At 40.3% G+C, this 50,847-nt stretch carries 51 protein-coding genes and 1 tRNA gene; 13 read left to right on the forward strand and 39 right to left on the reverse strand.

Going from position 1 to position 50,847, the window contains the following annotated elements:
* Positions 1-604: 604 nt before the first annotated feature.
* Positions 605-1,273 carry a hypothetical protein gene (locus tag CWC14_RS11570; RefSeq protein WP_008463934.1) on the forward strand — a complete coding sequence of 223 codons (669 nt, stop codon included), beginning with the start codon at positions 605-607 and terminating at the stop codon, positions 1,271-1,273.
* 459 nt (positions 1,274-1,732) lie between these two features.
* Here the strand turns inward: CWC14_RS11570 and CWC14_RS11575 are convergent, their stop codons facing one another.
* From CWC14_RS11575 to rppH, 19 genes are all read right to left on the reverse strand, one after another.
* Positions 1,733-2,332, reverse strand: coding sequence for a YagK/YfjJ domain-containing protein (locus CWC14_RS11575; RefSeq protein WP_138563029.1), 600 nt, complete (start codon positions 2,330-2,332; stop codon positions 1,733-1,735).
* Positions 2,333-2,643: 311 nt separating this feature from the next.
* Positions 2,644-3,063 (reverse strand): hypothetical protein, encoded by a 420-nt coding sequence (locus CWC14_RS11580; RefSeq protein WP_138563031.1) that lies wholly within the window; start codon positions 3,061-3,063, stop codon positions 2,644-2,646.
* A gap of 62 nt (positions 3,064-3,125) precedes the next feature.
* Positions 3,126-3,530, reverse strand: coding sequence for a hypothetical protein (locus CWC14_RS11585; RefSeq protein WP_138563033.1), 405 nt, complete (start codon positions 3,528-3,530; stop codon positions 3,126-3,128).
* Positions 3,530-3,730, reverse strand: coding sequence for a helix-turn-helix transcriptional regulator (locus tag CWC14_RS11590; protein WP_138563035.1), 201 nt, complete (start codon positions 3,728-3,730; stop codon positions 3,530-3,532). The genes CWC14_RS11585 and CWC14_RS11590 overlap by 1 nt, the downstream gene beginning before the upstream one ends.
* Positions 3,731-3,883: 153 nt before the next feature.
* Positions 3,884-4,669, reverse strand: a complete 786-nt coding sequence (locus tag CWC14_RS11595; RefSeq protein ID WP_138563037.1) for a hypothetical protein — start codon at positions 4,667-4,669, stop codon at positions 3,884-3,886.
* A 10-nt stretch (positions 4,670-4,679) separates the two neighbouring features.
* Positions 4,680-5,918, reverse strand: coding sequence for an integrase domain-containing protein (locus CWC14_RS11600; RefSeq protein WP_138563039.1), 1,239 nt, complete (start codon positions 5,916-5,918; stop codon positions 4,680-4,682).
* A 280-nt stretch (positions 5,919-6,198) separates the two neighbouring features.
* Positions 6,199-6,273: transfer RNA gene (locus CWC14_RS11605), tRNA-Arg, on the reverse strand.
* A gap of 60 nt (positions 6,274-6,333) precedes the next feature.
* Positions 6,334-7,005, reverse strand: a complete 672-nt coding sequence (locus CWC14_RS11610) for a FlgO family outer membrane protein (protein ID WP_076920637.1) — start codon at positions 7,003-7,005, stop codon at positions 6,334-6,336.
* 8 nt (positions 7,006-7,013) lie between these two features.
* The gene (locus tag CWC14_RS11615) at positions 7,014-7,691 is read right to left on the reverse strand and encodes a FlgO family outer membrane protein (RefSeq protein WP_138563041.1); all 678 of its coding nucleotides are present in this window, start codon (positions 7,689-7,691) and stop codon (positions 7,014-7,016) included.
* Positions 7,692-7,703: 12 nt separating this feature from the next.
* Positions 7,704-8,297, reverse strand: a complete 594-nt coding sequence (locus tag CWC14_RS11620; protein WP_138563043.1) for a FlgO family outer membrane protein — start codon at positions 8,295-8,297, stop codon at positions 7,704-7,706.
* A 67-nt stretch (positions 8,298-8,364) separates the two neighbouring features.
* Complete coding sequence (locus tag CWC14_RS11625; RefSeq protein ID WP_138563045.1) at positions 8,365-8,628, reverse strand: SPOR domain-containing protein; 264 nt, start codon at positions 8,626-8,628, stop codon at positions 8,365-8,367.
* Complete coding sequence (locus CWC14_RS11630) at positions 8,571-8,876, reverse strand: hypothetical protein (RefSeq protein ID WP_249928742.1); 306 nt, start codon at positions 8,874-8,876, stop codon at positions 8,571-8,573. The genes CWC14_RS11625 and CWC14_RS11630 overlap by 58 nt, the downstream gene beginning before the upstream one ends.
* Positions 8,877-8,941: 65 nt before the next feature.
* Complete coding sequence (locus CWC14_RS11635; protein ID WP_138563047.1) at positions 8,942-9,793, reverse strand: SPOR domain-containing protein; 852 nt, start codon at positions 9,791-9,793, stop codon at positions 8,942-8,944.
* Positions 9,794-10,069: 276 nt separating this feature from the next.
* On the reverse strand, positions 10,070-10,948 hold the full coding sequence (gene galU, locus CWC14_RS11640) for a UTP--glucose-1-phosphate uridylyltransferase GalU (RefSeq protein ID WP_138563048.1): 879 nt from the start codon (positions 10,946-10,948) through the stop codon (positions 10,070-10,072).
* A 17-nt stretch (positions 10,949-10,965) separates the two neighbouring features.
* Positions 10,966-11,817 carry a thymidylate synthase gene (locus tag CWC14_RS11645; protein ID WP_138563050.1) on the reverse strand — a complete coding sequence of 284 codons (852 nt, stop codon included), beginning with the start codon at positions 11,815-11,817 and terminating at the stop codon, positions 10,966-10,968.
* Positions 11,818-11,830: 13 nt separating this feature from the next.
* Complete coding sequence (gene lgt, locus CWC14_RS11650) at positions 11,831-12,634, reverse strand: prolipoprotein diacylglyceryl transferase (RefSeq protein WP_033102792.1); 804 nt, start codon at positions 12,632-12,634, stop codon at positions 11,831-11,833.
* 12 nt (positions 12,635-12,646) lie between these two features.
* A complete protein-coding gene (locus CWC14_RS11655) occupies positions 12,647-13,456 on the reverse strand; it encodes a sulfite exporter TauE/SafE family protein (RefSeq protein ID WP_138563052.1) in 810 nt (269 codons plus the stop codon).
* A gap of 65 nt (positions 13,457-13,521) precedes the next feature.
* Complete coding sequence (ptsP, locus tag CWC14_RS11660) at positions 13,522-15,786, reverse strand: phosphoenolpyruvate--protein phosphotransferase (protein WP_033102794.1); 2,265 nt, start codon at positions 15,784-15,786, stop codon at positions 13,522-13,524.
* A gap of 23 nt (positions 15,787-15,809) precedes the next feature.
* Positions 15,810-16,328 carry an RNA pyrophosphohydrolase gene (gene rppH / locus CWC14_RS11665; protein WP_013465620.1) on the reverse strand — a complete coding sequence of 173 codons (519 nt, stop codon included), beginning with the start codon at positions 16,326-16,328 and terminating at the stop codon, positions 15,810-15,812.
* A 529-nt stretch (positions 16,329-16,857) separates the two neighbouring features.
* Between rppH and mutH the strand changes: the two genes are divergently transcribed.
* Positions 16,858-17,529, forward strand: a complete 672-nt coding sequence (gene mutH / locus CWC14_RS11670) for a DNA mismatch repair endonuclease MutH (protein ID WP_033102795.1) — start codon at positions 16,858-16,860, stop codon at positions 17,527-17,529.
* Positions 17,530-17,647: 118 nt separating this feature from the next.
* Here mutH and eno read toward each other — a convergent pair whose 3' ends face one another.
* From eno to rlmD, 5 genes are all read right to left on the reverse strand, one after another.
* Positions 17,648-18,946 carry a phosphopyruvate hydratase gene (gene eno, locus CWC14_RS11675; RefSeq protein ID WP_138563054.1) on the reverse strand — a complete coding sequence of 433 codons (1,299 nt, stop codon included), beginning with the start codon at positions 18,944-18,946 and terminating at the stop codon, positions 17,648-17,650.
* A gap of 96 nt (positions 18,947-19,042) precedes the next feature.
* Positions 19,043-20,677 (reverse strand): CTP synthase, encoded by a 1,635-nt coding sequence (gene pyrG / locus CWC14_RS11680; protein WP_138563056.1) that lies wholly within the window; start codon positions 20,675-20,677, stop codon positions 19,043-19,045.
* A gap of 161 nt (positions 20,678-20,838) precedes the next feature.
* The gene (gene mazG, locus CWC14_RS11685) at positions 20,839-21,660 is read right to left on the reverse strand and encodes a nucleoside triphosphate pyrophosphohydrolase (protein ID WP_138563058.1); all 822 of its coding nucleotides are present in this window, start codon (positions 21,658-21,660) and stop codon (positions 20,839-20,841) included.
* On the reverse strand, positions 21,641-23,797 hold the full coding sequence (relA, locus tag CWC14_RS11690) for a GTP diphosphokinase (RefSeq protein WP_076920647.1): 2,157 nt from the start codon (positions 23,795-23,797) through the stop codon (positions 21,641-21,643). Before relA ends, mazG begins: the two co-directional genes overlap by 20 nt.
* 8 nt (positions 23,798-23,805) lie before the next feature.
* Positions 23,806-25,131, reverse strand: coding sequence for a 23S rRNA (uracil(1939)-C(5))-methyltransferase RlmD (gene rlmD / locus CWC14_RS11695; RefSeq protein WP_138563060.1), 1,326 nt, complete (start codon positions 25,129-25,131; stop codon positions 23,806-23,808).
* A gap of 111 nt (positions 25,132-25,242) precedes the next feature.
* On the opposite strand from rlmD, the gene barA reads away from it, so the two are divergent.
* The gene (gene barA / locus CWC14_RS11700; RefSeq protein ID WP_171036847.1) at positions 25,243-28,017 is read left to right on the forward strand and encodes a two-component sensor histidine kinase BarA; all 2,775 of its coding nucleotides are present in this window, start codon (positions 25,243-25,245) and stop codon (positions 28,015-28,017) included.
* Positions 28,018-28,046: 29 nt separating this feature from the next.
* Here the strand turns inward: barA and pdxJ are convergent, their stop codons facing one another.
* The 10 genes from pdxJ to rpoE all read right to left on the reverse strand — a co-directional run bounded on the left by pdxJ (position 28,047) and on the right by rpoE (position 36,586).
* Positions 28,047-28,778, reverse strand: a complete 732-nt coding sequence (pdxJ, locus tag CWC14_RS11705; RefSeq protein ID WP_010387803.1) for a pyridoxine 5'-phosphate synthase — start codon at positions 28,776-28,778, stop codon at positions 28,047-28,049.
* 21 nt (positions 28,779-28,799) lie between these two features.
* On the reverse strand, positions 28,800-29,492 hold the full coding sequence (gene recO / locus CWC14_RS11710; protein ID WP_138563064.1) for a DNA repair protein RecO: 693 nt from the start codon (positions 29,490-29,492) through the stop codon (positions 28,800-28,802).
* A 22-nt stretch (positions 29,493-29,514) separates the two neighbouring features.
* Positions 29,515-30,447 (reverse strand): GTPase Era, encoded by a 933-nt coding sequence (gene era / locus CWC14_RS11715; protein WP_013465632.1) that lies wholly within the window; start codon positions 30,445-30,447, stop codon positions 29,515-29,517.
* Complete coding sequence (gene rnc / locus CWC14_RS11720; protein ID WP_008466504.1) at positions 30,437-31,114, reverse strand: ribonuclease III; 678 nt, start codon at positions 31,112-31,114, stop codon at positions 30,437-30,439. The genes era and rnc overlap by 11 nt, the downstream gene beginning before the upstream one ends.
* A 2-nt stretch (positions 31,115-31,116) precedes the next feature.
* Positions 31,117-32,052 (reverse strand): signal peptidase I, encoded by a 936-nt coding sequence (gene lepB / locus CWC14_RS11725; RefSeq protein ID WP_010387798.1) that lies wholly within the window; start codon positions 32,050-32,052, stop codon positions 31,117-31,119.
* A gap of 18 nt (positions 32,053-32,070) precedes the next feature.
* On the reverse strand, positions 32,071-33,858 hold the full coding sequence (gene lepA / locus CWC14_RS11730) for a translation elongation factor 4 (RefSeq protein ID WP_138563066.1): 1,788 nt from the start codon (positions 33,856-33,858) through the stop codon (positions 32,071-32,073).
* Positions 33,859-33,980: 122 nt separating this feature from the next.
* Entirely contained in the window at positions 33,981-34,430 is a 450-nt protein-coding gene (locus tag CWC14_RS11735) for a SoxR reducing system RseC family protein (RefSeq protein WP_010387796.1), read from the reverse strand.
* On the reverse strand, positions 34,431-35,384 hold the full coding sequence (locus CWC14_RS11740; RefSeq protein ID WP_138563068.1) for a MucB/RseB C-terminal domain-containing protein: 954 nt from the start codon (positions 35,382-35,384) through the stop codon (positions 34,431-34,433). It lies immediately after the preceding gene.
* Between the two features lie 4 nt (positions 35,385-35,388).
* Complete coding sequence (locus CWC14_RS11745) at positions 35,389-36,003, reverse strand: sigma-E factor negative regulatory protein (protein WP_138563069.1); 615 nt, start codon at positions 36,001-36,003, stop codon at positions 35,389-35,391.
* Position 36,004: 1 nt separating this feature from the next.
* Positions 36,005-36,586: an RNA polymerase sigma factor RpoE gene (rpoE, locus tag CWC14_RS11750; protein ID WP_138563078.1), complete on the reverse strand. Its 582-nt coding sequence runs from the start codon at positions 36,584-36,586 to the stop codon at positions 36,005-36,007.
* Between the two features lie 244 nt (positions 36,587-36,830).
* Here rpoE and nadB point away from each other — a divergent pair, with 244 nt between their 5' ends.
* A complete protein-coding gene (nadB, locus tag CWC14_RS11755; protein ID WP_010387791.1) occupies positions 36,831-38,441 on the forward strand; it encodes an L-aspartate oxidase in 1,611 nt (536 codons plus the stop codon).
* On the opposite strand, the gene CWC14_RS11760 is transcribed toward nadB, so the two are convergent.
* Positions 38,416-38,772 (reverse strand): hypothetical protein, encoded by a 357-nt coding sequence (locus tag CWC14_RS11760; protein WP_041709681.1) that lies wholly within the window; start codon positions 38,770-38,772, stop codon positions 38,416-38,418. The genes nadB and CWC14_RS11760 overlap by 26 nt on opposite strands.
* Positions 38,773-38,827: 55 nt before the next feature.
* Positions 38,828-39,079 carry an FAD assembly factor SdhE gene (locus tag CWC14_RS11765; protein ID WP_010387788.1) on the reverse strand — a complete coding sequence of 84 codons (252 nt, stop codon included), beginning with the start codon at positions 39,077-39,079 and terminating at the stop codon, positions 38,828-38,830.
* Positions 39,080-39,229: 150 nt separating this feature from the next.
* Here CWC14_RS11765 and ygfZ point away from each other — a divergent pair, with 150 nt between their 5' ends.
* Both ygfZ and CWC14_RS11775 read left to right on the forward strand, forming a co-directional pair.
* On the forward strand, positions 39,230-40,141 hold the full coding sequence (gene ygfZ / locus CWC14_RS11770; RefSeq protein WP_138563070.1) for a CAF17-like 4Fe-4S cluster assembly/insertion protein YgfZ: 912 nt from the start codon (positions 39,230-39,232) through the stop codon (positions 40,139-40,141).
* An 11-nt stretch (positions 40,142-40,152) separates the two neighbouring features.
* Positions 40,153-40,638 (forward strand): FKBP-type peptidyl-prolyl cis-trans isomerase, encoded by a 486-nt coding sequence (locus CWC14_RS11775; protein WP_013465643.1) that lies wholly within the window; start codon positions 40,153-40,155, stop codon positions 40,636-40,638.
* Between the two features lie 41 nt (positions 40,639-40,679).
* On the opposite strand, the gene CWC14_RS11780 is transcribed toward CWC14_RS11775, so the two are convergent.
* Genes CWC14_RS11780 through CWC14_RS11790 form a run of 3 tightly spaced genes read right to left on the reverse strand, consistent with a single transcriptional unit; the run spans position 40,680 to position 42,372 of the window.
* Entirely contained in the window at positions 40,680-41,165 is a 486-nt protein-coding gene (locus CWC14_RS11780; protein WP_138563071.1) for a hypothetical protein, read from the reverse strand.
* Between the two features lie 27 nt (positions 41,166-41,192).
* On the reverse strand, positions 41,193-42,005 hold the full coding sequence (locus CWC14_RS11785) for a DUF481 domain-containing protein (protein WP_138563079.1): 813 nt from the start codon (positions 42,003-42,005) through the stop codon (positions 41,193-41,195).
* A 46-nt stretch (positions 42,006-42,051) separates the two neighbouring features.
* On the reverse strand, positions 42,052-42,372 hold the full coding sequence (locus tag CWC14_RS11790; protein ID WP_138563072.1) for an HI1450 family dsDNA-mimic protein: 321 nt from the start codon (positions 42,370-42,372) through the stop codon (positions 42,052-42,054).
* A 287-nt stretch (positions 42,373-42,659) separates the two neighbouring features.
* Here CWC14_RS11790 and CWC14_RS11795 point away from each other — a divergent pair, with 287 nt between their 5' ends.
* The 7 genes from CWC14_RS11795 to CWC14_RS11825 all read left to right on the forward strand — a co-directional run bounded on the left by CWC14_RS11795 (position 42,660) and on the right by CWC14_RS11825 (position 50,545).
* Positions 42,660-43,451: a crotonase/enoyl-CoA hydratase family protein gene (locus CWC14_RS11795; protein ID WP_138563073.1), complete on the forward strand. Its 792-nt coding sequence runs from the start codon at positions 42,660-42,662 to the stop codon at positions 43,449-43,451.
* Positions 43,452-43,534: 83 nt separating this feature from the next.
* Complete coding sequence (locus tag CWC14_RS11800; protein WP_138563074.1) at positions 43,535-43,888, forward strand: CidA/LrgA family protein; 354 nt, start codon at positions 43,535-43,537, stop codon at positions 43,886-43,888.
* Positions 43,881-44,612, forward strand: coding sequence for an LrgB family protein (locus CWC14_RS11805; RefSeq protein WP_090495323.1), 732 nt, complete (start codon positions 43,881-43,883; stop codon positions 44,610-44,612). The genes CWC14_RS11800 and CWC14_RS11805 overlap by 8 nt, the downstream gene beginning before the upstream one ends.
* A gap of 37 nt (positions 44,613-44,649) precedes the next feature.
* A complete protein-coding gene (locus CWC14_RS11810) occupies positions 44,650-45,483 on the forward strand; it encodes a mechanosensitive ion channel family protein (RefSeq protein ID WP_016899673.1) in 834 nt (277 codons plus the stop codon).
* 76 nt (positions 45,484-45,559) lie between these two features.
* Positions 45,560-48,814: an nSTAND1 domain-containing NTPase gene (locus CWC14_RS11815; RefSeq protein WP_138563075.1), complete on the forward strand. Its 3,255-nt coding sequence runs from the start codon at positions 45,560-45,562 to the stop codon at positions 48,812-48,814.
* A 23-nt stretch (positions 48,815-48,837) separates the two neighbouring features.
* The gene (locus tag CWC14_RS11820; protein ID WP_138563076.1) at positions 48,838-49,221 is read left to right on the forward strand and encodes a DP-EP family protein; all 384 of its coding nucleotides are present in this window, start codon (positions 48,838-48,840) and stop codon (positions 49,219-49,221) included.
* Positions 49,222-49,549: 328 nt separating this feature from the next.
* Positions 49,550-50,545: a sensor domain-containing diguanylate cyclase gene (locus CWC14_RS11825; RefSeq protein ID WP_138563077.1), complete on the forward strand. Its 996-nt coding sequence runs from the start codon at positions 49,550-49,552 to the stop codon at positions 50,543-50,545.
* Positions 50,546-50,847 lie beyond the last annotated feature (302 nt).

The following is a 50,847-nucleotide window of genomic DNA, read 5'->3' on the forward strand; positions in this document are numbered from 1 at the left end:
CAATGCCCATGTCGGGCGTACTCAAAAAAATCCATGCGACCACCTTCGGCGGCGCACGATTTGGGTATTACTAATGTCCGCTCATAGCACTCAGCCGATAGTCGGTATAGAGTGGTTTAACTTACAGTGTAAGGCAGTTGTCTCTGGTAAATTTATCATTTTTGTCGGATGGCGTGGCTCCGCCACTTATCCGACCTACGCCAAAATGTAGGTTGGTTAAGCCGAAGGCGCCACCCAACAAGCTTTCAAATTCACTTTTTATCCGAACGGCACAAAGCTGACATTGCTACAAATATACTACATATAGTTGATATAGAAACAAAGAAAGAACATAACTCATTGATTTTATTGGTAGCCCCTGCAAATGTCGAATTACAAGGGTAAGATATTGATTTTAAATAACTTTAAAAATATGGAATGAGCAAAGTGTAACTACCAGTGTAACTAAACCTTTTTCTCTAACAGGAACAGCACATCTAAAATAAAATTAGCCCTAAACAAGTTGAGTTGAATATAGATATAAATAAAGCTATCGTTGGGATTAATAATATTTTAGTTTTATTATCGAATAGAAAATTTGGAAGTATTTAAAAAGGAAGTTTAAATGTCAGAAGATTTCATAAAAATAACTGGAAGCCTAATTATATCTAACATAATTATTTTTACTGCTTATTCAATGACTCATACCAGCTCAAATGATTTTGTACTTATACTTGGATTTATTTTAGGCCAAATGATCTCAGTGGTATTTGTCTCAGCGCTTGTAACTCTGGTTCCATTAATTTTAAAAAAAGACTGTAAGGCTGGAGTGTTCTCGGTAACGTGTATAATAATTTCATTTATGTCCGCATTAGGTCAGATATACTCAAATCACTATGACGATAGAAGTAGTATTACACTAAAGACTCCAGATGCTGAAATCATTAGCCCTTTAATGGCTAAAGTGGAAGGGAAAGCTAAAATAGACGGAAATACATTTAAAGGCTCGATCTACAATGGCTCAGATAAGTACCTGATAAAAGAAATTATAATTACTATCAACCATAAAAATGGAACCAGCCGAGACTATAAAATCAATCACTTCCCACCAATAGCACAAAAGCTAGCATCATCTAAGAACTATTTCGCAGATGAGCCCTTACCTACATTAAGTGGTATAAAATATAGTATTCCACCTTTAGACTCCGGCTCTTTTTCAATAACAACCTTTGATACAACCTCGAAAAACTATGATTCATGGTACATAGAGTCTGTAAAAGTAGAGGTGAAATAGTCAACGCATTATTAATTTTTTTAAACACAACTAAGTATATTGAAGCTAAGTAGCAACACTAAAAAGTAAACATTATTTAACGTTGGGAGCATAACAAATTTATAACGTGCTCATCCGTTTAATGTGACCAATACAATAGCCTGTAGAAATAGCCAGTATTGACTGGTTAAAGCATCTATGCCGATAATAATCCCCTGTGATGGTGAACCATTTTTTGGCAATTAGAGCCTTACAAGTCGTACCAAAACAGGTTTGTGAGGGGTTGCGGTCTGCGTAACCTCTCGCCTTCCATTACCAAAAGAGCAAATCGTTTATTTACACCCTCATTTGTTCCGAATTAAATAACTACCAAATAAAAAACAACCACTTAAAATTTTAATTGTTCCGCCATTTGTTCCGCACTGTTCACCCTGCCACACGCTTTGAACGAGCGATAAAAACCATTCAAACCAAAACATTTCAAAACTCATTAGCCCTTAGTTTTATCCTACTAGCACCGTAATTTTTAGCCTGAGTAGCTTTGTAGCCCTTCCCACGCGCTTTAGCTAAATAAGATATACGGTAAATAGCCTCTTGCTGTGACTCCAAGCAATCGCGCTTCATGATGTAATAACAATTTTTTGGCACATAAGCCGAACCGCTAAGCTCGCCCCATATCTGTAAAACCTTCTTGGTTATGCTGTTTGGGTAGTTAACTTTTGACGCATCAAGCATAAGCGCATAGTGGTAATGTTGACGCTTTGCCCTCTCAAGCTCTCTACACCATACAAAACCAATACGACTAACCCCATACTGAGCCTTAACCCATTTAAACAGCCTACGGTTAAATACAGTGATGATTTTGTTATCTGGCGTGTACGACTCCATACGTAAATCAAAACGAATTAACATCACACGACTATGGTTGCTCAACATAGCCTCAATTTGATCTAGCATAGCTCGCATAGGCTTAACCATTAATCCACTTTTTCCAGCGTTTACCCACCATCCCTTTTCACCGTGGACAAAAATGTGTTCATACCCTTTATCATTGTTATTTATGGTTAGTTGGTTAGTCATTCATGAGCCGTAGATATTATTAAATACCCAGTTAATTGTTAGTAGCTACTATCCATAGCTATAAGGCCTCTACTGGGGCGCATCTTCAAAAATAGCCTTTTTTCGAGGGTAAAAAACCGACCTTAAGTGTTCATATTGCTTCACCAACAAAAAGCCCTATATAACAAAGCATGTAGTGATAGTGTCCGCTTACATAAAAATACTGGAACATAGGTTTTTAGGCTGTTTTATTAGGTGGGTTTCCCTTGGTCATGATCACTACCAAGGGATAATTCAAAGTTGATTTAATGTGCTGGTGGCGCATATTTTTATTAAGCGGCCTGTTCATCAGAAAGAGTAGACATTTTGCCTAATTCTTTTATAGCATCCTCAAGCAGACCATCCACCAGCCAAATTACATTACTCAGATGATCTCTAAGCAATCCGCCAAACCCTTCACTATTACGCAAAGCGTCCAGCACCGTTTTAGCCTGAATTAAAAGCTGCTCAAATTTTAATTGTTCTCTAGGGATTTCACCAAAATACATATCAACGCTATCCGTCAATACTCCCCCTATGCGCTCACTAACCGTCCAAAGTAAGTTTGCTAATGTGGTCTCTGTCATAGACTTGTAGTTATCATTAGCAGTAATAAACACAGTTAAGCTATGTACCTGACTTACCGCCCCATCAAGATAGTCAAAATTGTCTGCCGAAATGCTAGCGTCATATTTCATATTGTTTGTTGTCATCGTCCTGTTCCTTTTAATTAAATTTTATTAAGTGCCAGTAATGGCAATACTTGAGTAATTACTTATTGCGAGCGATTAAAAGGCACCAACAACTCCGCCTCTTGCTCCTTGCTTAATACTCCTGCTTTTCGCCTTATTCGGCTCGCGTTAATCTCTTTCAAAATTGCCGCTGCTATTTCTGGTGATGAAAAGCTATATCTAAGATGAGTACCTATACCGTCCGGGTTCTCATCATTCACTCGCGTTAACTCAAAACCGTGCAAGCGCTCTAACTGCGTAAAGTAGTTCCTGCCACTGGATAGTCTAACGTTACGCAAAATATCGTTTTCTGTAGCACCTGCAGGGTGCTGTAAAATATAAATAAATGCTCGCTCTTTCTTTGACTGCGCCTTCGGCTTTTTTGGGCTATTATCATTAGCTGCTAAATTGGTTTGGGTGGCGGCTTTTTTGCCGCTGCTCCCTTTCATTAGGCCGCCTCCTCGTCATGCTCCACACAAGGCAGACTTTCCATCCAAGCCTTAATCTCGCTTTCAAGCCAGCCCACTGAGCGAGCGCCTAAGTCACGTCTAGCAGGAAATAGCCCCAACTTTTCTTTACGCCAAATTGTAGGGCGGCTCATACCAGTAATCTTTACTACTTCGCGTTGCTTTAAAATTCTATCAATCATAACGTTTCACCTTGAGATAATTTGGAATAAACAAACAGTTCAAGGCGAATACTAAATCTGAAAATAATTAAAACCCGCTAGCTAAGTCTTAGTTTCTGATTTCAAAACTAAGCTTTCTTAAATTAAATATAACCAATTGCTTTTAATAAAGTTTTACCTACTTTTATTCAGCCACTTATTTATTGTTTTTCTAAGTACCTCAGGCTCTTGTGGTGCTTGATTTGTTTCAGGCCAAAACAAGCCAGCTTTATCTTCAATTACCTTTGCTACTTTAGCCCCTTGCACAACCCCCTCACCCGATACACATTGAGGTCGAAACTGCGCTAAAACAGATAACGCTGCGCCCAACACTTCCATTTTAGTTTTGTTGCTTTTCTCTGTAATGTCAGTTCGTTTATGAGGCTTTTTTTGAGGGGTAATTGACCGTTTTAACTCTGTTATTTGCTCAGCCTTAATTAATAAATCATCGACCTGTGGGTAGATACCACTATCGTTAAATATGACCCCGTTAAGTGTTTCTCTTGGCTCCTCTTCTTTTAACCACCAATCCATACCCGTAATATCTTCGACCACATCAATTTGAACGCCTTGATCCCGAAGCATAAAAACGCTTTCATCTAAAGTATATTCACAATCATATAAATAAATTGATAATAAACGCTTCATATATTCACCTGAATACTCTCTTGGCAACATGAAAACACCACTCAAGATTTGAGGCATACATGGCAATTTTTCATCAGCCAGTATTAATTCTCCTTTGGGTTTATTATAAAACCTCAAACCATGAGGGGCACTCCTACCAAACAGCTCTATGTGAAAGTCAATTTTTCCTCGGCTGTAATATTGGAATAAGCGTTTTATTTTACTGCTGTCATTAATATCTGTTTTATCAAAAAGCATCTCTAACGCTTCATCTACACTAATAAATTCATCCATTAACTAATCCTTAAACCACTTTCAAATGCTGGCTGCCAGTGACCGAGTAATCACCCTTGCTAGCCGCTTCAATATGATCAGACCACCAGCACATCATTTTACGTCTGCGCTCTAAGTAGTCGGTTCGGTTGTAGGCTGCGCGTACTTGGTTTTTATCTACGTGAGCTAGTGCTGCCTCAATTAAGTCTGAGTCAAAACCTTGCGCGTTTAACGTGGTACTAGCGAGCGCGCGTAAGCCATGGGCTGTTTGCTTGCCTTGTAAGCCCATACGCCTTAACGCTGCGCCTAACGTTTCTCGGCTTAGGTGGGCACGTGGGTTGTTATCAGAAGGGAATATAAAATCACGGTGTCCGCTAATAGGTTTCAAATATTCCAATAGCGACAATACTTGTGGCGTTAGTGGTATTGCTTGCGGCTTGCGTTTTTTCATGCGTTCAGCGGGTATATTCCACACCCGATTATCAAAATCAATTTCACTCCATGCCGCCCCTGCTGCCTCTGCTGGCCTAGCCATTGTATGAAGTTGCCATTCAAACAAGCATTTAGTGATCAGCTTTAAACGCGCACTGTTAACGGTTGCTAATAGCATAGGTAATTGCTCAGGGGCTACGGTAGGCATATTGGTATGTTTAACAGTACCAAACGCTTTGCCGATACTATGAAGGTGGTTAGCTGGCATACGCCCAGTATTAACCGCATAGTCCATCACCTCATTAATACGCTGGCATAAGCGACCTAACATATCGAGCTTATTCGCTGCCTCTAAAGGGCGCAGCGTTTCAATGGTTAGCTGTGCGGATAGCTTGCTTATAGGCACTTTCCCTATTGTCGGGTAAACATGTAACTCAAACCCTCTACGGATATTAAAAGAGTGCCGCTGGCTTACCTTAGCCGTTTTAAGGTTGAGCCATTCAGTTGCTACCGCCTCAAAAGTATTCTTTGCCTCAGTTGCTTTAGTGCTTTGAATTTCTTCCCTGTATTCTTTAGGGTCAATATCATTAGCAAGTAGCGCCCTTGCCTCGTCACGTTTTTTTCTAGCGGCTGCTAACGTTATGGCAGGGTAAACGCCAAAGCTTATCTGCGCTCGCTTTTTGATGTGCGGACGGTAGTAATTAAACAGCCACGTTTTAGAGCCATTCTTTTTTATACGCAAGCCTAACCCGCCACCATCAGATAACAGGTATTCACTTGCTTTTGGTTTCGCATTTTTTATCTGCGTATCGTTTAAAGGGGTTGTTGCTCTTGGCATGTTTCACTCCATTATCGAATAGGTAGCCAAACCTAAAAATGGGATACTAAAATCAAGATCCGCATTCTTCCTTTAATTTTCATCCGCTTAACTAAATTACAGCGGTTTTAGTTACATCAAAATCGGCAAAACGATTCGGTGTAACTATGAGTGTAACTAAAAATATGAAATGTAGCGATACCAAATTTTACGACTTGAAACGTGGAGGACTTATTTATAAAGGGGTATACGGAAGGTTTGAATTTATTGTTGCCGTATTTTTAGGTGTGAAACGTGTTATTGGTAGCCCCTACAGGAATCGAACCTGCAACTGCCCCTTAGGAGGGGGCCGTTATATCCATTTAACTAAGAGGCCACATCAAGCTTACAAAAATTATAACGGCATCTGGTTTTTTATATCAAGTATCAAATTAAGTTAATTGCTTGATAAATATATATCTTCTTTATTTAGTACGTAAAGCGGTATAAATGTTCGGCTGCTGGCGGCAAGGCGCTTATTTTCAATATTTATTACGCGAGCGTTAATAACAACCCCATCTGCACGGTAAATTAATGTACCCGATAAAACATGGTTGGCTATATTCGTACCTGCAAGCTTGCGAGTGTTTCGGGTGAATGCAAAGTCACCTTGTTCATTAACGGTAATTAAATTGGCTGTTTTAAAATCAACGGCGCTATAACCAAACTTTTGTAGCTGGTGTATAAAGGTTTCTGATAACTGATTACCTAACTGGCTTGCTGTAGTTAAACTTGCGTCTAAATCAACGAACGACGTAACCGCAATCGCTGCATCTTGCGGGGCTACTTGCATGGTGTCGGTTAAATCAAGTGCCATTTGCTCTACGTAGTTAACTAAACTTTTATGATGCTTGTTTGGGTTAAACTGCGTTGTATCGGCGTATTGTTCTTGCTCGTCATTTTGCTGCATTTGCGCCATGATCTGGTTAAAATCAAGATTGCTTACCACTTTTTGCTCAGGCTCAGCGGGTTCAGTCATGTTAGATTCACCAAGTAAATTACAGCCTGAAAGTAATAATGATAATGCACTTATGCTAATTAAAGCTGAGCGCTTAGCTAAGTTAGCCATGATAAACCTCACTTACTCGCTTGTTTTAGCATAACGCCATCAGCACTGTTACTGCTATTTAGCGCATCAATAACTGATTGTGGAATAAAACCCTGTGCAGAGCCTACAACCGCTTTACTCGCTAAACCAACAATACGTGCGTTTACTAGTATGCCACCTTGGTGGTTTACTAGCGTGCCGGCTAATACGTAACTAAAATTTTGTTCTTGGTTAAGCTCTAAGTAGTCGCGACTAAAAACAAAATCGCCGCCAGGTGTTACACGCATATAATCGGTGGTTTTAAAATCGATTACCGGCACACCAAAATTATGCAGCTCATGCATAAAGCTCTCTGCTATTTGGTTACCCACTAAGTCAGCATTGTTGTAGTCACGGTCTAAAAAAACAAAGCTTGATACCGCTAATGGCGTTTTAGTATTTACGTACTGTAAATTTTCAGCCATGTCTTGCATGATGCCACGCACATAATGATTAATATTTTTACGTGTTGGCGTGTTAACTTGTTTGTTTTTATTCATCACTGCTGTTTTATTTTGATACAGCGAGTCGCTTTGTGTAGGTGCGGCTACAGGGCGTTGCTCAAAAAACATAGGCGCATCGTCGGTAATTTGTGTGTCACTATGGTTTGTCATTTGTGAACAACCAAAGCCTAGTGGCAAACATAAAGTTAATAGTAGGCGTTTCATGTGTGCTCCTAATTAATATTCACTGCGGTAAATATAGTCACCGCGCTGCTGTATTTTTTCGTTGCTCCACATCACATTGATGGGAATTTCAGTACTGCCGGCAGATACAACTTGGTTGGTTTGCATATTTACCATTCGTGCATTAACAATATAAGCATGCTCTTGGCGAGTTAAAGTACCGGTGATGACAAAGTCAATAATCTGACGCTGCTTTAAGTTGCCAGTATTGCGGCTTAGTACTGAGTCTGCACTCGCTGATAAGTTAAGTTGGTTTTCAAGCCGGTATTCAACTGTGTTATACCCTAACTGAGTAAATTGGGTTATTAAGCTTTCTTGAACTTGCTGACTAAGCCCTGCTCCCTGCCCTTGGGCAATTTGTGAATCCAAAGCATTGGCTAAATAAAAGCTGCTGACCGCAATTGATGCGGTGCTTTTAAAAGGCTCTTTGATATGGCTAAGCTGGGCACTCAAGCTATTCACGTACTGATTGAGCGTATAGGGTGCCATGACCGTTTTAGGCGCATCAGTGCTTATACTTGGCTTTGGCTGGGGTGTTAAGCTACAGCCCGCTAAATTTAATAATAGTAAGGGTAACAAAAGGCGCATAGTTGCCATCCTCTAAAAACATGATAGTAACAAAGCAATTATTATGCCTAATACCCTAGATGCATATTTATTTTAATGGCTGTTGGGTGTAATGGCTCACAATGCAGTTGATTTTGCGCTGCTTAAGTTTATCGCAATCAGCAGCGGCATTGGCTTGATTTTGATAAGCTCTAAGCTTTAAACGGTAGTAGGTCATGCCACTCATGTTGATAGTTTCTACATTCGCCACGAATTCGCCCTGAAATAACGAAGATGCGCTGGCTTTTATTTGATTTAAACTTTGGCTAAGTCGGTCTTTGTCGGTAACGGCTGCAACTTGGAGGGCAAACAGCGCTTCAACGGCTCAGGTATGGCATCAATATCTGTTTGTGCAGAAAGAGCTTGAATCAGTAATGATAAGTCCTCTTCCATGGTGCTTAAACGCGCTATTTGCTCTTTGTTGTTATCCCATTGCTCTAAGTAAGGTTTTATATCTTTTTCACGCACAAGCTTGTCGCTTTGTGAGTCGGCGGGCATTAGCTGGTTGCTACAACCAGCTAATGCAAATGGTATTAGTAATATTATTAAACGAAGTTTCACTTTAAAGCACTTATTACAAAAAACTAGCTCTAGCTATTATGCAATAAAAGCGCCAAATAAATAATTTATAATCTAATTGGTTTGTCAGTGTAGTTACTCACAAAGCAATCAACTTTATAGAATTTAAATACCTCACAATCATCCTCAGCACTTTTAAAGTTAAAATACTCACCTAACTTTAGTCGATAATAGGTTTTGTTATTAACTTTTGCTTTTTCAATGTTTGTCGTGATTTTATCCTTAAACAAAGGCGCTGCTTTTTTGTTAATGTGCTTCCACTCTTTAGCAACACTTTCTTCTGAATCAAGCGACGCTACCTGTAAGGCAAATACTTTTTTGTTTTTATCTACCATTGCCACTTTTGTTGCCATCGATATTTTAGAGGCAACCTTTTTGTTCACCCTAGAACTAATCGCTTTAACTGGTGAGCGAACAGTTCGTTTACTGTAGCTTTTTGAAGGGGCTGTAATTATTTTTGTAGGAACACTAGCATAGCGGCTGCTATATCGCTGATTTTTTAGAGCGTCCCTACCAGTCGGTTTTACATAACGGTTACTATATCTTTGTCTCGGTCGTTCTACGTTATCTGAGGTGCTTGCGTAGTTATTACCATACCTGAGGTTTGGCGAGGCATTAGTCTTAATTGATGAGCGAGCATAGCGATTGCTAACAGCCTGATTAGATTGCGCTATTGCTTTACTGCTAATAATATCTAAATTATCAACTAAATATGTAAGCTCACGTTCTAACTTTAATAGTCGCTCTATACCAGAACGTGCTTGTTGCCATTGCAAGGCTGCATCTTTTAGCTGTGCTAGCTCAAGTGCGGTGATAGTTACATATTCAGGGGAATCTTTAACTTCTTCATTTAACGTAGTTTTATCTGGCGATACAGTACAGCCACTCCCAATTAACATGAGTAACGCTATAACCAGATATCGGTGATACTTTATGCTGTATTCACACATTGATTGTTTCTCTTTCAATAGTTTAGACCGCTCAATTAAGTCAATTTTCAATTGAATCAATAAAGCACGTTAACAACAAAACAACTTGGATTAACATAAAGATTACAACACAATATTAAATATGTCTGTATAACTGCAAAAATAGTGATAATTTAAAATACTAAAAAAACTATTTTACAATCAAAAAAAGCGCCATATAGGCGCTTCTAATAATGATAAGTTTATTTAAATTAACGTTTTAATAAACGTTTTAAGCTCACCGGCGAATTCATCACGACGAAGAGCAAATTCAATGGTTGCTTTTAAATAACCAATTTTACTGCCACAATCATGGCTTCGGCCTTTCATTGCGTAGGCATCTACTTTTTCATCTTGCATAAGCATGGCTATTGCATCTGTTAGCTGAATTTCATCACCAGCACCTTGAGGGGTTTTAGCCAGTAATGGCCAAATATTTTTACTCAACACGTAACGACCAACCACAGCAAGGTTTGAAGGTGCCTCGTCAACGGGTGGTTTTTCTACCATACTCTTAATGGGTGAGCTTTCACCTTGGTTTAACTCAACATCACCTAAATCCACAACACCAAATTTATCTACGTCATCTTTAGGAACTGGTTCAACCATAATTTGACTGTGTTTAGTTTGCTCAAAGCGAGTAATCATTTCAGCTAAGTTGTCTTTTGTTAGGTCACTTTCTACATCATCAATAATAACGTCGGGTAAAATAACCACAAAAGGTTCATTGCCAATAATAGGGGCGGCACAGTTAATAGCATGGCCTAGGCCTTTTGCTTCACCTTGACGTACATGAATAATGGTCACATCTTTAGGGCAAATAGACTGTATTTCGGCAAGTAATTGCCGCTTTACACGTTTCTCTAATGTTGCCTCTAATTCAAAGCTGGTATCAAAATGGTTTTCAATTGAGTTTTTACTCGAATGGGTTACTAACACTATCTCTTTGATGCCAGCGGCAACCGCTTCGCTAACAACGTATTGAATGAGTGGACGGTCTACAACGGGCAGCATTTCTTTTGGAATTGCTTTAGTGGCCGGTAACATACGTGTTCCAAGGCCGGCTACGGGGATCACTGCTTTCATTATGCTCTCCTTATTTTTTAAACTGAAAATGGGTACTGAATCGCTTCATGGCATTGATAGCCAACCACCTCAAAGTCATCACGTGTTACCCATGTTTCTATATCTTCGAGTGACTTAATCTCTGGATTAATTTTTAATTGAGGAGAAGCAAATGGCTCGCGCTTTAATTGCACATCTCGCATTAAATCTAGCTGATTTTCGTAAATGTGGGCATTGGTGATTTTATGATATGCCTTACCTGCTTTGTGGCCAGTAATTTGTGCAACCAGTGCCAATAAAACAAAACATTGAATTTGATTAAAGTTTAGACCTAATGGTACATCACAACTTCGTTGGTACGAGGTTAAATACAGGGTATCGCCTAGTAATGAAAAGGTATGTGTATGCATGCATGGGCGCAAGCAGCCAAGTTCAAATTCACCAGGGTTGTAAAATGTAATAATTTCGCCGCGATCATCTATGCCATTTTTTAAATTATTAATGACCTTTGCCAGTTGATCCAGTGTTGAACCATCAGGGCGTTGCCAGCCTCGTCCTTGCACGCCATAAACGCGCCCCATATCATCCTCACCTTTACGATTAGGATTATTGAGCCAGGCACTATTTTCATTGGCGTTAGCATCCCAGGTTTTACAACCTATATTGCGAAACTGCTCAGCACTGTCATAGCCTCTTAAATAACCTAATAATTCAGCAATAGCCGCTTTGTAATAGCTTTTTCGCGTGGTGATCATTGGGAACTGATTATTAGCCACATCGTACTCTAAATCAGCGTTTATAACCGTTAAACAACGTGTACCTGTACGCTTGTTTTCAACCCATTGTCCTTGGTCAACAATGCGCTGACATAATTCTAAATATTGTTTCATCTAACTTCTTCTTTTAAGCTTTTGCCGCTGTTTTTGATTGTGGTTGTTTATAGGCCCAAATAAGTAAGCCTAACCCGCCAATTATCATTGGTAACGATAGAATTTGCCCCATAGAAATGAAGTCGGCAAATAACCCCAATTGCGCATCTGGTTGGCGAAAATATTCAATACAAAATCTAAATACGCCGTAACCCAGTAAAAACAAACCCGACACACTTCCCGCAGGACGTGGACGCTTAATAAACCACAATAATATGACAAACAATACAAGCCCTTCAAAAAAAGCTTCGTAAAGTTGTGAAGGGTGGCGTGCAAGCGGGCCTCCAGTTGGAAACACCATTGCCCACGGAACATCAGTGGTACGCCCCCATAATTCGCCGTTAATAAAGTTACCTATACGCCCAGCCAGTAAACCAACAGGCACTAAAGGTGCTACAAAATCACCGACTTGTAATAACGATTTTTTACGCTTGTAAGCAAAAATAGCAATTGCAGTGATCACCCCCAGTGTCCCACCATGAAACGACATGCCACCTTGGTCTATTCTAAACAAATATAAGGGGTTTTCGATAAAATAGCTAAATTGATAAAACAGAACATAACCAATACGCCCACCTAATATAACGCCCAGCATGCCGTAAAAGAGTAAATCGCTGACCTCGTCTTTAGTCCAACCTGAACCGGACTTATTAGCTTGACGATTAGCAAACCACATCGCAAACGCAAAACCAATTAAGTACATTAACCCATACCAACGAACGCTAAGTGGTCCAATAGAAAATATTATTGGATCAATTTGAGGAAACTCCAGTGCCATAAAAATAAACCTTTAGCTAAAAACCATTTTAATAGCGATGATAACAAGTAACATCGCGAAAACTTTCTTAATTGTATTCACAGGTAAGTAATGCGTTGCTTTGGCGCCTATTGGCGCTATAAACCATGAGGTAACAACAATCCCAAACAATGCGGGTAAATACACAAATCCCATAAAACCATGCGCTAAGTCAGTTACTTGCCAACCGGCGCTGACATAACCAATAGAGCCAAAAAAGGCAATTACAATACCACATGCAGCAGCGCAACCAATTGCCTTTTTAATATCAACCGAAAAATAGTGCAGCATAGGCACAAGTAATGCGCCACCGCCAATCCCAATCAACCCAGATAGTGCCCCCATTATCGCACTAATACTTCCTAGCACGGGGCCTGCAGGCATCGGGTGACCTACGCTCACTTTATTACGGGCAGAAAGCACCATTCTCATAGCAATAAAAACCACACTCACTGCGAACACGGTTCGTAACATTTTCTCAGGTATAAAGCTGGCAGCAAAGCCGCTAATCAAGGCGCCAATGGCCACACCCGACATTACCCAAGGGGCAATTTTCCAAGGCACATTATCATTTTTATGATGAGCTAACGCTGAAGAAGTCGAGGTAAATAAAATAGAGGCTAAAGATGTCGCAATAGCGATAACTAATACATGATCGGCAGCGGCCACATTAAAACCCAGTAACAAGCTCGTTAGCACCGGCACAATGATTAAACCACCGCCTATGCCTAGAAGTCCTGCTAAAAAACCAACAATGCAACCTAATAACGCACAACTTGCAACTAGCAGTCCTAGTTCATACATAGTTATCTCTAATACATTTAAGAATATGTATATTTTAATTGATTATATAAACAATAACAGCTCTATCATTTAGGTGTATAAAATAAATTACCTAGCTGATGCTCTATCATAAAATTACGGGTTAAACGCAACACTTGTTTAGCATTGGGCTGTGCTAAACACTCGCTCAGTAATTGTTCCATGTCACTAACATTTAAGCGCCTAAGCACCCATTTCACTTTATTTAACGACGATAAGTTCATACTTAAACGTCTATAGCCCATGGCAATGAGTAATATTGCTCCCTCGGGATCGCCGCCAAGCTCACCACATAAACTAAAGGGTAATTCATAGTGCTCACATTCGCTGGCAATATTATTTAATACACGTAACACAGCTGGATGATAAGGATTGAATAAATCGGCCACACGGGCATTTGCTCTATCTACCGCTAATAAATACTGAGTTAAATCGTTACTACCCACTGAGCAAAAATCAACTTTTCTAGACCACTCTGGCAGCATAAATACACTTGAAGGTACCTCAAGCATAATGCCAATATCTGGCTTTTCTATAAGTTGCTCAGGAAATGTTTCGCTTAACTCATAATAGGCTTGGTTATACAATGCCAGCGACTCTTCAACTTCATCAGTGCCGCTGATCATAGGCAGCATTATTTTTAAATTACCTAAGCCAATATTCGCTTTGAGCATGGCTTTGAGCTGATCTAAAAAAAGCTCGGGATGATCTAGGCTAATTCTAATACCACGCCATCCTAAAAACGGGTTTTCTTCGGTAATATTAAAATAATCTAAAACTTTGTCGCCACCAATATCTAACGTTCGCATAACTACGGGGTTAGGATAATAGCTACTGAGTACTTCGCGATACCATTTTTCTTGTTCTTGTTGCGATGGAAACTGCCCTTTTTGCATAAACCACGCTTCGGTTCTGTAAAGACCAACACCATCACAAATATGGGCACTATTTTGTTGCGTATTAAGTTCAAGCCCTGCGTTGAGCAATAAACTAATATGCTCCCCATCCAAGGTAATTGCAGGCAGTGATTGCTCTTCTAAAAAACGATTGTTGAGTAAGTTATCTTGGTGTTGTAATTCTGTATACTCATCAATAAGCATTTGCGAAGGCGAAATATATAAACGCCCAGCAAAAGCATCTAAAATCATTTCCTTGTTATCAAACTGCAGTAACGGTAAATCTTCAATACCCCAAATTGCAGGTACGCCCATTGCTCGGGTTAAAATAGAGGCATGGCTATTAGCTGAACCATTAATGCTTACCACACCTGCTAAACGCTCATTTGGCACTTCGGCTAACATTGCAGGAGTTAATGTATGAGCGATGAGGATTGTGTTTTCAGGGTAGTCTTTTATTGCATGCTCTGTGTTCACTAAGTGATGAAGCACCCGTAAGCCAATGTCTTTAACATCAACCGCACGCTCTTTAATGTAAGGGTCTTGCATTTCATTAAACTGCGCAACTAAACGTTCAATCACAATTTTTAATGCACTTTTTGCACACCAACCTTCTTGTAATTGTGCCTCTACATTATGACCTAAGCTTTTAGCATCCAATAATTGCTGATACACATCAAACACCGCCAACGCTTCTTGCGGTATGGTATCGCTTAATGTCATCGATAAAGTGCTAAATTCTTTGCGCGTTGCAGCAACCGCTTGCGTGAATAAACGGCGTTGTTCATTCACATCGCTATTTTTGGTGAGCTCTATGGACTTAAAATTAAGTTTAGGAATAACAACAAAGGCTTTACCAATACTAATGCCTGGTGCACTAGACACCCCTTTTAAAACCGATGTTTGATGAGATGACTCATCTTGGCGCAACACTTCTTTTATTTCGGCATGCGCAAGCTGTGAAGCTAACTGCGCTGAAAGCGTAATTAAAAAAGACTCCTCATCTTGAGAAAATACCCGCGCCATTTTCTGTTGCACAACAATAACGCCCAATACCTTTTTTTGATGAACAACAGGCACAGACAAAAAGGCGTTATAGCCTTCTTCGTTCACTTCTGGGGAGAGTTTAAAGCGAGGGTGCGATTTAGCAAAGGCAATGTTAATTGCTTCTTCACGCTGAGCAACAAGCCCAACTAAACCCTCGGTAAAGCCAATTCTAAATTTGCCCACCGCATCAGGGTTTAACCCTTCGGTAGCCATCAGTACAAAATTATCTTGACTGTAATCGGCAAAATAAATGGAGCAGCACTGGGTATTCATGGCATCTTTTACCATTTTCACAAAGCACACTAACGCATCGTCTAAATTCGCTTGTTGCGAAACAGACTCAGCTATTGATCTGAGTGTTGCCAGCATACACTGCTCCTTTTTATGTAAAACTACCTTTTGCTTCGCCAATTGTCTTTTTGTTGCTCTCGCTTATTGAAGGGCATAGCAAAAGGAGCAAACTCTTTCATTACACGTCGATAAACATCCCGTTTAAACGATACTACCTGCCTTACTGGATACCAATAACTCACCCACCGCCAATCATCAAATTCAGGATGGTGCGTTTTTAGTAAGTTTACATCTTCATCTTTACAGCGCAGTTTTAGTAAAAACCATTTTTGTTTTTGCCCAATACACACCGGACTTGAATCTCGGCGGATTAATCGTTTGGGTAATTTATAGCGTAACCAATGTTTTGAGCTTGCAACTATTTCTACATCTTCTGGTCGCAAACCTACTTCTTCGTGTAATTCACGGTACATAGTTTGTTCTGGTGTTTCACCATCATCAACACCACCTTGGGGAAATTGCCAAGAATGTTGACCATAGCGTCTGGCCCAAAACACTTGCCCCTGATTATTGCAAATTACAATTCCGACATTGGCACGAAAACCTTCGGCATCAATCACCTTAGTGCCTCATTTGTAAGTCGATTTTTTATGATTGTTCCACATTAGCTGCAATACGGCAAATACTATTACGTGCAAGCCTCGTTAACACCTTCACTTAAAGCAAATTAATGGCGAAATCCATTGCATGTGAATAACAAACTACACTGCCATACGTAAATACATAAAAACCACACTGTTTGTGCTGGTTACTCACAGCTTGTGCATAACTTTTGTAAAACACGCTCATTTACCAAACAAATCCACAATACAAGATCAAAAAAGTGATGTTCTCCACAGAATCTGTGGATAAACATGTTTATACATCTGTATTTATCCTTACAACAATTATAGACCTTAATTAAAACTGAACACCAAAAACAAAAAAAAACAATGTAGTTCAGTTACTTAGTTAATTTTAGCGTTTTAAAGCAGTGCATAAAATTGCACCAACCACGGCACGTATAAAAATCAACCAACCACTAAAGATATCCACTATCAAGCTAATTTGCTATCATGGCGTTGGTATTTATTCAACTAAATTAACAGTATGCAACCTTTAAAGCCTCATTCAATTAATCAACTAATGCAACGTGTCAATAATATTGCAGGGCTCACACTTGGACAACTAGCACAGCAGTACCACTTTAAAACGCCAGATGATTTATTGCGTGAAAAAGGCTGGACAGGTCAACTGATTGAGTATGTATTAGGCGCAAGTGCTGGGTCAAAACCGCTCCCCGACTTTGAGGATTTAGGCATAGAGCTTAAAACATTGCCTATTTCATATAAAGGTAAACCGCTAGAAACCACCTTTGTGTCGGTTACCCCGCTAATGAATGTAACTGGCATGACGTGGCACACAAGTAGCGTACGTAAAAAGTTGAATCATGTTTTATGGTTACCTATTTTAAGTGAGCGCAATATCGCCCCGTTTGATAGAACCATAGGCAGTGGCTTTTTGTGGCAACCCTCCCCCGCGCAAGATGCGCAATTACAGCGAGACTGGGAAGAGCAAATGGAGCTTATAGCGCTTGGTCGGGTAGATGAAATATCAGGGCATTTAGGCGACGCCATGCAAATACGGCCAAAAGCCGCTAATAGCAAAGTAGTTACCGATGCCATAGGCCCCAACGGACAAATTATACAAACACTGCCGCGTGGCTTTTATTTAAAAACCAGTTTTACAAAAGAGATATTAAAACAGCAGTTTCAGTTGTAATAAGTCTTAGGTTCTCTACTGTAGCTTCACTATGGACAGCCCTTCCCATTACTTTATAACACGCATAAAAAATCCCCGCATAAGCGAGGATTTTTATAATTTTAAACAAATTAAAGAATTACTGACCTTTAACTTCTTTTAAACCATTGTACGGTGCTTTAGCGCCTAATTGCTCTTCAATACGAAGCAATTGGTTGTACTTAGCAACACGATCTGAACGGCTTAATGAACCTGTTTTGATCTGGCCTGCAGCTGTACCAACCGCTAAATCAGCAATGGTTGCATCTTCAGTTTCACCAGAGCGATGAGAAATAACCACTGTAAAACCAGCATCTTTCGCCATTTTGATTGCCGCTAACGTTTCTGTTAGTGAACCAATTTGGTTAAATTTAATTAAGATTGAGTTAGCAATACCATTGTCGATACCACGTTTTAAAATCTTAGTATTGGTTACGAATAAGTCATCACCCACTAATTGAACTTTATCGCCCATTAGCTTAGTTTGGTGTGCAAAGCCATCCCAATCAGACTCATCTAAGCCATCTTCAATTGATACAATTGGGTATTGCTCAGTTAAGTCTTTTAAGAAGTAGTTAAACTCTTCAGAGGTAAACTTTTTACCTTCACCTTTAAGGTCGTAGATATTTGCTTCTTTGTCATAAAACTCAGAGGCAGCACAATCAAGTGCAAGGGTAATATCTTTACCAAGCTCATAACCGGCATTTGCAACAGCCACTTTAATTGCTGCAAGTGCTGCTTCGTTTGATGCAAGGTTTGGTGCGAAACCGCCTTCGTCACCTACAGCTGTTGAATGACCATCCGCTTTAAGCACTTTTGCAAGGCTGTGAAATATTTCAGCACCCATACGCAATGCTTCACGGAAATTAGCAGCACCAACAGGTTGGATCATGAATTCTTGAATATCCACTGAGTTATCAGCGTGCTCACCGCCGTTGATGATGTTCATCATTGGTAGTGGCATAGAGTAAACACCTGGCGTGCCATTTAAGTCAGCAATGTGCTCGTATAGCTCTACTTTTTTAAATTGCGCGGCGGCTTTGGCGGTAGCGAGTGATACTGCTAAAATTGCGTTAGCACCTAGTTTTTCTTTATTTTCAGTACCATCTAAATCAAGCATTACTTGGTCTACATCACTTTGAGCAAGTGCATTTTGACCTTTTAAAGCCGCTGCAATTTCATTATTAATGAAACCTACCGCTTTTAATACGCCTTTACCTAAATAACGAGTTTTATCACCATCACGTAATTCTAATGCTTCGCGAGTTCCTGTAGATGCACCTGATGGTGCAGCAGCACGGCCCCATGAACCATCAGCTAAATATACCTCAGCTTCTACAGTTGGGTTACCACGCGAGTCCATAATTTCACGACCGATTACTTTTACGATTTCTGACATCTTGATTCCTCTATATTCCCAAAATGGTGAGTACGGCTAACCTAGGCCAGCCTTAGAAACAAAAAAGGCCGCGCAATATGCACAGCCTTTTTTAAATTACGAAGACGCTTTTTGGTAGGTATGAGCCGCAGCTACAAACCCTTCAAATAGCGGATGACCATCGCGTGGCGTTGAAGTGAATTCCGGGTGGAATTGCGCTGCAATAAACCAAGGGTGATCTTTATTTTCAATAATCTCTACTAGCTTTTTATCTTCAGATAAACCAGTAAAGCTTAAACCTGCTTGTTCAAGCTGTGCAACGAAGTTGTTATTAACTTCGTAACGGTGACGGTGACGTTCAACAATTTCGTCGCTGCCATACACTTCGTGTACTTTAGAGCCAGGCGTTAAATGGCATTTTTGTGCGCCTAAACGCATTGTGCCACCTAAATCAGACTTTTCATCACGTACTTCTACGTTACCCTCAGCGTCTAGCCACTCGGTAATTAAACCAACCACTGGAGCCTCTGAATTTGCATTAAATTCCGTTGAGTTTGCATCAGTTAAACCGGCAACATTTCGTGCGTATTCAATTAGCGCTACCTGCATACCTAAACAAATGCCTAAGTAAGGCACTTTGTTTTCACGGGCATATTTAGCCGCTAAAATCTTACCTTCAACACCACGACCACCAAAACCACCTGGCACTAAAATAGCATCTAAACGAGAAAGAATATCGGTTCCTTTAGTTTCTAAGTCTTGTGAATCAACGTATTGAATATTAATAGTTAAACGATTTTTTAATCCTGCATGTTTTAAAGCTTCGTTTACTGATTTGTATGCATCCGGTAATTCAATGTATTTACCAACCATACCAATCGTCACTTCACCCGTTGGGTTAGACTCTTGATACAATACTTGTTCCCACTCAGCTAAATCAGCTTCAGGTGCATCTAAATGGAAACGACGACATACAAAGTTGTCTAACTCTTGCGACTTTAATAACGCAGGGATTTTATAAATACTGTCTACATCAGGCAGTGAGATAACGGCTTTTTCTTCAACGTTTGTGAATAATGCAATTTTTGCACGCTCGTTATTTGGCAGCTTACGGTCTGAGCGACAAATAAGAATATCTGGTTGAATACCGACTGAGCGTAACTCTTTAACTGAGTGCTGAGTTGGTTTTGTTTTCACTTCACCGGCAGGGCCTAAGAATGGCACTAGCGTTAAGTGAATAAATAGCGCACGTTCACGACCAATCTCTGTGCCCATTTGACGAATAGCTTCGATAAATGGTTGTGACTCAATATCGCCTACCGTACCACCAATTTCAACGATTGCTATATCATGGCCTTCTGCGCCATCATAAACACGTTGCTTAATATCATTAGTGATATGAGGAATAACTTGAATTGTTGCGCCAAGATATTCGCCACGTCTTTCACGACGTAGTACATCTTCATATACGCGCCCTTGCGTAAAGTTATTACGGCTGGTCATTTTGGTGCGAATAAAACGTTCGTAGTGACCTAAATCAAGGTCGGTCTCTGCGCCGTCTTCGGTAACGTATACTTCACCGTGTTGAATTGGGCTCATTGTGCCTGGGTCAACGTTGATGTAAGGATCCAGCTTTAAAATGGTAACATCTAAGCCACGGGCCTCTAAAATAGCGGCCAACGATGCTGCTGCAATACCTTTACCCAACGAAGAAACAACTCCGCCAGTAACGAAGATAAATTTTGTACTCATGCGAACCCTAGAATATCAGGAATTAAAAGGAATATAATACCCAAACAAGTGATTTTGGAATATAAACAAGACGGGGCGAAATTGTACCAAAACATAGCTAAGCAATCCAGCTAAAAATGGCAAATCTGTGCACAAAAAACAGACATTTTTTATGTCCCTATTTATTTAATTTTTTTTATCGCATCCCATGCTGCATCTATTTCCTCTAAAGACGCAGACTCAATACATTTACCCTGTGCAATTAAGTAGTTTTGCACCTTTTCAAATCGTGCAGAAAACTTATCGTTTGCACTGCGAAGCAGTTGTTCGGGGTCGCGTTTAACATGGCGCGCTACATTAACAGTAGCAAACAGCAAATCACCTAGCTCTTCTGCTGTATGATCTGAGTATGGGTCATGAGCTAAGGCTTCTTTCACTTCTTCAACCTCTTCACTCACTTTATCAATAGCTCCATGATAAGTAGGCCAATCAAACCCTAATGCAGCGACCCGTTGCTGAATTTTTTTGGCTTTTATTAAGCTAGGTAAACTGTTTGGTATATCTTGCCAAAGTACTGAGCTTTGACCTTGGAGTTTAGCCGCGCGCTCTTGTGCTTTTATTGCTTGCCACTGCGCAGCTAATTCGGCATCGGTTTTAGGTGTGTCTTGCGCTGAAAATACATGCGGATGACGACGCACCAACTTTTCATTTAACTGTGCCACTACATCGTTAAAATTAAATAATTGCTGCTCTTGTGCTAGTTGCGCATAAAACACAATTTGAAATAGTAAGTCGCCTAACTCATTTTTTAAATCGCTTAAATTATTCGTTTCAATACAATCAGCTACTTCGTAAGCTTCTTCAAGCGTGTGTGGCACGATTGACGCAAACGTTTGCTTGAGATCCCAAGGGCATCCGCCCTCAGGGTTTCTCAGTGTTTGCATTATTTCCAGCAGTTGGCTTAAAGCCTCATTATTAGCCTGATTACTGCCCTCGTTTTGCACTGTGCACCCCTTCTATCTGGTGTAACTTAGAAAGCACTTTATTTGTGCCTTGTAAGTCATGCACTTCTATTTGCATCACAAAAATAGCCGTTTGAGTGCTATCAACCGTGTTGACATTCATATTGAGCACATTGACTTTTTCATTCGCCAAAGCAGAACTAATATCACGAATTAAACCAGACCGATCGCTGGCTTCAATACGAATAGTTAACGCGTAGGAGCTGCTAATATCATCTGACCAACTTACTGAAATAACGCGCTCTGGGTGCTTGTTTTTTAAATTACTAAACGAGTCACAATCCTCACGATGCACGGCAATGCCACGGCCTTGGGTAATATACCCAATAATTTCATCCCCAGGTACAGGGCGGCAACAGCGAGCAACATGACTCATTAAACTGCCTACTCCATCAACCACAATACCGTTTTTATCGCCAGTCACTTTACTGGGCGATTTAAAGCGAATAACCGGCTCGTGCTCCGTTCTATCGGTAATAAAGTTAAGCATTTGGTTAAGGCGAATATCGCCTGCACCAATGGCGACCATTAAGTCATCAAGCTCTCTAAAGTTAAAGCGCTTTATCGCTGGGTCTAAATCTTTGTAAGTTAACTCTAACTTTTGTAATTCGTTATCAAGGATTTCTTTACCCGCACTTAAATTTTTATCGCGGTCGAGCTGTTTAAACCAATGGTGGATTTTGGCTCTAGCGCGAGACGATTTTATATAACCCAGCGACGGATTTAGCCAATCACGGCTTGGATTTGGCTGCTTTTGGGTCAGTATTTCAACCTGATCGCCGGTACTTAATTGATGAGTAAACGGCACTATTTTGCCAAATATTTTTGCACCAATACACCGATGCCCTACATTGGAGTGAATGTAGTAAGCAAAATCAAGAGGCGTTGCCCCTAGCGGTAAGTCAAAAATATCTCCACGTGGAGTAAACACATAGACGCGGTCTTCAACCACTTGGTTTTTAAGCTCTTGCGCTAAATCGCTGCCATCAACCACTTCTTCTTGCCATTGCAGTAACTTACGCAACCAGCTAATTTTTTGCTCATAGCCTGAACCACGCCCTGGTAACGCACCTTCTTTGTACATCCAATGTGCGGCAACACCCAGCTCTGCATCTTGATGCATGTCGTGCGTTCGTATCTGAATCTCAACAGTTTTACCTTCGGGGCCAAATACTACGGTATGAATAGACTGGTAGCCGTTTTGTTTTGGGGTTGCAACGTAATCGTCAAATTCTTTATTTAAATGGCGCCAATTAGTGTGCACAATACCTAGGGCACCGTAGCAGTCTTGCAGGCGCTCAACCACAATTCGCATCGCGCGTATGTCAAACAGCTGATCAAACTCGTAGTTCTTTTTCGCCATTTTTTTATAAATGCTGTAGATATGTTTTGGCCTGCCGTATACCTCGGCTTTAATACCCGCTTCATGTAGGCGCTGTTTTACTTGCTCAACCATATCAGCCATATACGCTTCACGGGCAAGGCGCTTATCATCAAGTTGTTTAGCTATATTTTTATAAATATCTGGGTGTAAATAGCGAAAGGCTAAATCCTCTAGCTCCCACTTTAATTGGCCAATACCAAGGCGATTAGCAAGCGGTGCAAATATATCCGCAGTCTCTTTGGCTGCAATAACTCGTTCTTCTTCAGCCGCGTCTTTTACGTTGCGTAAATGGCACACCTGTTCGGCTAATTTAATCACCACGGCACGCACATCTTCCACCATAGCAAGCAACATACGGCGAATATTATCGACCTGCACGGTACCATTGCCTTGATGAGCTAACGTACTTATGGTGGCCATTTGCGACACACCCGTTAATAACACCGCAACATGATTGCCTAAATGCTCTTCGACAGCGTCAATACTCACTACATCATTTAAATAATAAGGGGTTAAATAGGCGGTGGCTAACGAGTCAGCATCTAAATTTAGCTCAACCAAAATCTCCACCATCTCTATGGCGGTATTTTCGCGTTCGCTGTTATCACAAGTTTGGCAAAGTTGCTGCGCTTTATTGAGTAAGCTAATTTTTTCCTGAGACAAATCAAGAGATTCTACGCGTGAAAAAAAATCACCTGCTTTGTCATGTTGATGAGATTGACGTGTCGCTACCATAATGCGCTTTACCTCCGTTGAAATAACGCCATAGTTTCGATATGCCCTGTATGAGGGAACATATTCATTAGCCCTATTTTATTAAGTTCAAAGCCGGCTTGCGAAATAATAGCGCTGTCACGGGCTAAAGTAACAGGGTCGCAAGAGACATATAAAATCGCTTTAAACTGCGTTAATGGAAGCTGCTCTAAAACTGCCATAGCACCAGTGCGAGAGGGGTCGAGTACTAAAATATCTAACTCTTTATTAAACCACGGCGCTTTTTTAATACTCGTGGTTAAATCAAAGCAATGAAATTGGGTATTTGTAATAGAGTTAGTGTGCGCATTTTGCGTCGCTAATGCAACCGCCGAAGTAACGCCTTCAATTCCTGTTACTGTTTTAGCCTGCTTTGCTAACACTAGAGAGAAATTACCAATACCACAAAATAAATCCAGTACATTTTCATCACCTTGTAATGCTAACCAACTCGCCGCTTGAATTAACATTGCCTGATTTACACTCGCATTGACCTGAATAAAGTTATTTAGTCCAAATTCAAATTTTATATCTAACTGATCAAGCTTATAAAATGGCATCGCTAAATGGGCATGATCAATGGTATCGCTATCACTTTGCCACACTAATTGCCAATGATGCGCCGAGACACTTTGCTCAACAAACGCTTTATCTGTGGGCGAAATGGCTTTTGTATGACGAATAACAATAAAGTGTTGTTCATCTGCAGCGCATAACTGCAAATGACTTATACTGTGCAGCGCCTTATTATGATTAATTATGTTATCAAATACGTTAAATACCTCTGCAAATACGTCACTTAATACTGGGCACTGATTAATGCTAACAATACTTTTAGAGCCACGTGCTCTATAGCCTACCCGCATTTTTTTTGCTGCTTTGTCGAACATTACGGCAATGCGGGCACTACGTCGGTAATGCGTTGCTTGGCTTAGCAGTGGAGCTTGCCAGTTCAAATCAGTTAATTTTGCAAACTTGGCAAATAATTGATTTACTGCTGCTTGCTTTTCAACGACTTGTTGTGTGGCATCTAAATGCTGCAACTGACAACCACCACATTGGCTGTAGTGTTCACAAATGGGTGTGGTGCGATATTCACTGGCTTTGAGTATTTTAAGCGTGTCAGCTTGGCTGTAACGTGCTTTATCATCAATTAACTTGGCTTTTACTCGCTCACCAGGTAATGCCCCACTGACAAAACACACTTTATTATTGTACTTAGCAATACCACGTCCGTGGTGATCCATTGCCGTTATATCAAGTTCAAGTGATTGCTGTTGAAGTGGTTTTTTCTTTGCTTTAAATATTTGTGCCATTAGGCATTACCTTAAAAGGTTGATGAATCACGTCTCTACCTAGATACTTTGAGAATAACTATGAGTATGTATATACTCACATTCAATAAAAATGATAATAATGCTCAGATTATGACCAAACTAGGCTTGCGCGATTCTGTTTTAACACTCACCCTGATCCCCACAGTGATCATCGGGCTATTACTAGGTGGTTATTTTACAATAAATCGTTACATTGAGCTTGATGAAATTTTATATCAACAAGGCACAACGATTGCTGAACCTCTGGCTATTGCACTTGAACAACCTTTACTGGAAAAAAATAAAAAACTGCTTAATCGCATAATTCGCTATACACACAACAAACACTCTCCTTCGATTAAATCGATTGCCATCTTTAATGATAACAACCAACTTATTATAACCAGTAATTATCATCGCTCATTCGACACTTTAATTGAGCAAACGCAATTAAATGGCTTTAAAGCCACCTATGTTCAGCAAAGTGAAGACTTAGTAACCTTTTTCACCCCTATCATTAACCATACAACCCCCAATAGCGACTGGAATACTTCTGAGTTCCAAACCTTGTTGGGCACCGTTGTTATTCAGCTTAACCGCGATAAAGCTGTTATTGGCCAACAACGTGCATTATTGGTCAGCGGTATTATTATTATTCTCGCCTTAGTATTAGCCGCTATTTTAGCGCTAAGACTTAGTCGGATGTTTATGACCCCGCTTAATAAGTTAGTACTTGCTACCGACAGGTTGATTGAAGGTAAAAGACAAACCGGATTAACTGAACCCATGAATGGCGAGTTTGAGTTATTACGTGAGGGGCTCAATACCATCTCGCATTCTATGGTGATGCAAAAAGATGAAATGCAAAAAAATATTGATCAGGCAACCAGCGATTACCGCGAAACGCTTGAACAATACGAAACACAAAATATCCAGCTCACCATGGCTAAAAAAGAAGCGCAAGATGCTAACCGTGTTAAATCTGACTTCTTAGCTAAAATGAGTCATGAGTTACGCACCCCACTTAACGGGGTTATTGGATTTACCCGTCAGCTTTATAAAACGCCTCTGAATAAAAACCAAAAAGATTACCTTGATACCATAGAGCTTTCGGCTAACAGCTTAATGACTATTATTAGTGACATATTAGATTTCTCCAAGTTAGAAGCAGGAGCCATGGAGCTTGAGTCTATTCAGTTTCAACTGCGCGATAGCGTAAACGAAGTTATGACCTTACTGGCACCTAGCGCACACGACAAACAACTTGAGCTTTCTATTTATATTAATCCTCAGGTGCCTGATCACTTAACTGGTGACCCCACACGGTTTAAACAAGTGCTGATTAACTTGTTAAGTAACGCAATTAAATTTACTGAAAAAGGCGCGATAAAAGTTGATATTAGCCATCGTTTGCTTGATGAAGAGCGCACCTCTGTCTTAGTGTCAGTCGCAGATACTGGGGTGGGTATTCCAGCAGATAAACAAGACGCGCTATTCACCGCCTTTGGTCAAGCCGACTCCAGTATTACCCGCAAATTTGGCGGTACCGGCTTAGGGCTTATTATTACTAAACATATCGTTGAAGCAATGAGCGGCCGTATTACCTTAAATTCAGCCCCTAATAGCGGAACTTGTTTTACCTTTAATGGTGTATTTAGATTACCAAATCATGTATTTATCAACGATTTGCCTACCCAGTCATTAATTGGTAAACGTGTTCTTTATTTAGAGCCGCATAAGCATACCCATCATGCTGTTGCCTCATTATTACAAGAGTGGAAAGTCAGTGTCACTCCTTGCTATAACGAAACCGAATTTTTAGAGTGCATAAAAAATTCAGAGATCAATTTTGATATTTGTCTTATTGGTCACATGGCATCAGTTGACGATATGCAGCGTTTAAAAAGCTATGTAAAAGCGGTTAGAGAATCAACCGATTATTTATATTTAATGCTCAATACCGTATCGCACAACATGCGCGAAGCCTTTATAGGCAGTGGTGCAGATGCCTGTTTAAGTAAACCGCTCAACCATCGTAAATTATGTGAGTTATTAGCCGCACCATATCGACTTGATCACCCGGCACATAACATAGACCAGCATGAACAAACCCTGCTGCCGCTAAAGGTGTTAGTGGTGGATGATAATGACGCTAATTTAAAATTAATTTACACCCTACTCAACGAGCAAGTTGAATTAATTGATACCGCACATAATGGGTCACAAGCGTATAGTTTAAGCAAAAGCCATAAATATGATGTGATTTTTATGGATATTCAAATGCCTATAATGGATGGTATTACAGCCTGTAAACTCATTAAAGAGTCATCTTTGAATGAAGATACCCCTATTATTGCCGTGACGGCGCATGCACTTAATAGTGAAAAAGAACAGTTATTAAAAGATGGTTTTGAAGGTTATTTAACTAAGCCTATCGATGAAGATATGCTAAACCAGATTATTTGCGATCATAGCCCGCAATTACCAGTGAGCCGAGATAAGTCAAAAGGCACTTTAGCACATGCCCCAGCCCCCTTTGAAAGTACGCGCCTTGACTGGGCGCTAGCATTGCAACGTGCAGGCGGTAAAGCAGAATTAGCCAATGAAATGCTTAATATGTTACTACTAAGTGTGCCCGAAACCCTGAACTTATTAAACCAAGCAATAAGTAACGAAGATTGCCAACAAGTACTGAGCGTTATCCATAAATTTCATGGCGCATGCTGCTATACAGGTGTACCAAAATTAAAAACATTGGCTGAAACGATCGAAACATCACTTAAAAATGAATGTACGCTTGAGAATATTGAGCCCGAGTTATTTGAGTTGCAAGACGAGCTTGAAAACTTACTTGTTGATGCCAACATTGATATCACTAATAAATAAGCTCGTCTTTAATATCGTTAATTATAACTCTACGCGCGAGCTTCAAGCATTAAGCGTTTCATATCACGAACCGCTTTATCTAAACCGTCAATGGCTGCGCGGGCAATAATAGCGTGGCCAATGTTTAGCTCATAAATCTCTGGCATCGCCGCAATTGGTTTTACATTGTGATAATGCAGACCATGGCCAGCATTAACAATTAAACCAATACTGGCTGCATATTTCACCCCTTGGCGAATGTGCTCAAGCTCTTTGGCAGTGTCTTCATCGTTGGTGGCATCTGCGTAAGCCCCAGTGTGAATTTCAACATAAGGTGCACCACACGCTTTTGCAGCGTCTAACTGCGCTTTATCGGCATCTATAAACAGTGACACTTTAATACCGGCTTGCGTTAAAGTTTTAGTCGCTGCGGCGATTTTATCAATATTACCCGCTACATCTAAGCCGCCTTCGGTAGTAAGCTCTTCACGTTTTTCAGGTACTAAGCAAACATATTCAGGTTTAACCTCAAGTGCAATCGCAATCATTTCATCGGTTACTGCGGTTTCAAGGTTCATACGTGTTTGAATGGTTTTAGCCATCACATACACATCGCGGTCTTGAATGTGTCTGCGGTCTTCGCGTAAATGAATCGTAATGCCATCAGCACCGGCATGCTCTGCAACACTGGCTGCATGGGCTGGATCTGGGTAAGAAGTACCTCGAGCTTGGCGAAGCGTTGCAATATGATCTACATTCACGCCTAGAAGAATATCTTTCATGTTTGTACCTGTGAAATTTGTTTATTGAGAGCTAATAAATAACTCACGACTTTTTAATGGCTTATTGCCCAATAATGGCTTTAATAAATAACGACTTAATTGCTTTGCCATATATAACACATCCGCTTGGCTAAAGTCATGATTTGCTATGGCATTAAGTTGTGAACCGGTAAATCCAGAACGCGTGTCATGTTGCACCGAAAACCCTACTTCTGCAAAGTAGCTATACGTTTGCGTGTCATCAATTGGCTCACCATCCGCATCAAAACTAAAATCAACCCCATAACCTAGTAGCTCTAGCAATTGAAACTCATAAGAGCGAAGCACTGCTTGCATGTCAGTCCCGCTATTAAGGTTTTCTAGGTGAGTTTTATAAAGTTGAAAAACCTGATCAATGGGTTCATTAATCGGCACAATTCGGTTGGTTAATTCATTTAAATAAAAGCCACAGTAAAGCTTATCACCGGTTAAAAATAACGGATTACCATGAAGCTCAAACTTATTGATGTACTTTAAATCGTATTTGCCATTGTAATGGACGAGTAAGGCTTGAAATGGTTGGAGTTGGGCTTTGTATTTAGTGGCCTGGCGGCCACTAACTCGTGCGAGCATTCTAAGCTGGCCAACACCTTCTACTAGCATATCGAGCATTACTTGCGAGTCGCTATATGGACGCCGATGTAATAAATAAGCTTTATAGAAATCGCTGTCCATAAATTATGCTGCGTATAAAATGTTAATCTTCACCGTAACCTAAGCTTCTTAAGGCACGCTCATCGTCAGCCCAGCCCGATTTAACTTTAACCCACAGCTCTAAAAACACTTTATTTTCAAGCATTTCTTCTAAGTCTTTACGCGCTTCACGGCCGATTACTTTTAGCTTTTCGCCTTTGTTACCAATTACCATGCGCTTTTGCGTTTCACGCTCAACTAGTATCAGGCCATTAATATGCCAAATACCGTTTTCTTGCCATTTAAACTGCTCTATTTCCACAGTCACTGAATACGGTAACTCTTCACCCATAAAGCGCATTAGCTTTTCACGGATAACTTCAGCCGCCATAAAGCGCATTGAGCGGTCAGTTACGTAGTCATCAGGAAAGTAAAATTCGCACGGTGGTAAGCGCTTAGTCACTTCTTCTTTGATCAGGTTAATGTTTTTACCTTGAGTCGCAGATACGGGCATAATACCGACAAAATCAAACTTATCGCCTAAAAACTTCATATGTGGAAGTACAAGGTCGCGATCTTTCACTTGGTCAATTTTGTTAATAACTAACAATACCGGCTTGCCACTTTGGCTTACTTTGTTAAGTACCATGTCGTCATCGGCATTCCAATGAGTGCCTTCAACCACAAAAATGATCAGCTCAACATCACCAATTGAGCTAGACGCTGCACGGTTCATTAAACGGTTAATAGCACGCTTTTCTTCAACGTGCAGGCCTGGGGTATCGACGTACACCGCTTGGTGCTTACCCTCAGTATGAATACCCATAATACGGTGGCGCGTAGTTTGTGGCTTACGTGAGGTAATACTGACTTTTTGTTCAATAATTTCATTAAGCAGTGTTGATTTACCCACATTAGGACGGCCAACAATCGCAACCATGCCACAAAATGTGTCTATTTCGCCTTCATGAGGCTGTATTAAGGTATCAAGATTCATTTTTAAGTATCTTCAATGCTTTTTCGGCCGCTTTTTGTTCGGCTTTACGCCGTGAGCTGCCAACAGAAATAATGCTATCCATTCCATCAACGATACATTCAACCGTGAATGTTTGATTGTGTGCCTGACCTTTAGTATCAACTACGGTGTAGCCTGGTAATGATAGCTTACGAGCTTGCAAATACTCTTGCAGCAGGGTCTTAGGATCTTTTTGGTTAAGCCCTGGTGAAATAGCATCTAAACGTGATTCATACCACGCTAAAATAAGCTCGCCGCAGCGATCTATGTCTGAATCTAAAAATACAGCGCCAATAATAGCTTCAACTGCATCCGCTAGGGTTGACTCGCGTCTAAAACCACCACTTTTTAGCTCGCCAGGACCTAAGCGTAGGTAATCACCAAGCTCAAATTCAAGGCCAAATTCAGCTAAAGTCTGGCCGCGAACTAAAGTCGAACGCATGCGGCTTAAATCGCCTTCGCGTGCTTTAGGAAATTTAGCGTACAGTGCATTGGCAATGACAAAGCTCAAAATTGAGTCGCCCAAAAATTCGAGTCGCTCGTTATGTTGACCTTTGTGGCTGCGATGCGTCATTGCTTGCTCAAGTAACCCTTGATCAGCAAATGTGTAGCCAATTCTTTTGTATAACTCTGTTACATTTTTTTTCATTGTTACTGAATATTACCTAGGCGTTCAAAACGAACACCAGTTGGAACCCATCCTGGTAAAATGTCATCTGGGCCATTATCAAATTCAAAACTCATCCATATAAAGACAGCTTTACCCACCAAGTTTTCTTTTGGTACAAAGCCCCAAAAGCGACTATCTTGGCTGTTATCGCGATTATCACCCATCATAAAGTAATGATCAGCTGGAACCACCCATTCATCCGCAGGTGTGCCCAATTGCTGGTAGTAACGCCCTTTACGTTCAGGCGATTTTGGGTTGATTAAAATATCATGGCTAGAGGTCGTTAAATCTTCATTTAAACGCGCTAAAGCCATTGGGCCTTGCATAAATTCATCATCATTAATTAATTTAAAATCAATTTTATTGAATTCGTTGCAAAGAAGCGCGCCTTTTTGAACTTCGCCTTCTTCACATTTTGGTTGAATATATAAACGCTTGTCGCGATAAACAATTTTATCGCCAGGTAAGCCTATAGCGCGTTTAATATAATCAACTCTCTCATCTAATGGGTATTTAAAAACAACAATATCGCCACGCTCTGGTTCGCTCACATCCACTAACTGGCTGCGCCATACAGGGTCTTTAATTCCATAAGAATACTTTTGCACTAAAATAAAATCGCCTACTAATAAGGTGGGCATCATTGAACCCGATGGGATCTGAAACGGCTCAAAAATAAACGATCTAAAAATAGTGATAGCAGCAATCATCGGAAAAATCGACTTTGCTGTTTCAGTAATGACTGGCTCAGGCGCAATCAATGCTGCAGTTTCTTCATCAAGTTGGCCACCGGCAGAAGTTTGTGCAATTGCCAAACGCTCTTGCCTTTTAGGGGCAAACATTAAGTGATCTATTAACCATATTAAGCCTGAGCCTAAGGTTAATAACACCAATAAAACTGAAAAGTAGCCAGCCATTTATTATCCCTTTATTTTTTATTTACCAACTTTTAAAATGGCTAAGAACGCTTCTTGAGGCACTTCAACGTTACCAAGTTGCTTCATTCGCTTTTTACCATCTTTTTGTTTTTGAAGTAATTTTTTCTTACGGCTCACGTCACCACCGTAACATTTAGCGATTACGTTTTTACGTAGTTGCTTAACAGTTGTTCGAGCGATTACATGTTGTCCAATCGCAGCCTGAATCGCAATATCAAACATTTGACGTGGTATAAGCTCTTTTAACGCATCAGCAAGCTGTCGACCACGTGATTGTGCGCTGTCGCGGTGAACAATGATAGCCAATGCATCCACACGCTCGCCATTGATAAGTATATCTACACGTACCATGTCTGAGGTTTGGAAGTGCTTAAAGTTATAATCAAGCGAGGCAAAACCACGGCTTGTTGATTTTAGCTTATCAAAGAAGTCCATTACCACTTCGGCCATTGGCAGTTCATACGTTACTGCAACTTGCTTACCATGGTAGCTCATTTTAGTTTGCATACCGCGCTTATCAACACATAAAGTGATTACGCTACCTAAGTACTCTTGCGGTACTAAAATGTTAGCCTCTACTACTGGCTCACGTATTTCTAAAATATCGTTTACGGCTGGTAAGTCAGATGGATTATCAATTTGTGTAGTGCCCTCTTTAGTTACCACCTCGTAAATAACCGTTGGTGCTGTAGTGATTAAGTCAATGTTGTATTCACGCTCTAAACGCTCTTGAATAATTTCCATGTGTAACATGCCCAAGAATCCACAACGGAAACCAAACCCTAACGCAGTTGAATTTTCTGGTTCAAAGAATAACGACGCATCGTTTAAGCTTAGTTTGTTAAGTGCATCGCGGAACGACTCGTAATCATCTGACGCAATTGGGAACATACCCGCATAAACTTGTGGTTTAATTTTTTGAAAACCAGGTAAGCGCTCAGGTGCCGCATTTTTTTGATGAGTAATAGTATCGCCCACCGGTGCACCGTGTATTTCTTTAATACCGGCAATAACAAACCCTACTTCACCTGTACGTAAAATACCGGTATTAGTTTGTTTAGGTGTGAAAATACCTACATGATCTGCAGTATGAATATGCTCATTCGACATAATTTTAATTTTGTCGCCCGCGCGAAGTTCACCATGCTTAATACGCACTAGCGATACAACGCCTTGGTACGGGTCAAACCAAGAATCGATAATTAGCGCTTGTAATGGCTCGTCTTTATCACCAACTGGTGGCGGTACATCTTTAACGATCATTTCAAGTACTTCGGCAATACCCACACCTGTTTTAGCACTACATTGCACGGCATCAAGGGCATCAATACCAATGATGTCTTCAATTTCTTCGGCTACACGTAATGGGTCAGCTTGTGGTAAATCAATTTTATTTAGAACCGGTATAACTTCTAAGTCCATTTCGATGGCGGTATAACAGTTAGCCAATGTTTGTGCTTCAACACCTTGGCCAGCATCAACAACCAATAATGCACCTTCACACGCGGCTAATGAACGTGATACTTCATAAGTAAAGTCAACGTGACCTGGAGTGTCGATAAAGTTGAGCTGGTAGGTTTCACCATCGTTTGCTTTGTAGTTTAACGTTACACTTTGCGCCTTGATGGTAATGCCACGCTCACGTTCAATATCCATTGAATCCAGAACCTGCTTCTGCATTTCACGGTCGGTTAAACCACCACAAACTTGGATCAAACGGTCAGAAAGGGTCGATTTACCATGGTCAATGTGGGCGATGATCGAAAAATTACGGATATGCTTCATAAACTGGATTCTAAACTTCTATTTTAAAGGACTAAGGTCGCATGCCTAAATAACTTGAAAATACTTGCTGTGCATTTTCAAGTTACTGTGGCATAAAAACGCAATTTTACATTTAATTGGCGTCAATCACCATCTATTTGAGTTAAAGGGAGGCTAATTGGATGAATTTTTATCACTTTAATCTCATGCCTAAGTGATTTCACCCATGTTTTAGCAATTAAGAAGCCGGTGATGCCACCCAATATCGCGGCTAAAATTTGCCAACCTTCAGCCAATAGTATCAATTCACTGGTTATTAAGGCGAAGATTAAACTCAAAAATAAGGGCAGCATGTAAACGGCAAAGGCATGTTTTACAACATGGCTGTCATCCAGTGACATAGTCACTTTTTGTCCAACTTCTAATTGCGTTTCGAATTTATAGGGTAAGGTTTTCTTTGCTGTACCAAATAACTTACTAAACACTTGAGAGCCACAACGACCATTACAGCCTTCGCAGGCCTGCTTTTGTTGGGCTTCTAAATGCGCAACGTGGCCACTAAGGGCCACGACGGTTAACGTTTGTTCTATCATCTATAATGCCCGTGAAACAGACTCAGCAATCGCTTTAGCGCTCATGGTTGGAATGTTCCCCACCACAGACACATCAAAATTTCCGCCGTTGTGCACATAAATAGTGGTTGCTCCTGAGGTGAGAGCTCCGCTTAAGCGCTTACCTGGTAGTGGCCGTTGCACAAATACTGATACCTCAACAAATCCATCAGAAAATAAATAGTAATCTGTTAATTCATTGTTTAAGTCGAGCTTATGTCTATCGGACTTGAGTAATTCAAACCCTTCAGGTAGCCATCCAATAGTCCAATTCATAGCATTCGCTTTGCTTTGTTCATCAATTGAATTAGCGGGTAATGGTGTTGGAAAATTACGATTAAGCACTTCTAATAATAAGCTTGCCGGTTGCTCAGTTACGCTAATGTGGGTAAGTTGTAATTGCTCAAGCGCTTCGCCTTGGTGATTCACATAGGCGGCTTTCAACAATAAAGACGACTCAGTATCAATCCAAATCCAATAGTTATATTTGTCATCGTTTTTAGATTCAATTCGAACCAGCTGAGCAGGACGCCCCGCAATACGGCCTTTACCACCAAGCACAAAGTCATAATGTGCACTTAAGCGGTTAATATCTTTAAATAAGACTTCTGGGATGGGGCCTGCAATCGAGTCAGTTGTTAACGAGTAAGGTTCTGATTGTGGCTCAAAGTAGGTAACTTGGTTGTCAATGCGGATCATTTCAAGGCCTGCACCATTAAGCAAACTTAAATGTTCAAGCTCTATATCACCTTGTTTAGCATGCACCCAACGGTAGGGCTCCATACTTTTACCCTTAACAACAACAAAAGAGGCGTCGAAATTACGAGTGTGAACTGCACTGGCCATTTCAAGCAGTAAATCTTTAGCAGGGTTTGTGTCATTGGCAAAAGTATTAAAACTCAGCACCAATGACATAATAAAAGTAATTACTTTCATCTAATTAGTTTTTTTCCTCTGGGGATGTTTCATCTGTTTTAGCTGTTTTTAACGAATGAGCTACACGCGCTTGACGCTGATGTTCAAGTACTAATGCGCCAATGCGTTGCTGCTGAAGCTCTCGCAAACCTTGCTCTGCGTTATCAAGTGCAGGTGCTGATGAATAACTCACTGGCGATGCCATGCCGGTTAACGGCGTGGTTTGTAATAAAGGAATTTCGTTTTGCACAGCATCTTCACCTTGCGGCAAGGTGTTCACGCCAACAATAGTAAACATTGCTACGCTCGCTGCAATCGCTAACTGCGCAACCGGCTTGCGCCAATTAAACGCCACGATTTTATTATCGGCTTCAGTATTTACCGGCTTTGCCACACTTTCAGACTGGCTAAAGTCTGCATAAACGGGCTCACTCTCAAGTGCTAACGAAATGCGATCACTAATATCAAAATCCATATTATTGTTATTTTCTTTAGCTCGCATTGCATCACCGATTAACGCGTAACGGCCAAACGTAGCAACATCATCTGATGCAATAGTTGCATCATTTAATGTTTGTTCACCGTCAAGTAATGCTGATAACGATTCGTTATCTAAGCGATTAACGTGTGCTTTTGTCATACTAAGACTCGCCTATTAATGGGTTTAATTTATTATCAATTGCTTCACGGGCACGAAAAATACGCGAACGTACCGTCCCGACTGGGCAATCCATCACCACGGCTATTTCTTCATAGCTCATACCCTCAATTTCTCTAAGAGTAATCGCGGTTTTAAGGTCTTCAGGCAAACTATCAATCGTATTAAAAATAACAGCGCGGACATCTTCGCTTAATAGTAAATTTTCAGGTGACGCGTTAGAACGCATTGAATCTGCACCTTCATAAAACTCGGCATCGTCAGCATCTATATCATTTGCTGGCGGTTTACGCCCTTGAGCCACTAAATAATTTTTAGCACAATTAACGGCGATACGGTAAAGCCAAGTATAAAAAGCACTATCACCACGAAAGTTTGGAAGGGCACGATACGCTTTAATAAACGCTTCTTGTGCTACATCAGCAATGTCACCCTGATTTGATACATAACGTGAGATCAAACCGGCTATTTTGTTCTGATACTTCTTAACTAATAGGTTAAAGGCGTTTTTATCTCCCTGCTGGACCCTTTTCACTAACGCTAAATCTAATTCCTGCTCGCTCATTCGAGCCGGTACTCCTCTGATTGATTCTTGCTTATTATTCATAGTGTCGCCATTGTTCACACCTACTCTGACCCTTAGATGAATAAAAAGTTCTGACTCATATTGTTTTTTTATAAAATAGCTACAAATTACGCGTTTATACGCTAAAACCACTTAGTAGTAGTTCAACAAATATGGTACAACTGTAAGTATTAAAAATAAATATTGCTCTATCTGAGCATTGTAACCGCAAAGTACCTCACAGATGAACCAAAATAAACATCACATTACCGATGTCGCTATTATTGGTAGCGGCGCAGCAGGCTTATCACTTGCTTTATCTTTGGCTAATTACTGTAACGTTACCGTGATCAGTAAAGGTGAATTAACCGAAGGTTCTACTCTTTATGCCCAAGGCGGAATTGCCGCTGTTTTTGATAAAAAAAATGACAGTATAGAGTCTCACGTTGAAGATACCTTAGATGCCGGCGGCGGTTTGTGTGACAGAGAAGCTGTACATTACACTGCCAGTAATGCGCATGACTGCCTACAATGGTTGATTGACCAAGGCGTGCCTTTTGATATGGAATTTGATAGTAAAGGTAAAGAGCGCTTTCATTTAACTCGTGAAGGGGGTCATAGCCATCGACGCATTTTGCATGCTGCCGATGCCACTGGCAAAGCAGTGCAAACAACGCTGATTAGCCAAGTTCAAGCGCACAGTAATATCACCTTGTTAGAGCATTATAATGCGATTGATTTAATTACTGATAAAAATATCGGTAAAACGGGGTCACATGTTCACGGTATGCATGTGTGGAATAAAAAAGCCAAAAAAGTAGAAACCATTGGTGCAAAATTTGTTGCCTTAGCAACCGGTGGCGCAAGTAAAGTATACCTTTACACCTCTAACCCTGATGTTTCTAGCGGTGATGGCATAGCAATGGCGTGGCGTGCAGGGTGTCGCGTTGCTAACATGGAATTTAATCAATTTCATCCAACCAGTCTTTACCACCCAGAATTACAAAACTTTTTAATTACTGAAGCAATGCGTGGTGAAGGGGCCTATTTAAAACGCCCTGATGGCACTCGCTTTATGAAAGAGTTTGATGAACGAGAAGAACTCGCTCCTCGCGATATTGTAGCGCGCGCTATCGACTTTGAAATGAAACGCCTTGGCGCAAATTGCGTATATTTAGATATTAGCCATAAAGACAAAGATTTTATTATTGAACACTTCCCTACTATTTACGCTAAATGCTTGAGCGTAGGGCTTGATATAACCAAAGAAGCAATCCCTGTCGTTCCTGCGGCACATTACACCTGTGGTGGCGTAATGACCGACTTTAACGGCAAAACGGATTTAGCAAATTTATACGCTGTGGGTGAAGTGGCTTATACCGGCTTACATGGTGCTAACCGCATGGCAAGTAACTCATTATTAGAGTGCATTGTATTTGCCCATGCAGCAGCAAAAGACATTTTAAGTAAAATAGAGACCGCACCCGCGCTGGTAGATTTACCTAGTTGGGATGAAAGCCGTGTATCTAATTCAGATGAAGAAATCGTGATCACCCATAACTGGCATGAGCTACGATTATTTATGTGGGATTATGTGGGGATTGTACGCTCAACCAAACGCCTTGAACGTGCGCTGCATCGTGTTGAACTGCTACAACAGGAAATACACGATTATTACGCAAACTTTAGAGTGAGTAATAACTTACTTGAGTTACGTAATTTGGTGCAAGTTGCCGAGCTTATAATTAGAAGCGCTATGGAACGTAAAGAAAGTCGTGGACTACACTTTACTATTGATTATCCAGAGCAAAATGAGAACCCAACGCCCACTATTTTGACTCCGCTACGTAATTAATTGCTTCAAGCGTTGCCCGTTTTAAGCGCGCATAGCTTTGCTCATCAACACTATTGGCTGAGATAATCAGCCAATAGTTTTTACTAAAGCCATTAATATACAGCCACACACTCTGACCAAGTAACCGGCTTTGCTTACTAATTACCCCTTGAATTTGCCTGCCTGATCCTTCAAAACGAAATTGATTCGGCTCTAAGAGTATAATGCCTTGCTGTGGTTGAGCAGCCACGATTTTTCGCCAAACAATAATGCCAGCAAGTGTATTAAGTGCAATACAAAAAAGAGTTGCCACCACCGAGTTCATAAATAGGCACAACACTAGAGTCAGCACACAAAAAAAGACCACAATCGGTTTGTGGTCTGTTTTATTATCTGTAACGGTAAATCTATACACGAACTCGGTCTAAAATTAGCTGAACCATGCTGTTTAGCTCTGCGTCTTTACATTCTTCATGGCCCATAAACCAAGCGAATAAATCTGGGTCTTCTTGGGTTAATAGACGCTGAAAAATCGCTTGCTGTTTAGCATCTAACGAATCATAAGCTTCTTCAACAAACGGCATAAACAAAACATCTAGCTCTAACATGCCACGGCGACAAGCCCAACGGATACGTGCTTTACTATGTATTTCAACCATTTTAAACCTCATATTTAATTAACTCGAGTTTACCAAATACGCGTTAATTTAACAGCACTAAGTTATAAAAACATCGTCTGTTAGTCGCTGTACCATACGCTTTAACTACGTTATTATGTGACCTCATTTGTTATTGCAAAGAAGGTGTTTATGTCTCAGGTTTATGCATGTCCTTTATCACATCAGATTATTAGCCTCTCAGGCACAGATAAATTATCTTACCTACACGGACAAATCACTCAAGATCTCAATAAAATCAACAACAACAACTTTTTGTGGACAGGTCACTGTAGCGCAAAAGGTAAGCTGTGGGGTGTATTTAAGCTATTTTCTTATCAACAAAGTTACTTTTTAGCTGGTTCAAGTGCTGAAGTAGAATGCTCACTGGCTGAGTTAAAAAAATACGCTGTATTTGCAAAAGTTGAAATTAATAAAGCATCAGAGCGATTAATTGGTCTACTTGGCGATAACTTAACAGACATACTCGTACAACTCGATATTCACTTCATCGATGACGCAACGGCTTGTGACTTCGCTCACGGTAAAGCCCTTAAACTTGCATCAAACCGCGTTTTATTGATGGTTGATAGCCAATTTTGCTTACCTGATGAAGTATCTACCCTCGACAACGACGCTATGTGGCAACAAGCGTCTATACTCGCTGGTGAACCGCAATTAAGTGTCGATGCGATTGATGAATACGTACCGCAAATGGTTAATCTGCAAGCCATTAACGGCATTAGCTTTAAAAAGGGTTGCTACACAGGCCAAGAAACCGTTGCACGTATGAAGTACCTAGGCAAAAACAAACGTGCTATGTATATCGTTTCTGGGCAAAGTGAAGGATTGCTCGATGCACCCGATATCGAAACCCAGTTAGGTGAAAACTGGCGCCGCGCAGGTAAACTTATTGCGCAAAGCTATAATGAACAAACACAGACTTTAACTGGTTTGGTCGTGTTGCCAAACGATACTGATATCGATCAGACTCTTCGTGCAAAACACACCCCTTCGGTAGAGCTAAACATTCTGCCTCTACCTTACTCTCTTGAAGATGAATAATAGGAATGACTATGATCGTTGCAGCAAATAAAGTGGTAAAAATGCATTACTCTGTTTTAGATAATGACGGCAATACCATTGATAACTCATTTGGCGGTGAGCCATTAATTTTTATCGTTGGTACAGGTTACCTTATCTCAGGACTTGAAAACGCGCTGCAAGGCAAGCAAGCTGGCGATACACTAAGTGTAAAAGTTGAACCTGAAGAAGGTTACGGTGAACGTCATGATCACTTAATGCAAGCCGTGCCAAAATCAATGTTTGAAGGCATGGACATTGAAGTGGGCATGCAATTTCGTGCAACCACCGATGACGGCGACCAGTCAGTCATGATCATCGATATTCAAGACGAAGAAGTGATTGTTGATGGTAACAACCCACTCGCTGGTATTACGCTCAATTTTGATGTAGAGATTTTAGAAGTACGCGATGCAACAGCCGAAGAGCTTGAGCATGGCCACGTACATGGTGAAGGCGGTTGTGGTCACGACCACTAAACCCTAATCCAGTAATAAAAAAAGCGCCTCAGGCGCTTTTTTTATAGCATATTATTATGCGTACGTAATTTAACTTGAGGCTCTGCTACTGGCATTTCAACTGGGGTTATTTTATCTTCAAGCGCAGCAACTAATCCTGCTTGGTCATTCGTGCCTAAGCGGTATTGGCTGCCATCTTTAAGCGTTAATTGCACGGCACTAAAGCCTGATACTGAATAAATCCAACCATCATGTGTAATGCGAATACCAATACCGTGACGGTATGAGTTTTGTACTGCTTTTACGTCAACTATGTCCTCTAGTGCTAATTTTTGACCTGCAACACCAGGGCCAAATGCCCAGCTAATATGGGCTTCATCAACTTTAATGGTTAAACCATGAAATAAAAAACCCACCAGCAATAAAATACCGGCAAATACCATTAACGGCACATCGGCACCCATTAAATTCCATGCAAGCGCAACAAACCCACCTATCCATGCCAATACTACAAATATAAATACCGCATACTGCTTATGCTGATACATAACACTCTCTATTAAAAAGTTAAAAAATTAAAAACTGTACACTAAGGTGGCACTGAGCTCTGAATCGTATTTAAGCTTATCTTCTTCAGGCTTAGAATTATAACGATACATATAAGCAAACTTTAGTGATACCGCGCCAACCACTTGGCTAATTAAGGCGGTTTCTGACTTTAACCGTGAGTTAAGCCCAGATAAAGACTGCTCTATACTGATATCTTGATTAAATCGGGTACGCTTAGATACCAACCTCTCCCACTGCATTGCAATACGAAGTAAATAACCCATTTTGTCTTTATCGTCTTCAAGTGCTGTTGACTCATCATCAGCAACTGAGCGGTATAGACCTGGGCCTATATCTATATCTACCTTATTTTTAACCCCTTGATAAACACGTGCGCCATAACCGGTTGCTACCGTACTTTTAAAATCAAGGCCGCTAAATTGATCTTCTTCATAATCCCCGTAAATAAAGAAAGACGAGTTTTTAACGCCTATTTTATAGTTACCCTGTGCAGAGAAAAACACCCGATTAGCAGTAACATCCGACTGGCCCGTTTCTTCGTTTTCGTCACGTTTGTACAAAGAGTCTATTTTGAATTGATTTCGCCAGTTTTCAAAATCTTGATAAAGGTTCCCTTTAAGCTTAAAACTGGTTGAGTTGGTATTACCTTTACTTAAAATAAAACCAAATTCGGTATCACCATACAATACTTCGCCTTTGTGTAACTCATGAATTTCTTCATCAGAGAGCTCCCCATACTCATGAAAATCTTCAAAGGGATCAACTGCCCAGCTAAAGCAGCTAAATAATAAAAGCAGTAATACAAAGGAGTTTCGCAAAATACGTTCTCTTACATATGGCAATAACAAAAAAGCAGAGAAATGGTTATTCACTTTCTTTCCACAAAATATGACAAAAAGGCGCATCTTTATCACGGCTAATTAAAATTTTCGCAAATAATACGTCTTCGTTATCAAACTCAAGGCCAACTAATACTTGAATAAAATGCTCAGGCTCTATTTCTAGTGCAACAAAGTCTTGCCACTGTTCATCGGGCTCATCTTCTTCAACAAAGCCTAGTTCTTCACGGTGTAGGTTAAATTCTTCAATATCTTTGTCGCTTAAATTATTGGGAGCCAGCTCTAAAAAAATATCATAAGCTTGATGAGTTGCTTCTTCTACCGTAAATAAACGTGGACCTGACATGAATGGTTAACCTCTGAGCTTTTAAGTGGCAATCATAATATCAAAAGTTGCTAGGGTTTTGATAAAAAAAACACGTTAAATACTGGCTTTTTACTTTTACCTAATACTTATAGATATTGTTGGATGGGTTTGTATTAAGGTCTGCTGACCTTTTAAATTAAATTTTCCTTTAAAGGGAATAGACCGCAATTGCATTAAAAAATTCACTTTGTTTTTATTCATCTTCATCCACTTTACTTAACATCAATAAAAACATAAGCTCAAACAACAGGTCAGAGGAGTGCATAATGATAAAATTAGAAAAAAAACAGGGTATTGCCACTGTTACATTAAATCGTGTAGAAAAACAAAATGCCTTAAGCTTTGCTATGTTTGTTGAGCTTAACAAGGTGATTAAAAATATAAAAAGAGATGCCAGTATTCGTGCGGTTGTATTAACCGGTGAAGGCGAACACTTTTGTGCGGGACTCGATATTAACGCGGTTATGGCCTCACCATTCAATATCATAAAGCTCCTATTCAAATGGCTACCTGGTAATCAAAACCTAGCGCAAAAGGTCGTACTGGGCTGGCAGTCATTGAGTGTGCCTGTAATTGCAAAAATAAACGGAAATTGCCTTGGGGGTGGATTGCAAATAGCACTGGGTGCCGATTACCGGATTGTTCACCACGATGCCAAACTCGCCATTATGGAAGCGCGCTGGGGGTTATGCCCAGACATGGGCGCTAATGTTATGCTTTCAGGCTTAGTAAAACGCGACCAAGCACTTTGCCTAGCAAGCCATGCCGAACCAATAAACGCACAAGACGCTTTTGAACTCGGTTTAGTAACAAAAACAACCGACGATACCGATAAAGCAACTAAAGAGATGCTTGATACACTGCTAGCGCGCTCACCTGACACATTAGCCGCAATAAAGCGTGTGACTCAACAAAGCTATAAAGCCCCTGCTCGAAAAATACTCGCTAAAGAAACATGGAGCCAAATTCGCTTACTGATCAACCCTAATACTAAAAAAGCCATTGCTAAAGCTAAAGGGAAAGCTGATATTGAGTTTACAAACGCCAAGCGCTGGTAACATTGATGGTAATACTAAGGCACAATGCATAAAACAGCGTTATTTGTTAAAGTTAGGCTCTTCTATTCTAGTGAGCCAAATTAATGAAATACCTACTAAGTAGCGCAATTATTTTATTGTGCTTGGCAACAAGCAAATTCACTATGCATCTTCTTGATGCAAGTTTTCCTGCTCCTCTACTCGCCATGGTTTTGCTGCTAACGTTACTGTTATTGGGCATAGTTAAAGAACATCAACTCGCTCCCTGCGCATCACCTATTTTGAATGTAATGCCTATTTTCTTTATTCCTGCAGGCGTCGGTTTTATAGAACATTTAGGGCTAATTAAATCACATTGGCCTTTCTTAACTGCGGTCGTCTTATTAGTCCCACTCAGTAGTTTAATTTTAGTGGCAAGCCTAGTGGGCTATTTTAAAGGCAGAGCTAATAATGACTAACTTAACCACCAGCATAACCCCCAGCCTATGGTGGTTAACCGTGCCATTTATTATTATTCTCTTTATTGCACTAAGAGCGGTTAATCTTAAAATAAATCAGACTATTTTAAAGTCATTAACCAACCCTGTTTTTTTAAGCATTGGCATTATTGCCCTACTGTTAGTCAACCTTAAATTACCCTATTCACAATTTGCCTCACATAGTCAGTTACTAAGTTGGCTATTAGAGCCGGCCATTGTTGCTTTAGCCTTGCCGCTTTATCAGCAATTTATGCACGTACGTAAAAACTTACTATTAATTGTCGCTACTTGCAGTATAGGTATTGTTAACGCCACACTAGTGGCTTTTGTATTAAGTATTTTGTTTGCTGTGCCCTCACAACTGAGCGCCTCTGTTGCGGCACTCAGTGTAACAACGCCTATCACACTGCTGGTTACTGACTCATTAGGAGGAATTAGTTCGCTTGCCGCTGCCATGGTTATTTTTATTGGTTTATTGGGGGCTTTGTTTGGCTTTATGTTACTCAAATTAGTTAAGATTTATAACTTTGAGGCACAAGGAATTGCAATCGGTACCGCGTGCCATGCAATTGGTACGGCGGCAGCTATTGCCGAACACCCAAAAATAGGCGCATTTTCATCAGTGGCTATGGCACTCAGTGCATTATTAACCGCAGTGATAGTACCACTATTATATCCAATTTTAGTTAACACTTTGTTATAGTAAGCAGATAACAGTATCGCTAAAAATAGAGCCCAGCATGATCAGTTCCGAAATTCAGCAATTTGAAAAGTACTACGCCCTACTTACCGAGTATTTAGTTACCTACAGTATGCAAATAGTGGGCGCTATTTTTATTCTACTCGTTGGCCTGTGGGTCGCTAAAAAGCTCGCCGAAGTTGTCGCAAACTTAATGACCCGCCATAACATTGATATCACCCTGACTAATTTTGTCAGTAATGTTGTAAAAGTACTGCTGATCATTATGGTGATCATTATTGCGCTTGGTAAAATTGGCATTAGTGTGACCCCATTTGTAGCTGCAATAGGTGCCGCCTCATTAGGCGCAGGCTTAGCGTTACAAGGTATGCTTTCTAATTATGGCGCAGGGCTTGCTATTATTGCTACGCGGCCATTTGTGGTTGGCGATACCATAGAAGTAAAAGGCGTTAGTGGCCAAGTAAAAGTAATTGAGCTGGGGCACACCATATTAATTAATGAAGAAAAAGTAGAAATAACCATTCCTAACAAACATATTGTTGGCGAAATTCTGCATAACTCATTTAATTATTCACTGGTAAAAGGTGAAATAGACATAGCCTACAGTGCCTGTAGTGATACTGCGATAAGCCTTATTGAAAACGTATTAGTCAATCATGAACTCGTAGCTAAACACCCAAATGCACAAATTGGTATAGAACGTTTTGCTGATAGCGGCGTCACCATTAGTTATCGTTATTGGGTGCCCACCACTAAAATTATTGAAACTAAACTCGCAATAAATGGCGGTGTGTATAAAGCGATTAACGATGCCAATATTGAAATTCCGTTTCCACAACGCATTGTTACGCTTAATAAAAGCGACCTAAAATAAATAAAAACCTTAATATGATTTTAAATCATATTAAATTAATTAAGCGTGCTTACAAATAAAATAATAACGAGTCCTTATGCATCAATCACCTTTTTATCTAGGCGACTGGCAGGTAACACCTGCCAGCAATTGTATACAATGTGCTGAAAAAGTAACGCAATTAGAACCTAAAGCAATGGATGTATTATTATATCTTTGCTTACAAAAAGGCGATATGGTCACCAGCGACGAATTACTCAATCAGTGCTGGCAAAACATTGAAGTAGGCGATAACCCACTGCATAAAACCATCACACAACTGCGAAAAGCACTGGGTGATAAGGCAAGCTCCCCGCTATACATAGAAACCATTCGCAAACGCGGCTACCGTATTATTGCAAAACTTGAGTTTCCATTTGCAGAAGATACATCAAGCTCTATAAACACGTGGCAAGGCGGTTCTCCTTTTTTAGGTTTAAGCCCGTATAACCCAACCGATACCCATTTATTTTTTGGTCGTAACCAAGCCATCACCACCTTACTCGAAAACGTATCAAACCAAGTAACATTGCAGCGCGCATTTTGTTTAATTCTTGGCCCTAGTGGCACGGGTAAATCATCATTAGTTAATGCGGGTATATTGCCAAAACTACTCGACGAGCGAGGCTATAACGGCATTAGAGTGATGTCGTACACCCAACTCGACTTTGCAGATGTGCATCAAACTAGGCTGTATTTAGATTTAGCCTCTGCCATGCTTGATTGGGATATAAACCAACACCCCGTATTTGAAGGATTAAGCTCGCAAACACTGGCGCAGCAATTAGAGCACACAATTGACGAAGTGATAAACACGTTACAAACTGCAATCAGTAAGGCAAATACAAAACTAAACACACCGCAGTTTTTTTTGTTTATAGACCGCTTAGAGGTGCTGCTTTCATCGCCACTATTTAGTCCCAACACCCGAAGTCATTTTTTATCGATTATTGAACGTTTAGCCACCTCTAAAGCGGTGATCGTATTTAGTGCGTGTCGTAACGACTTTTACCCTTTAGTGGTAGAGCAACCCAGCCTTATGGCCGCAAAAGCGAATGGCGCCCATTATGATTTAACCCCTCCCAACCGCCAGGAACTACAACAAATTATTCGCTTGCCGGCATTAACCGCTAATTTAACGTTCTCACACGACCCGCAAACCAAAACTCCGCTGGATGAAATACTGTGTGCAGATACCGCCAACAATCCTGATGCCCTGCCCATGCTGCAATACACACTGCAAGAGCTGTATTTACAGCGCAGTGAAAATAATGAGTTATTGCACAGCGTGTATGAAAAACTCGGCGGTATTGAAGGCGCTATTGGTAAAAAGGCAGAAGATGTTTTTATTGGGCTGAGCGCAAAACAACAACAGCAACTAAAAAGCGTATTATCGCAGTTAGTGACGCTAAACCCAGATGGTAAAACCATTACTAGCCGTGCGGCCCGCTTACAAGCATTAACCAACACCAGCCAAAAAGAGCTTGTACAAGCCATGGTCGACAGTCGCTTATTTGTATCGCACTTACAAAACCAAGAAGCCTGCTTTAGCCTTGCCCACGAGGCATTATTACGCCAATGGCCACGTGCTAAACAGTGGATAAACGATCATAAAGATGCCCTTGCTATTAAAAGCCGTTTGCACCACCACACGCAACAGTGGCTTAATGAACATAAAAGTAGCGCTTACCTATTAGCGCCGGGTAAACCACTGCAAGAAGCCGTTACCTTATTAAACGACAATATATTCAAACTAGACAATGACGAACGCGCCCTTATAAATAACTCTCTCAAAAATAGTAAAACAAAAACAATAATAAAACGCGGCACGATCGCACTGCTTTGCTTACTTACCTGTGTTGCCCTATTCATGAGCTTCACTAGTTTTCAAGCGCAGCAACTTGCACAGCAAAAGCGCCAAGAAGCCGAAAGCCTACTTGGCTTTATGGTCGGTGACTTTGCCGATAAACTGCGCAGCGTTAAGCGTATGGATTTGCTCGATGGAATTAGTAATAAAGCACTTGAGTATTTTACCAATCAAGTCGAGGAGCCAAGCTCACTATTTAACTTTAGTAATCAACAAGCCGAATTTAAAAGTCGCTTTCAGTACGCACAAACTTTGGAAGCCATGGGGGAAGTGGCCTATTCGCGCGGTAAAACCATTGAGGCCTTCACCGCCTTTGAAAACGCCCGCACTCGCCTTGAAGCATTATTAAAAATCCAACCAAACAACTTAGAGTTACTCACGCTTGCCGGTGCCAATGCTTTTTGGCTCGGTCAGCTTCATTATGATAAAAGCGATTACGCAGCCACTGAGCCATTATTTAAAAAATATCATGCCTACAGTGAGAAAATGTATTCATTAGCACCGAATGATTTTAACTCGATTATGGAGCTATCGTATTCGCATAATTCGCTGGGCTCTTTGTATTTAAAGCAATTTAACTACACTGCAGCGAAACAAAGCTTTACAAAATCGCTGGCCCTTAAAAACAAAGCGCTTAAGCTTAAACCCAATAATAAAAACTTATTGCGCGATAAAGCAGATACCATCAGCTGGCTTGCTAAAACCGAAGAAGGGCTCGGTGATTTTAATGCCGCGCTAACCATGTATGTAAATGCCTCAAGTGAATTGTCAAATATGCTATTGAATTATCCCGATGATGCAAGTTTATCAAGCAGTTTAGCTTATACTTATATTCAGCAAAGCTATCTTTTAAGTTATTTACCCAATAGACAAGCTGCCTACGAAAAAGCACAGCAAGCCACTAATACAATTAATAACGCTATATTGCAGGATCCTAAAAGTAAGTACTTTCAAGATTCATACTATCGCTTTTTAGCCTACCAATTGATGCTTTCAGCCGATAAAAATATTAATGAACAAGTAAATGAAATTATTAAATTTGTCAAAAATCAATACTTCGACAATAAATTTATTATAAATACACAAGTAAGCCTTATACACTATTTTATTGATAGGCTGTCACAGCACAAAGCACAGGAGTTATTAATTGCGCTGGAGAGTGATACAAACTATCAAGAGTACATAGCTAATCAAATGAAAATTGGCGATAACATAATACCGATACGGGTTAATTTACTTAAAGCTAAGTTAAGTACAACCAGCAAGCAGCGAGAACAGTTTTGCTTAAATGCGCTTCAAGCCATTATTAAAACAGCAGAAAAAGATCAAAGTGTTCGTATCACATACCCGCTGGTACAGGTGTACACTTGCTTAAATCGAGCTGACGAAATCCCCAAAATAAAAGCAAATCTAGTAAAACTAGGCATTACTAATTTCAAACTATGACTATGAATAAAAAAGGAAATAATATGAATAACACTCAAGAACTAATTCACTTTACAGTTAACATTGTACTAGGCAGTGACGACGAAGCTAACTTTACATACTCTATAGATGGTAAAGAAGTGACTGGCGGCGGAGTTGTAAGAACCGAGACTGCGGGCATTTATAGTTTAGATGAAACCACAATTGAAAATGGATTTTTATTTACTGGCGCGACTATTACTGATGTCGATAAAGAAACGCCTTGCGCCCAAAACTTCAGCTTTAAAGTAAGCGATAATGGCCGCAAAATTACTATTATCGATACCGATGAAAACCCAGGTACTGCCTGTTTGATATTTAATGTTGAGTGCAACGGCACAGCCTATGAAAGCACTGATCCGCAAGTTGAAAATAGAGATGAAAATTAATTAACAACGATTAATTATTGATTTTTAAATTGCACAGGGCTGATTTATTCCTTTGCAATTTTATAAGCCAAACACTTTAACGTTTACACATACCAAGCAGCATCATTAATAACTATCCTTTATTACTAATTTATAATAAAAACCTCAACTTTCAATTGCTGAGTAACTAATTTTCACCTTGCATAGGTTACTTGAAACCTGTGCAAACATGGTTTTTATCATTAAATATCAGAAAGTTAAAAACAGAAGGTTACCGAAAGGTTTAATTGCACTTTTTTAAGTAAATTTGTAGACATCAAAAACGTCTGTACCATGCTAAGGCTAAAACGTGTCTAAACAAATTAATAACAAAGAAACTGCAGCAATTAAAAATGATAAAGCGCTCTCCTTCGATTGTGCTTCATCGAGCCCTTTTTTAAATGCTCAATTTAGTGCTTTAATTGAATTGTTTAATGGCACTGCTGAAGGAATATTTGTAATTAATGAACAAGGTGATTTTGAGTTTGTTAATCCAAAAGCTGCGCAATTGTTTGGTCACTCACAGCAGTCATTGATTGGTGATAATTTATTAACATTTTTAAACGATGCCGACCTTGAAAAGTATAAGCAAACCCTATCGAATTGGATTAGCATTAAAGATACAGCGCTAAGCTATGGCCCTAATGAAGTTACAATTAATAAAGCCAATGGCGATGTGATTGAAGCCGACCTATCAATCTCAAGCATGCCTAAAAGTCTCGCATCGGCGCAAAAGTTGTACGTGTGTATACTTCACGATCTTAGTACCCATAAAGCCATGTACAACCGTTTAAAAGTACAGGCCTCAACCGATCATTTAACTGGGCTTGCTAACCGTTTAGCTTTAGATGAGTCATTAAAAAAATATTGGCAAGAGAGTATTCAAAGCCAACAACCTCTAACCAGCATATTGATTGATGTTGACCACTTTAAAAAATTCAACGATACCTATGGGCATATTAAAGGCGATAAATGCTTACAGAAAATAGCAAAAATGCTATTACAATGCATTCCATCTAGAGAGTGTTTAGCTGCTAGGTATGGCGGTGAAGAGTTTGCAATTATTTTACCCCGTTGCGATATAAAAACCGCCACGGTTGTGGCCAACCATATACAACAACAAATTGCACAAATGAGCTTTACCGACATAGGCTTGCCGCCAGAGGTTAAAATTACGGTAAGCCAAGGAATTGCCAGTGAAAATAATAACCAGTACCGCAACTACGAGGCGCTGTTATATGCCGCAGACACGGCTTTATACCGAGCAAAAACAGAAGGTAGAAATAAAATAAGTACGATTATTTAAAGTTTAAATTAAAGGCCTTTTCATGATGCTATATCTATATTAAACGCCACTTCATGGAGGTGGCGTTTAGTTAAATAACAGCTGATTAAACTAGGGTCTGTTGACCTTTACGGATTAAGATTCGTTCAAACTAGGGGCTATTTAATCGCGGCGCGAGGTTTGTAACCTAGTGGGCTAAGTAAAAACCGAGCAAAGCTTCCGCGTCCTGCTCACGCCCCTTACCTACATCCATGTAGGCAACAAAGAGTAAATCGCCCCTAGGCAGAACCCGAAGGGCAGCGCCTGTTTGGCATTGATGCTGC

The organism is Pseudoalteromonas sp. S3260, from assembly GCF_005886925.1.
Classification (GTDB): domain Bacteria; phylum Pseudomonadota; class Gammaproteobacteria; order Enterobacterales; family Alteromonadaceae; genus Pseudoalteromonas; species Pseudoalteromonas tetraodonis.

What these genes read in the sequence shown, in the direction of transcription:
- lgt (WP_033102792.1), bottom strand. Translation starts at nt 12,634, where the DNA reads ATGGCACTGGAGTTTCCTCAAATTGATCCAATAATATTTTCTATTGGA.
- galU (WP_138563048.1), bottom strand. Translation starts at nt 10,948, where the DNA reads ATGAAAGCAGTGATCCCCGTAGCCGGCCTTGGAACACGTATGTTACCG.
- CWC14_RS11600 (WP_138563039.1), bottom strand. Translation starts at nt 5,918, where the DNA reads ATGCCAAGAGCAACAACCCCTTTAAACGATACGCAGATAAAAAATGCG.
- nadB (WP_010387791.1), top strand. Translation starts at nt 36,831, where the DNA reads ATGAACCAAAATAAACATCACATTACCGATGTCGCTATTATTGGTAGC.
- lepB (WP_010387798.1), bottom strand. Translation starts at nt 32,052, where the DNA reads ATGGCTGGCTACTTTTCAGTTTTATTGGTGTTATTAACCTTAGGCTCA.
- recO (WP_138563064.1), bottom strand. Translation starts at nt 29,492, where the DNA reads ATGGACAGCGATTTCTATAAAGCTTATTTATTACATCGGCGTCCATAT.
- barA (WP_171036847.1), top strand. Translation starts at nt 25,243, where the DNA reads ATGACCAAACTAGGCTTGCGCGATTCTGTTTTAACACTCACCCTGATC.
- CWC14_RS11570 (WP_008463934.1), top strand. Translation starts at nt 605, where the DNA reads ATGTCAGAAGATTTCATAAAAATAACTGGAAGCCTAATTATATCTAAC.
- CWC14_RS11780 (WP_138563071.1), bottom strand. Translation starts at nt 41,165, where the DNA reads ATGTATCAGCATAAGCAGTATGCGGTATTTATATTTGTAGTATTGGCA.
- rpoE (WP_138563078.1), bottom strand. Translation starts at nt 36,586, where the DNA reads ATGAGCGAGCAGGAATTAGATTTAGCGTTAGTGAAAAGGGTCCAGCAG.
- CWC14_RS11745 (WP_138563069.1), bottom strand. Translation starts at nt 36,003, where the DNA reads ATGACAAAAGCACACGTTAATCGCTTAGATAACGAATCGTTATCAGCA.
- CWC14_RS11815 (WP_138563075.1), top strand. Translation starts at nt 45,560, where the DNA reads ATGCATCAATCACCTTTTTATCTAGGCGACTGGCAGGTAACACCTGCC.
- relA (WP_076920647.1), bottom strand. Translation starts at nt 23,797, where the DNA reads ATGGTAGCGACACGTCAATCTCATCAACATGACAAAGCAGGTGATTTT.
- CWC14_RS11810 (WP_016899673.1), top strand. Translation starts at nt 44,650, where the DNA reads ATGATCAGTTCCGAAATTCAGCAATTTGAAAAGTACTACGCCCTACTT.
- pdxJ (WP_010387803.1), bottom strand. Translation starts at nt 28,778, where the DNA reads ATGAAAGATATTCTTCTAGGCGTGAATGTAGATCATATTGCAACGCTT.
- mutH (WP_033102795.1), top strand. Translation starts at nt 16,858, where the DNA reads ATGCAACCTTTAAAGCCTCATTCAATTAATCAACTAATGCAACGTGTC.
- CWC14_RS11595 (WP_138563037.1), bottom strand. Translation starts at nt 4,669, where the DNA reads ATGGATGAATTTATTAGTGTAGATGAAGCGTTAGAGATGCTTTTTGAT.
- rlmD (WP_138563060.1), bottom strand. Translation starts at nt 25,131, where the DNA reads ATGGCACAAATATTTAAAGCAAAGAAAAAACCACTTCAACAGCAATCA.
- lepA (WP_138563066.1), bottom strand. Translation starts at nt 33,858, where the DNA reads ATGAAGCATATCCGTAATTTTTCGATCATCGCCCACATTGACCATGGT.
- CWC14_RS11575 (WP_138563029.1), bottom strand. Translation starts at nt 2,332, where the DNA reads ATGACTAACCAACTAACCATAAATAACAATGATAAAGGGTATGAACAC.
- CWC14_RS11645 (WP_138563050.1), bottom strand. Translation starts at nt 11,817, where the DNA reads ATGAAACAATATTTAGAATTATGTCAGCGCATTGTTGACCAAGGACAA.
- CWC14_RS11655 (WP_138563052.1), bottom strand. Translation starts at nt 13,456, where the DNA reads ATGTATGAACTAGGACTGCTAGTTGCAAGTTGTGCGTTATTAGGTTGC.
- CWC14_RS11580 (WP_138563031.1), bottom strand. Translation starts at nt 3,063, where the DNA reads ATGACAACAAACAATATGAAATATGACGCTAGCATTTCGGCAGACAAT.
- CWC14_RS11820 (WP_138563076.1), top strand. Translation starts at nt 48,838, where the DNA reads ATGAATAACACTCAAGAACTAATTCACTTTACAGTTAACATTGTACTA.
- CWC14_RS11775 (WP_013465643.1), top strand. Translation starts at nt 40,153, where the DNA reads ATGATCGTTGCAGCAAATAAAGTGGTAAAAATGCATTACTCTGTTTTA.
- CWC14_RS11615 (WP_138563041.1), bottom strand. Translation starts at nt 7,691, where the DNA reads ATGAAACGCCTACTATTAACTTTATGTTTGCCACTAGGCTTTGGTTGT.
- ptsP (WP_033102794.1), bottom strand. Translation starts at nt 15,786, where the DNA reads ATGCTGGCAACACTCAGATCAATAGCTGAGTCTGTTTCGCAACAAGCG.
- CWC14_RS11765 (WP_010387788.1), bottom strand. Translation starts at nt 39,079, where the DNA reads ATGGTTGAAATACATAGTAAAGCACGTATCCGTTGGGCTTGTCGCCGT.
- CWC14_RS11790 (WP_138563072.1), bottom strand. Translation starts at nt 42,372, where the DNA reads ATGTCAGGTCCACGTTTATTTACGGTAGAAGAAGCAACTCATCAAGCT.
- ygfZ (WP_138563070.1), top strand. Translation starts at nt 39,230, where the DNA reads ATGTCTCAGGTTTATGCATGTCCTTTATCACATCAGATTATTAGCCTC.
- eno (WP_138563054.1), bottom strand. Translation starts at nt 18,946, where the DNA reads ATGTCAGAAATCGTAAAAGTAATCGGTCGTGAAATTATGGACTCGCGT.
- CWC14_RS11620 (WP_138563043.1), bottom strand. Translation starts at nt 8,297, where the DNA reads ATGCGCCTTTTGTTACCCTTACTATTATTAAATTTAGCGGGCTGTAGC.
- CWC14_RS11590 (WP_138563035.1), bottom strand. Translation starts at nt 3,730, where the DNA reads ATGATTGATAGAATTTTAAAGCAACGCGAAGTAGTAAAGATTACTGGT.
- era (WP_013465632.1), bottom strand. Translation starts at nt 30,447, where the DNA reads ATGAATCTTGATACCTTAATACAGCCTCATGAAGGCGAAATAGACACA.
- pyrG (WP_138563056.1), bottom strand. Translation starts at nt 20,677, where the DNA reads ATGAGTACAAAATTTATCTTCGTTACTGGCGGAGTTGTTTCTTCGTTG.
- CWC14_RS11585 (WP_138563033.1), bottom strand. Translation starts at nt 3,530, where the DNA reads ATGAAAGGGAGCAGCGGCAAAAAAGCCGCCACCCAAACCAATTTAGCA.
- CWC14_RS11740 (WP_138563068.1), bottom strand. Translation starts at nt 35,384, where the DNA reads ATGAAAGTAATTACTTTTATTATGTCATTGGTGCTGAGTTTTAATACT.
- rnc (WP_008466504.1), bottom strand. Translation starts at nt 31,114, where the DNA reads ATGAAAAAAAATGTAACAGAGTTATACAAAAGAATTGGCTACACATTT.
- CWC14_RS11805 (WP_090495323.1), top strand. Translation starts at nt 43,881, where the DNA reads ATGACTAACTTAACCACCAGCATAACCCCCAGCCTATGGTGGTTAACC.
- CWC14_RS11635 (WP_138563047.1), bottom strand. Translation starts at nt 9,793, where the DNA reads ATGTTAATTGGGAGTGGCTGTACTGTATCGCCAGATAAAACTACGTTA.
- CWC14_RS11735 (WP_010387796.1), bottom strand. Translation starts at nt 34,430, where the DNA reads ATGATAGAACAAACGTTAACCGTCGTGGCCCTTAGTGGCCACGTTGCG.
- CWC14_RS11610 (WP_076920637.1), bottom strand. Translation starts at nt 7,005, where the DNA reads ATGGCTAACTTAGCTAAGCGCTCAGCTTTAATTAGCATAAGTGCATTA.
- CWC14_RS11795 (WP_138563073.1), top strand. Translation starts at nt 42,660, where the DNA reads ATGATAAAATTAGAAAAAAAACAGGGTATTGCCACTGTTACATTAAAT.
- CWC14_RS11800 (WP_138563074.1), top strand. Translation starts at nt 43,535, where the DNA reads ATGAAATACCTACTAAGTAGCGCAATTATTTTATTGTGCTTGGCAACA.